Source organism: Candidatus Krumholzibacteriota bacterium (assembly GCA_016932415.1).
Lineage (GTDB): Bacteria > Krumholzibacteriota > Krumholzibacteriia > Krumholzibacteriales > Krumholzibacteriaceae > Krumholzibacterium.
In genome coordinates this window covers 288,358-346,028 of record JAFGCX010000010.1, presented here as the reverse complement: position 1 = coordinate 346,028, position 57,671 = coordinate 288,358, and the positions used below count along the sequence as shown (strand labels likewise).

Below are 57,671 nucleotides of genomic sequence, written 5' to 3'. Positions count from 1 at the left end.
AGGGATCCTCCGCAGACCGAGGCCATTGAACTTGAACCGTTCGATTCCATGATGTCGGAGACGACCCTGATCGTATATGGGAATATGTCTTCCTTGGGAAGGACAGGTCTTATAGCCCGCTCGGCCAGAGCGCCATGACCGATCTCCCTGCGCCCGGCTCCTCTGAAAAATCCTACTTCGCCTACGCTGTAAGGGGGAAAATTGTAATGAAGCATGTATTTTTTCCACGACTCTCCATCCAGAGCGTCGATCCTCTGTTCATCCTGGGATGTCCCAAGGGTGGTCACTACGAGACTCTGCGTCTCTCCCCTTGTGAAAAGAGCGCTTCCGTGAGTTCTCGGAAGGACGCTTACTTCGCAGGTAATATCTCTTATCTCGTCATACTTCCTGCCGTCAGTCCTGACCTTCTCGTCAAGTATCATCTTTCTTACGACAGTGCGTTCTATCTCGTGCATTATCGCTGATATATCTCCCGATGATTCAGGAAATTCATCTTCATATTTCAGAATCGCTTCGTCGGTAAGGGCGGCAAGAGCGTTTCCCCTGACATGCTTTCCTTTCAACCTGCATCTGCGGTCTACTTCGCCTGTATATTCTTCGACCAGCCTGGTCTTGAGAGATTCATCGATCTCCTTTGGCGTAAAGCTCCTTTTTTCCGGAATCTCGCATTCAGCGAGAAATTCCCTTTGAAAGGCGTTCAGCTCCCTGATCTTCTCATGCCCGAAGTCGAGAGCTTCCATTATCTTCTCTTCGGATGCCTCATCCGCTCCGCCTTCCACCATGATTATCGCGTCATCTGATCCGGCTATCACAAGCTCGAATCCGCCGTCCTGCATCTGCTCGAAGGTAGGATTAAGAATAAACCCGTCCTCTTTCATTCCCACGCGGACTCCGCTTATGATTCCTTCAAACGGAATATCGGACAGGTTCAGCGCGAGAGAAGCTCCAGTGATACCGAGGACATCGGCCTGATGCTGCTGATCGCTGCTGAGGACTGTCGCCGCTACCTGGACTTCATAATTGAACCCTTCGGGAAAAAGCGGCCTGATCGGTCTGTCGATAAGCCGGCAGCTGAGAGTCTCGCTTTCGCTGGGGCGTCCCTCGCGTTTGAAGAATCCTCCGGGGATCTTCCCTGCCGCATAGAACTTCTCCCTGTATTCAACGAAGAGAGGGAAAAACCCCCTGTCGCTTTCAGCTCCCTTTGAGGCGACGGCTGTGATAAGCACTGTAGTTCCCTGCTCGGTTATAAGCACCGAACCGTCAGCCTGGCGCGCCATCCTCCCTGTCTCGACAATATACTCTCGACCATCAAGGTCCATCTTTTTCTTGATCATATCCTCTTCCTCTCATTCCTCCAATTGCAGCTTTTATTGAACATAGCTACCCTCTGACCCCTTGTTGCATCGCTTAGAGGGGCAAAAGGTTACTTGCGGAGATTAAGTTCCTTAATAAGGCTGCGATATTTTTCGATCCTGTTCTTCTTCAGGTAATCAAGAAGCTTACGGCGTCGGCCAACCATTTTCAGCAACCCTCGCCTGGAAGCAAAATCTTTCTTATGGACCTTGAAATGATCAGTAAGAATGTTGATGCGTTCGGTAAGAAGCGCGATCTGAACTTCGGGAGAACCCGAATCCAGATCGTGAAGCCTGAATTTGCTGATTACCTCTTTTTTCTCGTTCTTTTGCAGTGCCATCGTAACTACCTCCTTCAATATCCGTGTTGAAAACACGATGGCAGCAGAAAGGGCAGGATGCCCGATCCGCCTGATAACTGCCTGCCAGTTAGTACGTAATTCATAAACATACACTACTTATCGATAAAGTCAATACTCTTTTCAAGAATCTTGCGGACTTTTTCCCTGTCCCGCAAAAGTTGTGCCTGAAGCTCGCCGCAACTGGCGAAGTTCTTTTCATCCCGGAGATATTCGAGAAGATGTATCCTCAGCCTGCGGCCGTAAAGATCTCCCGAAAAATCGAAAAGATGCACCTCGATCTTTTCGTCGCCATCGCTGCGGATAGTAGGAGCGGAACCTATATTCATCATTCCATCAAAGATATTCTTTTCCACCTCTATCCTGACGGCATATACTCCGGCAGGAGGCACAAGCTTCTCCCGGTGAGTGATCACGGCGTTGGCAGTCGGGAAATCGAGCTTCCTACCTATACCTTCTCCATGGACTACATCGGCATCGAAGAAATAATGCCTGGTAAGAAGCCGCGCCGCTTCCCGAAGTCTTTTTTCCCTGACATCATCCCTGATCCTCGTGCTCGAGACTGCTTCAGAGTCTATTATGACCGGAGGCACGACCGTAACTGCAAATCCAGATTCCCTGCCTTCCCGGCAGAGATGTTCGTGGTCACCCGTGCGGTTTCTCCCCAGGTGAAAATCATACCCTATCACCAGGTGCCTCATTCCCAGCCTGCCGATAAGCCTGTTCGAAATGAATTCCCTGTAATCGATGGCAGAGAGCTTCTCGTCGAACCTTTCGATCACGATGATATCGATCCCGAGCTTTTTCAGAAGTGATATCTTCTCATCGATCGTCGTCAGGAGCTGTGGATTGCGATCGGGGTGGGTCACGCTCAATGGATGAGGATCGAAGGTCAAAAGTATTGATTTGCGCCCGGTCGACTTTTCCGTCGTTTCGAGAAGGCTGCTGATCACCTTTCGATGGCCGACATGCACGCCGTCAAAGACACCGACAGTCACCGTTGAATCAACAATATTCAGATCGAGGAGATCATCGGATCTTATTACTTCAGTCATGGCTTTCACCCGGCATCCCGAAACCTGCTTATCGCGCCTGAAGGAAATACCTTCCTGAGGATGATGATCCCCGCCGGACCGACTTCGGCGATAGCCCCGAGCGACCCTTCATCACGGATAAGCCTGACGCAGGTTCCCGTGGCAGGCAGAGTCCCCGTGACTGATGGCGCGATCCCGTCTTCGAGTTCCCTTGCCTGTTTCCGCGAAAGCGTGACAGATTGAAGATGACTGAGAGCATCGGAGAGTGAATATCCGGGATTTTCCATCCCCTCCAGGTTTTCAAAATCACTATCGGCTATCGAGGATTCGAGATTAAAATGTCCGATCCCCGTGCGGACCAGTCCTGAAAGATATGCGGGCACGGAAAGGGCGTCTCCTATCTCCTCGGCAAGAGTCCTGACGTACATCCCTCTCGAACAATGAATCTCGATCGTGAATTCCGGCAGCGAACACTTGACCAGACTTATATCGTACGTGTCGACTTCTCTCGGGAGGCGCTCCACATCCTGTCCCCTTCTCGCGTAGACGTACAGGGGAAGTCCTTCATGCTTGAGAGCGGAATACATCGGTGGAGTCTGCATACGCCTGCCGATAAACTGTTTCAGCACATCCTCTATATGGTCCGGGGTTATATGTCCCACATCCGCGCTCCTGACCACCTTTCCCTCCCCGTCCTGCGTATCTGTCGAGATCCCCAGCATTATATCAGCCACGTAACTTTTGGGCAGATCCATCAGGTAACCGGAAAGTTTCGTGGCAGCCCCGGTCAACAGAAGGACAAGTCCCGTCGCCGCCGGATCAAGAGTCCCGGAATGACCTACCCTGGTGGGCTTTATTGTTTTTTTGAAGCGTCTTATTACGTCATACGTGGACAACCCCGCGGACTTGTTGACCGGAATGACAAGGTTTTCCATTTTTTCCGTCATGTCATATTCTCCGGTGTAAATATCGAAAAGCACCTTTGCTCTACCTGAATCAGAGAAGACTCCTGAGGCCTTTCACGATCATCTTTTCCGCTTCGAAAATATCGGTGTCCATGGTAAGTCCGGCTGCTTTACTGTGACCGCCGCCTCCGTATCTTTTTGCCAGGGAAGCCACATCATGATCCCCCGGCGATCGAAGGCTTATACGCGTCCTGCCCGGCCCGGTCTCCCTGAGAAGGGCTATCAGTTCCACGTCGTCGATCGTGGCACCGTAATCGATGAATCCCTCGGAATCCTTCAAGGTGGCCCCGGTCTTCTCAAGCATCTCATTCGTGATCTTCATTACAGCTATTTTACCACCGTCGAGTATTTCAAGAGTCTCCAGGACCGGAGCAAGAAGTTTCAGTGTGGAGTATTTCTTGGTATAGATAAAATCATGCGTCAGGCCGTATGAATCGGCGCCAAGTTCGATCAGAGTGCCTGCCGCGTGCATCGCTTCGGCATCGGTGTTATGAAACCTGAATCCTCCCGTATCCATGAGGATCCCGAGATAGAGGCATGTCGCTATTTCAGGAGTGATGCCGGACCGGTCTATGGCGAGAAGAAATCCAAGGACAAGGATAGTAGTCGCCGCCGCATTCTCGTCGACGATATCGATGGCGCCATATCTCTCGTTTGAAGGGTGATGGTCGATGTTGATGACAGGGTGCTTCTGATCGGGAGTCAGCAACCCGTCTGAACGTTCCATAGTGGCCAGGTCCACGGTGATTACAAGGTCGTGTCCGAAAACCGCGACATCCTCCCAGGAGCCGAGCATTTCCGCCCCCGGCAGCCTGTCAAAGAGTTCGGACCTGTCGCCCGGGGCGAAACATATGACCTCTTTCCCCCTCGAACGGAAAAAGAGAGCCAGCGAAAGCATCGAACCGATACAATCGCCATCCGGATCGACATGTCCTATCACGAGAAACCTTTGGTGACTGTCGACAAGTCCTTTTGCTTTTTCAAATTGAGGATCGAAACGGTCTTTATTCATCCGTATCCCCTTCCAGGTCTTCCTCTTCGGCAGAATCGTCCTCATCACCGGGTTCATCCTCGTGCATTTTGACTATTATTTCCTCGAGAGCCATAGCTTTGTCCAGGGACGAATCATAAATAAAGATGAGTTCGGGGATCACCCTGAGCCTGAGCTTCTTTTTGATACTGTTCCTGATATATCCCCTGGCGCTTTTGAGTCCCACTTCGACCTGCTCGAGATCGTCGCTTCCCCCTATGATATTGAAATAGAGTTTCGCCACTGAGTAATCCCTCGAGACGCTCACCCGGATTATAGAGACATTCTCGACCCTCGGATCCTTCACTCTTCTGACCAGAAGGTCTGCAACGAGCTGATGAATCGTCTCCTCTATCCTGCCCTTATGCTTATTATCATTCATCGATCCACTCCGTTATCAGTATATCTCCTTCTCTATCTCGATCAGAACAGCTCTTTCTTCCTTTTCAATATAGGTAATGATCGATTGCATACTCTTGTCGAGGCCTTTTCTTGAACCGGCGACTGTCACGACAGATATCTCGCTCCTCTGCCATTTATCCTGATAGCCGGTCTCGCAGAGAGCGACATTGAATCGGTTACGAAGCCTGTCCTTGAGACTCTTCAGTACAAATCTCTTTTCCTTGAGGGAAGTGCAACCCGGCAAGTGGAACTGGATTGTCAGGGACGCCACAAACATGGTGGAGCTCCGATTCTAGTCGATAGTCCTCGAATGCTCCTCTTCCTTGTATACTTCGAGGATGTCTCCCTCTACGAGGTCCTCAAAGCCGCTGACTCCTATACCACATTCAAATCCTGCCTGTACTTCTCTGGCGTCATCCTTGAATCGCTTCAGAGAGTTGATGGAACCCTTGTAGATGATCTCATTCTCTCTCAGGACCCTTACAAGCGCGTTCCTCTGTATTACCCCGCTCTTCACGTATGAACCGGCTATAGAACCGATCTTCGAGACGCGGAAGACCTGGCGGACCTCGGCTATGCCGAGTTCAGTCTCGACGATATCGGGATCGAGGAGTCCAGACATCGCAGCCTTGATATCATCGATCGCCTGATATATGACATCGTAGAACCTTATATCGACCCTCTCTCCCTTTGCTATCCTCGATGCATCGGGAGTGACGTTTACGTGAAATCCCAGGACTACCGCGTTCGAAGCGGAAGCGAGCAGTATATCGCTTTCACTGATTATCCCGACAGCCTTGTGTATCACGTTTACCTTTACTTCACCGGTGCTGAGGGAAGAAAGGCTCTCGTTGAGGACTTCTATGGATCCGTCCGTATCAGCCCTGATTATAAGGTTAAGTTCCTTGGCAGTCCCTTCCTGGATCTGCGTATAAAGCTCTTCGAGAGATATCCTGTGGACGGTACGGCGGTCCTTCTCCCTGGCGAACTGCTGTCTTCTCGACGCGACTTCCCTCGCCGTCTTCTCATCATCGACCTGGATGAAAGCGTCTCCCGCCTGTGGGACCCCGGTGCATCCGAGGATCACCGCCGGCGTCGATGGAGGAGCAGACTCGATCTGTTCTCCCCGTTCATTCAGCAGAGCTCTCACGCGCCCGAAATAATTGCCCGTAATAAAGATATCGCCGATATTCAGAGTCCCCTGCTGAACGAGGACGGTCGTTACTATCCCGCGGCCTTCTTCCTTCTTCGCCTCAATGACGATACCTCTTCCCTGCGCCTGTGGATCCGCCTTGAGTTCCATCATCTCAGCCTGAAGAAGTATCATCTCCAGAAGCTTGTCTATCCCGATACCGTTTTTCGCCGATATCTCGGCGCACATGATATTACCACCGTACTCCTCAAGGACTATGTTCTGCTGAATAAGCCCGTTCTTAACGCGGTCAAGATCGGCGTTCGGAAGGTCGATCTTGTTTATTGCTATAATAATCGGAACGTCGGCGGCCCTGGCGTGATTTATCGCCTCGATAGTCTGAGGCATCACTCCATCGTCAGCGGCTACTATGACTATTACTATATCTGTAGATTTCGCTCCTCTTGATCTCATCGCCGTGAAAGCTTTATGACCGGGCGTATCGATAAAGGTGATATTCCTTCCGTTTAACTTCACCGCGTAGGCGCCGATATGCTGGGTGATACCTCCCTTTTCACCGGCGATCACGTTGCTCTGCCTGATATTGTCGAGAAGTGATGTCTTTCCGTGATCGACATGACCCATTATCGTTACGACAGGCGGCCTGTGCGAGAGGCGTTCCGGTTTTATCTGCTTATAATCATCGAGAATATCCTGGCCATACGTCGAAGCGAACTTGACGCTGAAGCCGTACTCATCGGCGATCATCTCGATCGTCTCCCTGTCAAGCCTCTGGTTGATAGACACCATCAGGCCCAGTTTCAGGCATTTCCCGATGATCTCGGTCGGATCGACTTCGAGTTGTTCGGCAAGGTCGGCGACCGTGGAGAATTCAGGAAGCTTGATCGCATTCTCTTCTTCCATTATCTCTTCGACTTCATCCCTGCGTCTTCTTCTCTTGGTTTTTCTCGTGACTTCCAGTTTCGCCAGCGTGCGCCTTACGCTTTCCTGTACTGCTTTCTGATCCGCCTCGACGCGCTTGACCGGTTTTTTTGATTTTTTCTGTCTCGGCGGCCTGATGACAGGTTTTCCGACTTTCTTTTTCTTATCCTTATCCTTATCCTTTTCTTTTTCCTTTTGCTTTACTTTAGCGGAAGCTGCATCCTTGACTCTGTTCAAATGCTGCTGAATGAGTATCTCTACCCGGCTTTCGACAGTACTCATATGGCTCTTGACAGTAATGCCTTCCTTAACAAGTATCTTTCTGAGAGCCTCGCTCGAGATCTCATATTTCCTAGCAAGCTCGTATACACGGACCTTTGCCAAATGAATTCAACTCCCTTCAGAACATTTATTTCTCAGTATCTTCGTCAGGCTCTTCTTCGTCGATATCTTCGTCAGCAGCCTCACTGTCATCAAATTCGGGTTCATCTTCCGATCCGTCGTCGGATTGATCATCCGGTTCATCATCGAAGTCGTCATCGGACTGATCATCCTGTTCGTCATCAAAATCTTCATCGGATCCATCTTCCGGTTCATCGATCGAGGATTCTTCACTATCCGGATCATCCTCATCCATTTCTGAATCGGACGTCTTATCCTTTTTTTCGCCGGCAAGCTCTCCAAAAAGAGCTTCCTCCGTCATGACAGGCTCTTCTTCCTTCTTCTCCTCCTCTGGAGCCAGGGAATCCTCGTCGAAGAGAGGCTTGCTCGCCTCTTCTTCTTCAGCTTCTTTTTCCTTCTCAAGAAGGTCTTCAAGAGCCTTGTTGAGTTCTTCCATCGTCTCCGAAGCAAGTACCTTGACCCTCTCGGCAGTCTTCCTGCCTATTCCCTCGACTTCAAGCAGTTCTTCGAGCGTGGTCTTGTAGAGTTTCTGGACAGTCAGGATCCCGACGCTCTTGAGTTTCTGAGCCATCTTCGCCGAGACTCCGACCATCTCGGAAATATCCATCTGGAGCCTCTGCTCGAGCTTATCCCTCTTCTCGACTTCTTTGACCGTCGTGAGGTTGATCTTCCAGCCTGTCAGCTTCGAAGCGAGGCGTACGTTCTGGCCATCTTTTCCTATGGCGAGAGAAAGCTGATCATCCTCGACGATAGCGAGTACGACACCTTCAGCCTCGTTGAATCGAAGCGCTGATACTTTCGCCGGGGAAAGAGCCCGTGACACAAACTCGTTTGTCGTTTCGCTCCAGTTGACTATATCTATTTTTTCTCCATGAAGTTCGTTAACCACGGCCTGTACGCGCGAACCCTTCATCCCAACGCAGGAACCGACCGCGTCAACCTTATCGCTTCTCGAATAGACAGCTATCTTCGAACGGCCGCCAGGTTCCCTGGCTATACTCTTGATCTCGACATCACCATCGAATATCTCGGGCACTTCCTGTTCAAACAGCTTGAAGAGGAACTGGTTGCCGGCCCTCGACACTATTATCTGCGGACCTCTCGTCTCCCTGTCGACCTCGGTCACGCATGCTCTTATCGTATCACCCTGGTTGTACCGCTCCTTGCGGATCTGCTCCCGCATCGGAAGGTAAGCTTCCGCCCTGCCGAGATTAAGCAGTATATTTCCCCTGTCTATCTGGCGGACAGTCCCGGAGATGATCACGCCAATCTTGTCCTTGTATTCCTCGTATATCCTGTCGCGTTCAGCCTCCCGGACCTTCTGCGTCAGTATCTGCTTCGCCGTCTGAATCGCGTTCCGTCCGAATTCCTCGAGCGTGAGCTCTTCATGGACCTCGGAACCGATCACGGCTTTTTCATCTATCAGTCTCGCGTCCTCAAGAAGAAGCTCCACAGCCTCGTCTTCCACCTCTTCGACTACCTTGTAAACACGGAATATCTCAAGCTGTCCCTTGGCCTCGTCCAGATGGACCTCGATCTCAGCCTCCTGGCCAAGCTTGCGTCTTGCCGCCGATACGAGGCTCGCTTTAATTGTTTCCACGAGAGTATTCTTGTCGACTCTCTTTACTCTTATGATCTGCGAAAACGCCTCGATAAATCCTGAATTCATCCTTAAATACTCCCCTCAATCGATGTAAGACTGTTTATTTTATTCCAGACTGTCCCTGCTGTCAAAATGTTTTCTATAATTTTATTTTCTTCCTCTGCTTTTTAAATTTTTCTTTTCGGCCGATGTCCCCCATTTTTCTCCATGAAGATTTGCCTTGACGATCCTGTCAAATTCTATCTTCTCACTGATCCCCGCCTTCGAAAGAAGAAGGCAGTCATCCTCCAGCCCCTCTATCTCACCGATCAAAGATGACTTCTCGCCCTGACCGCCGAGATACTCGACTCTCGCAGACTTTCCCGTGAACCGCACAAAATGCTCCCTTTTCGTAAGCGGACGGTTCATGCCGGGAGTGGACACTTCGAGGTTATAAGAACCGGGCAGAAGTTCGTCTCCATCGAGGACAAGCCCGAGAGCTTTCGTCACCTTCACGCAATCGTCAATCGTGACTCCGTTTTCCGCATCATCTATAAAAATGCGCAGGATCTCTCTTCTGCCCCGGGAAAACCTGTCGAGTTTGACAAGTTCAAAACCGAGAGCATCGATTTCTCTGTTGAGAAGCGCAACCAGATGTTCCTTGTCTGCCATCTACGGCTCCAGCCATTAAAAAGTGCCATATAAAAATAAATGGGGCATCCGCCCCATCAACATCCACTAATACCTAGTTGAAAAAGTGTTAAAAATCAAGTGAAATCGTACCGGACCTGGAAAGCGATTTTAATATGTCTTCCTATTTCTGCCGCCAGATGAACTCTATAAGGACCCTTCCCACAGCGTCGAGGCTTTCCCGGGAACACTTGTCCGGCGTGTCCTCGAGAGTATGCCAGTGATCGTAATCAAAATCGATCAGGTCGACCGCTCTGAATCCCGCCTGTATCAACGGCAGGTGGTCGTCTATGATCATCTGACCCTTTTCCCTGCGGAACTGCCGCAGGCCAAGCTCATCAGCGATCGCGAATATCTCTTCATACAGGTCAGGCGCCGCCGCTCGCGAAAATCCCTCCTGCCTGATTACAAGATCCGAATCTCCAATCATATCGATCACGATCGCCGCGAAAGGCATGTATCCACGGGTGTTGGATGCGAAATATGCCGATCCGAGGCAGAAATCCTCCGCCTTTCCCGCTTCTCCATAATCTTCTCCGTCAAAAAGTATAATATCGACTCCGACGGGAGGAGGGTGTTCACCCAGAAGCCTCGCTATTTCAAGAAGAACGGCGACTCCGCTGGCCCCATCGTTAGCTCCTGTTATAGGAATATCCCTGTTTGCCGGATCGGGATCCATGTCGGCGACAGGCCTTGTATCATAATGGGCTCCAAGCATTATCCTCTTGCCTGATTTCATATTGTAGTTACCGATGATATTTACCAGTCGAAGAGTATCTCCGCTGCTGAGGATCCCCTCGAACGGCTGCAGCGAAAGATTCGCTCCGTATCTTTCCAGGCTGGATGCCAGGTACCTCTGCAGCATCCTGTGCTCCGGGCTTCCGGGAAACCGGGGCCCAATCCCGCATTGCTGCTCGAGAAGATCAAAAGCGTTATCGGCATCGAACACGGGAGGATCGTTACTTCCACACGCGCTTATCGCCAGCGCGGCAGAGAGAAAAAGAGCTGCCATCTGAAAGCCTGGAAATCTCCTAGAACTTAAATTCCGCCGTGGCATGCAAGCTCACCTCATGATTGATGTAACCGTAGATACCTCCAGCACTCCTCTTGTAACCGAGAGCGAGGTTTCCCGACACGTTCCTGCTGAATGTATAAGTGAATCTCGGATAGATGGAGAGAGTCGAAGTCGGAGGAACGTTATATCTTTCCGCCCTGCTGTAGCTGACGTTGAGGACCGTCGTAAGGGCGCTTTCGAACTTGAGTTTCTTTTTATTGAGGAATGGCAGGGGCATTCCGATTCCTTTGGTCCCCTTGATATCATACTTCAGTTCAAGATTAGCCGACCAGCTTTTATCCCACAGTTCCTGACCCCTGTCAATGGTGGTTTTTTTCGAGTAAGCCACCGAGAAATTCGATGTCAGGCTGTTTTTCCATCTCAGATTCCAGTTCGGAGTGATCTGGAAGGCGTTCGTCTCTTCACCGAGTTTTTTCGAGGTCCTCTCTATATAGCTGATATTCAGATCGCTTCTCTCAATATACCTTCTCAGGATGGCCCACTCCTGCAGACCTCTCCAGTTGAGGTTCACGTCGGGCCATGTCAGATCCTGCGCTTCCGATCTCCTTGAATATGACATATCCTCGCGTTTCGACATATTGAAATTGAGATTGGCCGAGAGGTTGGATGTGATATCGAATCCCGACCTGAGATTCAGAGTGATGCCAGTGTTCTCCCTCAGAGGATCGGCGTCCGGGCCTCCCAACGCTCCTTCCGTACCGCTTCTCGACGCGAATCCGAACTGATACCCCATACCGGCCCTCTCGTAAAGGCGTTCGAACTGGCTGCGCCTGTCTATCTTGAAAGTGCTCTTGACCGGATCGACCCGCCCGAGAAACCGCAGAAGATGCCTGAACAGAAGCATCGGGTCAGCCGCCTTCTTTCCCTGTTCTTTACTGTCCGCGGTCAAAGTGCTGTCGACCGCCATGCTGTCCGGCGATGATGCTTCTTTTTTGTCCCCCAGCCCGGCGCGCGGACGTTTAAGGCCGAGATCGGCAAACGTTCCTTTTTTCTCTTCAGTCTCAGCTGTCTGCCCTCCCGCGGCAGTCGGATCGACAGGCTGAGTGGAACCGGGATTCGGGTCGAGAGAGACCTGTTCCCCGGCGACGCCCTTGTCCGAACTTGTCTTCTTATTCTTGAGCATCTCCTCGAACTGGGATTTTCTCTCTTCGTGGGACGCCCTCTGGTTCATCACCTTTCTCGCCGAGATCTCCTCCTCCTGCCCGATAATCTTGACCATCTTTCCGAATCCCATCGCGTATTTGCCGACATCGACATCGAACACGACATTGATTCCCCGCGTCGCGTAGACATCCCTCGTCCCTTCCGGATCTTCCGCCTGTCTTATCCCTGGTTTCAGGTCTTCCTCGTATTTTGTGTTATATTCAAATCTCGGATTGAACTGGGAGATCAGAAAGACCCCACCCTTGGGCTGATAGCTCATGTTCAGGGTCTGGATAAACGAGGTCAGTATCCCTATATCGACGCCGTACATCATATTTTCAACGGCGAGATTGCGTTTCTCCGTCCTCCGGTAGTTGAATTTGATCGATTCAAAAGGCTGATAGACGGTACTCATCTCGTTATCCCAGTGGCATGAATAAAAATCGGGCCGCTTGACAAACTCGCTGTTCGAATATGAATACCCTCTCCTGACAGACCGCGCCCCTGACGCCCTGAACGAAAAATCTGTAAGCCAGTATCTCCACTTTATCCCCTTGAAGAGCTTCAATTCCCTGTCCTTTCTGAACTGAAGCTGGTAAGTGGCGTTTCCGGCGAGAGTCCAGGAGGTATCCTTCGCCGTCGGCGAAAAACTGGCGCTCTTTGAATAGCTCATCCCCGCTTTGAGATTATCAAAGAGATTCTTCATAATAATATTCTTCGATCCCCGGCGGCTCATCGCGACGCTGAAATTGACACTGTTGTTGACCGACCTGAGGCTGTCCTGAACAGCGGCATCGGTTATCTCGACATCTTTCTGCGGGAGATACTTCGGTTTCGAGGTCGATGCTCCGTACTTCAGCGACACGGGAAGCTGGAACCCCCCTGTCGGGATGATATGATTGACCTCTGTCTTCGCGCTCAGCGAATAGCTGTTGGTCGTCACCCCGCTTCCCCTCTTCTGGTTGAGCGACCTGAACTCCGGACCGGTGCGCTGCCAGTTGCCTGACAGAGAGAATATCCCTCCGAAGTTTGTCGAGACGCTGAGTCTCTCGGCGTGGTCAATGTCTTTTCTCACATTGTCGACTACGATATCGTTGAACCATGCCTCTCCGCTCGGGATCATGATACCTGTCCTGTTCCTTAATCCCGAATAGAGAAACCGTACATTGAACAGGGTAGGGTCTCCCCTCAATCTAGCCTGATAACTTTTTGATGGATCGGAGGCGTCATGTATCAGGATCTCGGTGATATCGCCACCAGAAGGATTGAGTTTCATGTTGGTAAGATCGCTGAGAGTTATGTGGACGGCGTTCCACCGGCCAGCCCTCTGACTGGTCAGTGGTACGACTACTTCATAGTAGTTGAGGCTGTCATAAGCGAACTGAAGATAGAAATCGACTACATCGCCATCATGACTGGTAAGATCCTGGTTTCCCCTGATCCAGAACTCTATCTCCCTGTACTGCTGAAAATCCATTCCCTGTCCGTAGAAGCGTTTCATCAGCCTGAAAGATCTTTCCCTTTCAAAATTCTCCACCTCGATCAGCAGCGACTGTTCCCTGATGTCTATTCCATCCTCCTCCTGCACCTTGTAGGGAGATGAATATATCGAAGGATTGTCCTTGTTGTTTATCGTCCCTACCTTGACACGCATATCGGGAGTCGGGATTATACGGGTCTCATCGGCGATATCCCTGATGTTGTCAAATTCCCACCTGTTGCCGATGAATTTCATCTCGGCGATCTCGACGAGATGATCTATCGATCCGTCCACTTCGATACGGGCCTGAAGTTCCTGCGGGTCCTCCACCCAGATCCTGAAATGCTGGATCGCATCGAGCCTCGGAGCGACTCCCGTCGGAAGTTTGACCTTTGACAGATCGAGGCGGTACATCCTCCAGGCTTTTTTTTCGTTGATCCTGTAATTCTCACCGGCATCCCTCGTCTTGTCCGAGTCTGTCCAGTAACTGGAATATTTGTCCCTGTCGAAATCCCTCTGCACGTCTATAAGAGCTTCATCGGAAAGATCGAGGACCAGAGAATAGTATTCGTTTCTCTCATCGACACGCCCGTTGCGGTTCAGGTCCTCCGTATCATGGTAATTGTTCCCTACTCTCGAGTTGATACCCCTGTATATCTTTTTTACGGAATCCCACGTACTTCCATCGAATGCTTTCGGATAGACGAGACCGGGGTCATCGGCGGGAAAACCGGTGTCATATTCGATCGTCCAGTCGGTCTCTTTCTCGTCATCCCCCTCTCCGAGTTCCGGCTGGTGGAAATCCTCGTCGATCCTTCCGAAATCTATATGGAGCCTGCCTGCCCTCTCGTCGGGGTCAGTATTGTAATCGTTGACCCATATCTCGAGATACTGCGCCGTCGTGATATCGAGTCCTCCGGGGATACCGGTCATGATACCGCACCACTCGCCCGGCTGCGGATCGATCGCCTTTATGAAAAGGGACGATACGCTGGAGTTCTCCCGCGTATCCAGCCCCGGATTGAGATCCCTTTTACTCGTCGTCAGTTTGTACTGGAGAGATGTCGATTCGCGTACCGGATTATACCAGTAGAATTCATCCTCCCCGGCAAAAGATTCGAGGAATGCGCCGGGATTATCCGGATCTGCCGGAGGACTCGCCTCATACCACATCCGCCTGATGAGGCTGAGCTGGCTTGATTCCTCCACGCCTTCCATGTCATCGACGAACGCCTCTCCCTTCCTGTTCGGATTGGGGATGCTCACGGCGACTTCAGCGTTGACGTTCAGTGAACTCCTCGTGTCGGTATCGACTCTCGGGAGAAGATTGGCAACGGAAGTCATCCAGTCGGGTGAGAGTTGAAACGATCCATTTACGTCACCGGCCATATTCATCGTCGGTTCATCGCCCAGCCGCGGATTGTATTTCGGTGATCCGATGGAATTATACAGAAAGGAAGCGTTTAACCTTGAATTCGTCGAAAGGTTCATATTCGAACTGAATCCCAGGAGCGATCTCTTCCCTCCGCCTATAAGGGACTTGTGCTGATAATCGATCGACACCTTCGCGTCGGGAGACATCGTAAGCAGTCGGTCTCCCTTGAGACTCACCGTACCTCCGATATAATCGATGTCATAATCGCTCCCTCTCATCAGCGTTTCACCATCTACCGAGACTACCTCGGAACCCTCGATTATATCGAAGGCGTTCAGCTGGAAAGTCCTGTTGCCGCTGGTCGCCTCGACGACGATATTATACTCGTGCTTCGGGTTGCTGTCATAATCGGAATATATCCCGTCATTGAGTACAAGGTGCGCCATCACCGAATCGGCCGATACATAATCAGGGATCACGTAACCCATCTCGTCTACGCCTGTACCGAGGAAATAGGCTATGTCATCTCTCCTGAGGTTGAAAGGCTCGTACCAGGGAAACATCACGTAACCGTAGTTGAAATCGATTATCCCCTTCCTGTCGTCGATCAACCCGTCCGGGATCCTTTGCGACTCGACATTCTCCTGGTCGAGACCGAAAATGCGCAGGTAGCTCAGTTCCGTCTCCTCCTGGATATCCTTCGTGCCCACGATCGTCCTGACATTCTCTATAGTGACCTTCAAAGCTCCTCCCTCAAGACCGGCCGAGCCAAGAGAATAGACATTCCTCATCATCATGTTCCAGGTCGAATGAAGGAACTTGTTTTCAAGAGGCTCTGTGAGGTCTTCCTCATCCATCTCGACAGGATAGATCAGTTCCGCCCTGAGGACCTGGTCGGGGTTTGAGGGATAGATACCGTAATCGCCGATAGATATGTCATCAGCGGTCGAAGAGGTTCCCATATCGCTTTTATACCGGACGGCAAGAGACCTTTCCGTATCGAGAGGCTGATTGAGCCTTATCCCCACATATTTCGACTCCGAAGCTGAATCGATGTACTTTATAAGGGAATAATCCTCCCCTTCGTTAGCGAGACGGTACCAATCCTCGAAAGCCCCTGGCTCATTACCGGTAATTCCGTTGTTTTCCGGATCGACGCAGGCCTTGAGTTTGAATTTTGCCCCTCCCTGGTAATTGTCCAGTTCATACGTCTTGAGCGAGATGAAGACTTCGATCATGTCATTGAACGTCCCGCCGTACACGGGGAAATACTTGACCGGATGCCCGACGAATCCGATATTCGGCGTATCGAAAGACACGCCTGGCGTCTCAAAATAAAAATATTGCCTTTTTACATAGTTATAATCAGCGATCATGAATTCGCTGCTTTGTCCCCCGCTACCCGAGAACGATCCGGAAGCGTTCTCTCCCTCCTCCTTGCTCGCGATTACTGTCAGATCCATCAGCCCGATCTGCGCCTGCACCTTTACGCCAAAGAGGCCTCTTGATCCTCCCGAGTGACTGATCAGCTGCGCGCCGCTCAGAGTGAGGTCAGTATCTCCCATATCTATCGATTTGATTATCTCGTCTTCCAGCCCGATATATCGAAGGCTGACCCTGTTGGTCGATTGCATTCCTCCGCCCATACTGGAATGATCTATCTTCACATGTATCTTTTCTCCTATGTTTCCCTGAAGGTTGACCGACAGTTGCTGTTCCATGTCAAGATCGGGAAATTTCTGTTGCGAAGGCCTTCCCTCGGTCACGGGGCAGTTGGCGCACCACCTTGAAGTTCCGCCTATAGTTATCTTTTCCTTTCCCGAGACTGTCAGTCTCGTCTCTTCTCCGTCTCCTATGAGCCATTCTATCTGCTTTGGAAGTTTTATCGGGATGTTGAGATCGATCAGTCCTCCGCCCCTTCTTGTCTCCCTTTCTATCTCAAGGTTATACCTGACCTCGTCGACCCATGTTTTCCTGAAGCCCTTTCTCCTTATCGATTCAGCTCTTTCATCGATCGAGGAGGGAGTGATCTTCATGCCGGGTATCCTGACATCCCTTTCGGAACTCCTGAAATAGAGGCCGTCGCGATCATCTCTGGCGGTAAAAACATGATCTCCAGGCACGTCATAGCTGAAAAGCGTCCTGGTCATGGGATCATATTCCAACTTGCGTTTTCTCAGATCAAATCTGCCCTGGAGAAAATTCGGATACAGGGCTATACCGTTCAGAAGAATATATTCGGGGGGAAGAGTCCCATGCTCCTGCATGTAGTAGCGGATCTCTATCTGTCTCGAGACCTCCGAGAGATCGATCCTCAGAGTCTGGGCACGGGCACCTGTACTTCCGGGACCTGACAGAAAAATGAGGGCCAGGACGCAGAGATATTTTCCCGCCGCTCTCCTTCTATCTCCGCGGCCGATTATTTTTCCCGTCTTCTTCATGCAGCCTCATCGCCAGTCCACAGAAAAACCTGTCACAAAGATAAGGTAATATGTTAGATTACGTTCAACAAAACAATGGAAGGCAAAGGGTAGCTGATCACGATCTCGATGTCCCGAAAAAGAGACAAAATTCCCTTTCCCTGTCCACAAAAAGGTACAAGTACACCTTCCCCCTGCCGGCCGATTCGATTTGATGACCAGGGGGGGTGAACAAGCGATTCTTTATTCCGAGAGCGATGCCTCGTCCGGTTCAGGAACGAAGATCGCGCATTTTAATGACGGCCCGGACAACGGGAACTTTTTAAACAAAACTTTGTAAGTTAATAAAATGCATATTCTTGATCGATATATCCTGAGGCTTCATCTTCCTCCCTACTTCTTTGGACTGGCTATCATAACCTTTGTCTTCGTTATGGACTTTATCTTCCGATACCTCAGTCTGTTCATCGGCAAGGGGGTCGATTTTCTTGTCGTCCTCGAATTCTTTATCCTCAGTCTCGGTCATATGTTCGCATTAATTATACCAATGTCGGTAATGCCCGCCACGATGATGGCTTTCGGGCAACTCGCTTCGGAAAACGAGATAACAGCGATGAAGTCAAGCGGTATCTCCCTTTACAGGATGATTATCCCCGTCCTCATCGCGTCTATAATTCTCGGCGCGGCCCTGATCTACTATAACAACGCGATCCTTCCGGAGACAAACCACAAGTGTCTGAATCTTTATATCGATATCCAGAAAATGAAACCTACTCTCGAAATAAGGGAAAATATATTCAGCGACGCTATCAAGGGGTATACCATCCTTGTCAGGGAAAAGGACGACAAGACCGGCGAGATAAAGGATGTCCAGATATTTCAGAAACAAAAGGGCGGGATCCCGACGACGATCGTGGCCAACAGTGGAAAGATGTCATTCATTGATGAGGACAACGTACTGAGGTTCGAACTCAGGGATGGAGAAATTCACGAGATGCCCGACCCGAAAGATGTCTCTACGTACAGAAAGACTCTCTTCAGTAACTTTACCATCAACATGCGTGACATCGACAGAAGTCTCGACAGGTCCGAAAGGACGCACAGAACGGACAGGGAAATGAATGTGGGGATGATGCGGGAAAAGATAGCCGAAAAACAGGAAGAAGCCTCGGGCTACAGGATGGCGATGAACAAAGACGCCGCCCAGGCGATGATCTCGAAACTTTCACTCGCCGTGCCTGAATTGAAGGAACTGCTCGCACCGGTAAAGCAGGAGTCGGGAATCACCACCCCTGGAGGGGAAACAAGTCCGTCCAGAACGGAAACGGTATCTGTTGAAAAGACGAAACATGACATCGAGAGCGCGGCGAGGATCATAGATGGGTGCCAGCGCCTGATCAGCAAATACCAGGTCGAGATACACAAGAAATTCTCGATCCCTTTCAGCTGCCTGATATTCGTTCTTGTCGGCGCCCCCCTCGCGATCAGGGCCGGCAAAAAGGGGATGACTACATCGATTGGATTCAGCATACTGTTCTTCCTCGTCTACTACATGTTCCTCATCAGCGGGGAAAAATTCGCCGACAGGCAGTATATGCCAGCATGGCTTGCCATGTGGCTTCCGAACTTCATCCTCCTTTCCGCGGCGGTGCTCCTCCTGTGGAGTACAGTGCGCGAATCACAGACAATAAACTGGGACAGGTTCAACCCGCGTAAAAGGTGGCGGCTGAAAAAAAGGGCCGTTATATTGTAAGGTCGGAACCGGATCCGGACCTCTTTTGAAAGCGGTAAGATGAAGATAAATGACAGGTATATGCTTTCGACCTTCTGGCGCAACATATATATCGGAATCGCCGCTTTTATCGCGATCTATATCACTGTCGACATAAGCGAAAAGATCGACAAATTCATCGATGGAGACGCGACTGTCCTCCAGGCATTATCGTATTACTTTTTCCAGCTCCCGTGGATAATAATGCTTATCACTCCGGTCGCTGTCCTTCTCGCGTCGGTATTCACTCTGGGAAAACTTTCAAGGGATAATGAACTCACCGCTTTTATCTCGTCGGGGACATCACTTGTCAGGCTGGTCAGGCCTATATTCATCTCATCATTGATAATCACAGCTTTCTCGATCGTCATGAGCGATCTCGTAGTGCCGGTCTCGAAACGCAAGGCCGAAGAGATCATGGAAGTCGAGATCAGAAAGACCAAACAGAAATCGTCGCTGAGATACAAACTCGACCTGCACTACCAGGGAGAGAACAACAGGACTTATTATGCCGAAAGATATGATATCTCGATGAGCATGATGGTCAATATCATCGTCCAGGAATATGAAGGATCCAATCTCAGAAAAAGGATAGACGCGAGAAAAGCTTTCTGGAACGGGACAAGCTGGGTATTCGTCGATGGAGCCGTACGCATGTTCAAGGAAGCGGGAGAGGATGTCACCCCTTTTACCAGGCTCGAGATAGATGATTTCCCCGAAAAACCCGAAGACTTCGCCAAGAACGCGATCGAACCGGAAGAGATGAACTTCAACGAACTGCGCGATTATATCGAGAAAGTAAGAAGAGGCGGCGGTTCTGTTGACAAATACATGGTCGATCTTTATTTTAAATTCAGTTTTCCTTTTACAAGTTTTATATTTGCCATGATCGGAGTTTCCCTTTCATCGGCGAAAAGGAAAACATCGATGGCGACAGGTTTCGGTCTTACACTGCTCATCAGTTTTACCTATTACGGTATCCTGAGGATCGGCCAGTCGCTTGGCCATAGCGGAGTGATCCCCCCACCGATCGCCGCCTGGTTCGGAAATATCATATTCATCTCGATCGGAGGAATACTGCTGCGCAAGGCTAACCGATGACCGTGACGATTACCGATCCCCTGGTATTTCAGGCATTCAATAATAAGGATGGAATGATGCGTTATCTACCCAGATTGGTTCCCTGTCTGATGATTTTCCTTCTGACTCTTCAGATTTTCATCCCCTCAGCGGTTCGGGCAGAAGAATTCGACGGCGAGAACGCTCTCCTTAAAAAACTCTCTACCCGGGAACTCGTAACTTATTTCGGGCTTCGCTATTCGATGAACAGGCACCAGATGAAGCAGTTCCTGTCGCAACCCGGCCCCAAAGCACGGCTTGAATGGATAGACCGGTTCTGGATCGAGCGCGATCCATCGCCAGCGACACCATCGAATGAGAGAAGGATCGAGCATGAGACGAGGGTCGCTCTGGCCAGGGAACTCTTCGCCATGAAAAAAGCTCCGGGTTGGGATAAAAGGGGCGAGACTCTGATCCGGTGGGGAATGCCGGCTACGAGAAGATCGATCCCCGCCGATATTGGGTTCTACAGGATGATTCCTCCCGGCGAGATATGGTATTACAAGTCACTCGATATGATCGTCGCTTTTCAGAATTTCAACCTCAACGGCGAATTCATTTACGCTTTCGAGATATATGGCCTTACCGGGAGAGAACAGCTCGACAAGCTGAAAGCGATCTCCCAGTACCTGACGAATACTCCGGCCGAGATACTTGTCAACGTCCCACCGGCAAGTATCGAAGCGATATCCGGCCTGAATCCCGACAAGATCGATTATATGGCTGATCCCGATGTCAGGGCGGAGATCGGACAGGATATGATATCAGCTCTCGAAAGCCAGAATAACGACAAGAGAAGGAATAATTTTCACAAGTACCTGAAGGAAAACCCCGTCATCTATTCGGTCGAGCTTCGTGGAGACAGGCTTCCCGTATTTTTTGATATCCTCTCGTTCCGCGGTGGCGAGGGAGCGATAAGGATAGAACTCAATTTCGAGATACCGTCGGATGAAGTGAGGTTCAACCGGAGAGCGGACACCCTCAGCGCATCTGTCAGGCTCGATCTGCTTGTAAGGGATATCGAATTCCGCGAAGTGGCCATGGTGAGCGACATCATATCCGCTTCCCAGACCGGAGGGACGATATGGCAGGGACCGGGATATATTCCGGGACAGCTCGCGATGGCTCTCAAGCCGGGATATTATCGTATCGGTATCGAAGTCACCGATACCGGCAGCGGACGGAAGGGCGTCTTCCAGACTAACGTAGAACTTCCTTCGATGGATGGAAAACTCTCGCTCAGCGACATCCTTTTCGCCAGTTCGATCAGCGAGACGGACGACATGGTGAAATTCCGGAAAGGAGACCTTCAGGTAGTCCCTCATCCACTGCATGCCTACAGGATACCTTTTCCCCTGACTTTCTATTTCGAGATGTACGGTCTCGACACGGACCGGGATGGGCTCGCGTACTATACGATCGACTACAGGATAATACCCGTTTCGAAAAGAAGAAAGGGACCAGTCCTTGAAGAACCCCCTCCCGCGATCAGTTCGAAATTCGAGACTACCGGTTTTGGTTCCACTCAGATACAGAGGCTTGAGATCGCCACGGAAAACCTCTGGAAGGGAACATTCCAGCTGATCGTCTCGATCATGGACAGAAGGACCCTGGAGACGACTGAAAAACGAAGCAATTTTTCGATCCTTGAATAAAAAACCGCAGCCGGTGACGGAACAGATATCTTCCCGTCCCGATCGCCTGCTGCGGCAGTCTTCATCTGTCTGCGCCCGGTACAGGATCAGGTGCCAAGTTCCCAGCTCTCAAGATATTCTTTCTGCTTGGCTGTCAGTTCGTCGACGAGAGAACCGACCGCCTGCAGTTTAAGTCTCGCTATCTCCCTGTCTATACGTTCCGGGACCGGATAGACCTTCTTCTCAAGTCCGGCTCCACCCTTGATGAGGTATTCAGCGGAAAGAGCCTGGTTGGCAAAACTCATATCCATGACGGAAGCGGGATGTCCCTCGGCAGCCGCGAGGTTTATAAGGCGTCCCTCGGCGAGAATATTGATCCTGTTCCCGTTGGGAAGAGTGTACTGATCTATCTCGCTTCGAATATGTTTTTTCCCGGTAGAGACTTTCTCCAGATCCGGAATATCGATCTCGACATTGAAATGACCGGAGTTGGCGACAATCGCGCCGTCCTTCATCAGATCAAAATGTTCCTTGCGGATGACAGAGATATTTCCCGTCAATGTAATGAAGATATCTCCGATCCTGGCTGCCTCGAGGGAACTCATCACTGAAAATCCATCCATGACCGCTTCGAGAGCTTTTACGGGATCGATCTCTATCACGATGACATTCGCTCCCATTCCACGAGCCCTCATCGCCGTTCCTCTTCCGCACCATCCATATCCGAATATTACCACTCTCGATCCCGCCAGAAGAGCGTTGGTAGCCCTGATCACGCCGTCGATCGTGCTCTGTCCCGTCCCGTAACGGTTGTCGAAGAAATGCTTCGTCATCGCGTCATTTACCGCGATCATCGGATGTTCGAGCACCCCGTGTTCCTGCATCGCTTTGAGCCTGATCACGCCGGTAGTCGTCTCCTCGGAACCGCCTATGACGTTCTTTATCAGGTCCCTTCTATCCTTGTGGACCGTACTGACGAGATCTGCACCGTCATCCATCGTAATCTGCGGTTCGATGTCGAGAGCTGAATTGATGTGGCTGTAGTATGAGTCGTTATCCTCGCCTCTTATGGCAAAAACCGATATCTTGTAATCCTCGACAAGAGAAGCGACGACGTCATCCTGAGTGCTGAGCGGATTTGAAGCGCAGAGAGCTACTTCAGCTCCACCTGCCTTCAGGGTGCGCATGAGGTTGGCCGTCTCCGTCGTGACATGGAGACAGGAAGCTATCCTTATACCTTCAAGTGGCTTCTCCTTTTCAAATCTCTTCCTGATCATTCGCAGGACAGGCATCGATTCTTCCGCCCACTCGATCCTTTCCTTTCCTTTCGAGGCAAGCCCGAGATCCTTCGCGTCGTATTTCATCCGGTTATTCCTTTCAATTGGTTATCAACGATCCTGGAGCTTCGACTTCAACGCATCGGTATAGTCGAGCTTTTCCCATGTAAAATCAGATCCTTCGCGTCCGAAATGTCCATAAGCAGCCGTCTGCCGGTAGATATCCCGTCGCAGATCAAGACGCTCTATTATTCCCCGGGGGGTAAGATCAAAGAGTTCCCTGACGATCTTTGTAAGCTTCTCATCAGATATCTTTCCAGTGCCGAAAGTCTCGATCATCACCGATACCGGTTCGGCGACACCGATGGCGTACGCGATCTGTACCTCGCACTCGTCGGCAAGAGCGGCGCCCACTATATTCTTTGCCACATGCCTCGCGGCGTACGACGCGGAACGGTCGACCTTTGTCGGATCCTTTCCTGAAAAGGCACCTCCCCCGTGACTACCGAAACCTCCGTAAGTATCAACGATTATCTTGCGGCCGGTAAGACCGGTGTCGGCCATCGGGCCACCCCTGACGAATCGCCCGGTCGGATTGACCAGTATCCTGTAATCGGACTTATCTATGTCGAAAGGGGCAAGGACAGGGTCGATTACCTTTTCCGTCAGTCCCTTTCTTATCTCGTCGATCGAGACATCTTCACTGTGCTGAGTGGAAAGAAGGACTGTATCGATCTTCCTGGGAAAATTATCTTCGTACTCGATGGTGACCTGTGACTTTCCGTCCGGTTTGAGGTAACCTAGAGTCCCGTCTTTCCTTACGGCAGCCATCTGTTTTACAAGGAGATGCGCCAGATGAATAGGCATCGGCATCAGTACATCGGTCTGATGGCACGCGTACCCGAACATCATCCCCTGGTCACCCGCCCCGCCGGTATCTACACCCATCGCGATATCACCCGATTGTTCGTCAATAGCGGTGATCACTGCGGAAGTCTGGGAGGCGAAACCTAGAGAAGGTTCGTCATATCCGATGTCATGGATGACCGATCTCACTATCGTTGGAATATCGACATAAGCTGTCGTATGTATCTCCCCTGAAATAAAAGCCATCCCCGTCGTGACGAGAGTCTCGCAGGCGATCCTTCCCATTGGATCGTCTTTGAGTATAGCGTCGACGATACTGTCCGAGATCTGGTCGGCGACCTTGTCCGGATGGCCCTCTGTAACTGATTCTGAAGTAAAAAGGTGCTTCTCAGCCATTTACATCCTCCTTGGAATTATTTATACCGCATCAGTATATTTCCTTACATTCTCTCTATCGATCAATCCAAATCTACAAGCGAATCATCCCCGACATTAAGCCGCGCCGGTCTTGCTTTGACAACCACGCCTTTTCCCAGCACGCTCCCGGCCAGATTTGCTCCTTCGACCTGGCAATTCTCGTTAATTATCGAATCTCGTATCAGCGAACCTTCGATCCTGCATCCTTTGGATACAGTAACGTCGGGACCTATCACGGAATCTACGATCTCAGATCGGTCGCTGATGAAACATGGGTCTATGATTATTGTGTTCTTTCCGCTATAGCTCGATTTTCTACCCTTGAGAAGAGTGCTGTTAGTCTCCAGCAGCGTCTCGACCTTGCCACAATCGAACCAGTTATCTATCTCATATGGCACAAAGACGGCTCCACTGTCGATCATGTGAGAAAGGGCATCGGTGATCTGGTACTCTCCTCTCGTCCTGATATCATTTTCGATGACGTATTCGCATGACCTGTAAAGAAGCGACGAGTTTTTGAAATAATAGAGCCCGACGACGGCGAGATTGCTTTTCGGGTGATCGGGTTTTTCCTCTATCCCGGTGATCCTGCCGCCGGAAACCTCGCATATACCGAACCTGCGCGGATCCTCGACCTCTCTCACTCCGAGAACGCAGTCCCCCGAGCGCGGGACCTTCGAGAGATCGGTATCGATGATGGTATCTCCAAGAATTATTATCAGTTCAGAATCATCAGCATACGGCGAAGTCAGCGACACGGCATGCGCGATCCCTTTCTGCTCTTCCTGAATGACAAAATTCATTTCGATATCGTAATTATCCGTCAGGTATTCCCTTATCTGATCTCCCATATAACCGATTATCGGAACAAGCTCCGTCACTCCCATCGAGACGAGGGAATCGACGATATGTCCTAGGATCGGTTTGCCCGCAACCGTCACAAGCGCTTTCGGGATCGTATATGTCAGCGGACGAAGCCTTTTCCCGATTCCCGCCAACGGGATCACTGCTTTCATCGATACTCCGATCTTGTCAGGTCCTTCAACTCGTCGATCTTTTTAATCGGCGTGGGGTCGACTCCATACTCGACTGCCAGGTAAACGCTTGTCAGGTCTCCAAGGACCACGGCAGATAACTGGCGCTCGAACCTTCCCACAGCTCCCGCAGCGCCGGAGCTCTCTATCTTTATCGCCCCACCGGCCAGAGACTCAAGAAGTAAATACGCCGCTTCCATTCTTTTCGTCACCCTGGGATCGTCATCCCTGTCGCAAAGCATTATAAGAAAAAGATACTGCCTGAGTTTTTCCGGGCAATCCCAGGCCATGATCTCGTTATGGCCAAGCTCCGGGAAAGTGTTGAAAAACGCCATTGATTTGCTGTTTTCGTTGAACTGGCATTTCCACCTGTAGGCGGCTCCGGCAAGAAGGCCGTCTCCGCTGTAGATCAGGGGCGTCTTTCCGTAAAGTCTTTTCGCGAGTTGCATCGCGCTGTTTCCAGCCAGGTCTGCTTCGAGATGGCATTTTTCAAGGAGGCTCCTGGTGCCTTGCATCACCGAATCGAACGCCTCATCATCTATATCGAGAATATTCCATTCGCTCGCCAGCCTGACAAGCGGCGCGAATAGATAACCAAGAGAAGCACGGGGAGGATTGCCGCCGGGGATCTTAAGGAGTGGGACTCCCGCAGCCTCGGCTTCATCGGCAAGCAGACCTCCCGAGGTTATCACCGCAACGGGTGATCCCTTGACAATCGCCTCTCTGAAGGCGCTTATGACCTCCTCCGTGTTGCCGCTGTAACTGATACAGATTACAGGCGTGTCGGTTCCTGCAAAAGAAGGAAGGGAATACCCCCGCTCGATATGGAGGCTCTTGCGGCAACCGGGTCTTATCAGGTCTTTCATCAGCTGTCCGCCTATTGCTGATCCTCCCATTGCGCTGATTATGAACGAGGATGGCGGTTCTGGGATATCACGGACAAAATCGAGCGATGATCCCCACGCTTCATCCATCTGGTCCGGCAGGGACAAGACCTTGTCGATCATCCTGTCCTGGTCGATGCTGTAGTGTCTTGCGGAATGTTCGACGTTCAAATAAACCCTCCAGCAGATGGCTTTCCGCCATGCTGTTCTATCTTTTTTCCGTGATCGGGTCTTTCGGAATATACTCAAGGAGTTCCGGACGTTTATCTTCGATAAACCTGTTTACCAGTTCAATGACTTCACCTGAAGTCGACATCAACAGGGCTTTCCTTACCAGTGACCTCGTCTCATCATATGTCACCGATCTGATGATCTTCTTGATCTCCGGGATCAGGTACGCGCTGGCGCTGAACTCATCGAGTCCGAGCCCTATAAGCAGTATCGTGCCGATCACCCTTGCGTCGGCTACCATCTCTCCGCATAACCCCACCCATATCCCCGCTTTATGAGCCTCGGTCACGGTGCTGTTGATAAAGCGGAGGATCGCCGGATGCAGGGTGTCGTAGAGATATGATATCCTGCTGTTCCCCCTGTCCACGGCGAGAGAATACTGAACAAGGTCGTTAGAACCTATACTGAAAAAATCGACTTCCCTGGCCAGTACATCGGCCATGACGACGGCAGATGGAGTCTCGATCATGATCCCGATCTCGACATCATCGCCATACTGGTATCGCTCCCTTTTCAGGTCATCCTTCACTTCATCGCAGATCGCTATAGCCTGGCGGACCTCATCAACGACCGAGACCATCGGGAACATTATCCTCGCCCTGCCGTGAGCCGCCGCTCTGAAGATGGCGCGAAGCTGCGTCCTGAATATATCTTTACGAGAGAGTGTGAAACGGATCCCGCGCCATCCCATGAAAGGATTATTCTCCACACTGTCATCCACCCATTTGGCTATCTTGTCCCCCCCGATATCAAGAGTCCGGAAAAGTACGGGATCAGGGGCTACTTTCTTTACTATGCTCCTGTAGTACCTGTACTGTTCTTCCTCTCCAGGGAGCGTACCTCTCATCATGAAAAAATACTCTGTCCTGAACAGCCCGATCCCTCTAGCGCCGTGTTCTATTATATTCTCGACTTCCTCATCCATCTCGATATTGCCGGAGAGTTCTATAGTCCTGTTATCGAGCGTGACAGCGGCGTAATCCTTCAGCGTCAGAAGTTCTTTTTCGATCTCCTTGAATTTCTGAAGGGCTTCCTTGTAAAGCTCGACAGTCTCCGGAGTCGGGTTGAGTATTACCTGACCTGTAAGACCATCGACGATGATCTGGTCGTAAGGTTTGGCGTGGCTGCTGAACTGATCGAGCCCTACTACGGCTGGAATACCGATCGATTTGGCTATTATCGCCGCGTGCGATGTCCTGCCTCCCGTATCCGATACAAAAGCGAGGACATATTTTCTCTTGAATCCGACCGTATCTGAAGGAGTAAGAGTCTTCGCGACTATTATCGCTTTCTTCCTCAGATTCGCGATCCCCTCGGTCTTCTGCCCGAGCAGATTCCGAATGACACGCCTCTTCACATCCTTTATATCTTCAGCTCTTTCCTTCAGGTACTGGTCTTCCATATGTTCAAAAGCGGTGAGAGTCTTGTCTATCACCCTGGTAAAGGCGTAGGCGGCATTGGCATTTTCCGCTCTGATCAACTCTTTCGTCTCTTCCTTCATCATCTCGTCGGCAAGGATCATTATATGGGAATCGAGTATCTTGGCGTGGTCTTCCCCCATCTCGGCGGCAAGCGCTTTATGCAACTCGCCGAGTTCTTCACCGGTACGCCTGAGGGCATCCTCGAATTCAGCGATCTCGCCCTTGATCTCTTTGTCCGTGATAGACTCATTATTAACGGGGAGTTCATCGACATTCACGACGAAAACTTCTCCGAAAGCTATGCCCGGAGCAGCGGGAATACCGTTAAAAATAATCTCTTTTTTTTCATCGGTCTTCTTTTTCATACTATTCTACTCTTCCATATAGAATTTATTATCGATAAGGTCTATCAGCGTATCAAGAGCTTCTTTTTCATCCACTCCATCGACGTTCAGCAGCAGTTCAGTCCCGAATTCGGCTCCAAGTCCCGCCACTCCGAGAATACTCTTGGCGTTCATCAGATCCTCATCCTTGCCGATCATCACTTCTGATTTGAACCTGCTTGCCATCTTGACAAGCTCGCCTGCGAGCCGAAGATGGATCCCTCTCTTGTTGGTGACCTTTACCTTGCCTGAAATCATATTATTACTTCTTGCCAGACCCGGTCTGGAAGCTGGAGATCCATGGTATCGAATCAAACGATCACCAGAAAACCGGCTGTGGCCAGGAAAAGCGCCAAAACAGTCCACAGGACATCTATCTTCCCGCGAAGCAGAATAAGAACGAGAGCGACGATCGCTCCCCATAAGACAAAACGCGAACCGCCAGCACTCCATGCCCGGGTAAAGACCAGGGCCGAAAACACTCCAGAGACAAAAGCTCCCGCGCCGAGCATGACCTTCTGTTCCCTGAAAAGCGTAGTGGCGAATCCTCGTCCGACATCCTCACCAAGTAACAATCCGACCCGACAACCACCGATCCTCAACTTCAGATGATAGAGATTATAGATAACCAGAAAGATCATCGGACCTATGTACGAGCTATACATAGCAAAAATACTGCCGAAAGTCAACGCAAACGGCATTAACACGATCTCGAAGAAATAATCCCCTTTTGCCGTAAATACGGATGAAAGTGCCTCTTTTACCCGTTTTATACGTTCGGCAGGGATATCCTCGCCCGCTTTTCTTCTCGATTCGAGATTCATGACAGCGCCGGAGACATATGAAGCGATCATCGGATTGGCGTTAAAATACTCCGAATGCCGCCCTGAGATCTCCTTCAGCGACTCCATGTCATCACTTATCTCGCGGAAAAATGGGAGGAGATGGCAGAAAAACCCGAGACCATCGAGTATCCGGCTGTTCCTCGAGTTCTGAAGAAAAAATATACCAGCTATCACTTTCAATCTCGTTCTATTCTTCATATTCCATCACCGCGGAGAATGCCCGGGCCGGATCACCTCACCGTCACGATAAGAAGAGTCAGTAAAAAACCGGACGCGAACCACAAAACCTGCGACCTGGCGGCATACAGCCGCAGAAGCGAACCGATCCCGATAAATGGTATGAGAAGATGAAGCTGTCCGAAAGCTCCCGTGACCGATCCGGGAAGGCGCAGCGCGATAGATCCGACCACCGGCGGACCTGCCGATATGACCGCGAAAAGCAGAAGAAAAGCAAACAGAAAATGTATAACCGTCATCGATAGATGGATCGTGGCGGCTGTTCCCGACCTGCCATCAAGGGCCCAGCCTCTTGCTTTCAGCACGATGCCGGAAGATGCTTTTTCCCACCAGCTGTAGAAAGCCTGCCCCGCCCCCGCCACAAGGACCCCCGCCAGGATGGAGGCGAGAAGGACAAAACCGCCCGCTGACGGGTCGCCACCGAGCCCACGCGATCCAAGTATATAAAGAGCCGAAACAGCTATCCCACCGAGAGGAATATCGGGAGTTCCCTTACCCCGCAAATGTACATGGCCGAGAAATATCATCTGGAAAAGAGCACCGGCAAGAAGTCCTTCAGTCCAGGCTCCCAGCACAGATCCTATCAGTATTCCCGCCGATATCGGCTGCGAGATCATCGTCCTGATCGAACTCCTCTGATCAAGAGCAAGGATCCCACCTGTCAGGGCCACCGCGAAGACCGGATTCATCAGTTTCAAACCCCTTCCGTCCGAATCGGCTCCTGTCAGAGAGTACCGGTCCGGATCCTGATCCTTATCGTGGATGATCCGCCTTCTGATAAAGACAGATCCCATACAGGCACAAGTGCTGAACCCTGGTAGACCCTCTCGTACCCCGAATCGGAATTGGAGACCGTCTCCACCGGGAATCTCCAGAAAAGCGCCACGGGATCGAAATCGAATATCACCCCGAGACGAAGGTATTCATCTCTCATCTCAAAATTACCCAGGCCGGCCTCTTCACCTGTCGAGGCAAGATTCGTCTGCTCGACGTCCCTCCCTGGAAAAAGGAAAAATCTGTCGGGAGCATCTCCGGCAAGAAAAGAGATCACGTTTTCCACGGCAAACCGCGTTTTCAGTTTTCCGCCAGCCTTGATCGAATATTCCACATCAATGGTTCTGCCCGAATCGAGCAGAGTGATCCTCTTGTCAATGGAGAGATCGACTCTCCCCTCACCCTGGATCACCTCCCCTTTTCTGCTGAAATGAAAGACCGGAAGGTCGACCGGTCCTTCGACCTGAAGGAGATAATCTCCAGTGGCGAAGTCCCCCCTCTCGCTGTACTCCGATCTCGAGAAGGAAGAGAGGGTGGCGGCAGGATCGATAAAATGATCGACCAGCGAAGCCCGGGGCTCGCTGTCGTAAAAAAGTCTTTTTTCAAGTCCTTCTTCCCTGGCCGTAGACATCTCGTGTATGCTGATCGCTCCATCACCTTCCGCCGCTCGGCCCAGCCCGGCGATCTTCCTGTGATAATACTCCTCCCTGCGCGTAAGCGTGTCAGTGAGGTTGAACCGCGCTTCCCTGAGATCAAGCTCTCTCAGCACCGCGCCTTTAAGTTTCATGAAGAGTTTTATCTTCCCGGTCGATACTGACAGTTCTTCGATCCCGTCCCCGTCGATATCGCTGATCCCGTGATCGATATATTCTTTCTTTCCGCGGGTCTCATCCTCGATGATTTTTTCCGCGGCTATGATATGACTGAAGACAGCGCTTCTAAGGTGAGGAAGGTACAATCCTCCAAAAAGTCCGTGCCAGTATGCGCAATTGCACTGGGCCTGATAGAGATGCCTCTTCGCCGATTCGGCGATACTGACTTTTCCCGGGCCTGCCGCGTATTGATCCACTATCTTGCTCGCGAGGATCATCCGCTTGTGCATCCAGTTGCTTTCCTCGTATTTGACCAGAAAATTACGCCACAACCCTCCCCTGAGCGCTTCGGCCGGATCGGGAAAGGATCCGCTCGCTTCCAACGCCTCTTTGGCGATATTATACGATTCCTGCGCCCTGACAGGCAGCGCCCACTCCATCATCTCCACGTACGAAGCTGTAGGAAGATATACGATCGATCTTGCCACGGTCGAATCCAGGACCCTGCTGAATGTCGTCGTCTCCAGCCAATCGTTGTTCGCCCGGAGGGCGTCGCAGAATCTTCGCAGCCAGTTTTCTCCGTAGCAGAGCGAATTTGTGCCGGTCCACAACCCGAATTTCTCGCCGTCATCGGCAAGCACCGCGATTATCTCCCCTCCGGAGCTTTCCCGGGAAAGCGAACCAAGATAGGTCATCGTCTCTTCGGGATCATGAAAGGGAATCAGGTACCTGAGGTTCTTGTCGATCGGAAAGACCTTGATATACGAACCGTTTTCCTCGGTAAGAAAATAACCTTTCAGCTGGGCCGGTTCGAATCCTGTCGATTTGAAATGGGAGTCATCCACCAGCACATACTCGAGACCGGCGGCAGAGAGAGTCTCCGGCATATGGGGATCCCATATCCTTTCAGTCAACCAGCAGCCGCGGGGCCTTATCCTGAAATGTTTTTCCAGATAGTCACTCATCATCGACAACTGCCCCGACCTGTCCCTCGAAGGTATGACTGTCAATATCGGTTCATAGTATCCCGCGGACATCAACTCTATCTGGCCGGCCGAGACCATGGCCGATATCATATCGAGATATTCGGGATGTCTCTGCTCAAACCAGTCCCAGAGGATGCCACTGTTATGCAGGGCGAAAGGGATGTCGGGATAATCCTTCATCACATCCAGGAAAGGAAGGTAAGCCCTGACATAGGCGTCTTCTATCACATGATCGAAGTTGCCTACCGGCTGATGATTATGGAGTCCCAGGATAAACCTTGTTTTATTACTCATTACCAGCTTCTCTCTTTAAACGATCCTGGAATTGAGGATGATCTTCTCATCGTCAGGAAGTGCTCTCGCGTCGAGGGTGATCCCGAGCTTGACCATCTCTCTGAGAGCTTTCCTGTCTTCGTCGTCTATATATATATTATCAAGGATCTTTTCCTTGCCGTCATGATAGTGCATCCCCCCGACATTCACTTCACCGACCCCGAGCCCCAGTTTGATGAGCCTGAAAGCACTGGCCGGGTTCCTGACAAGAAGGATGACCCGTTCGCTGTCGAATACGGCACCATTGAACTGGTCGACCGCCTCAACGAGAGTGACGAGAGATATCTTCACGCCTGGCGGTGCGGCAAGCAGGTAGAGATCGCTTTCCCATTTGTCGGCCGCGACCTCGTCATCGGCTACGATTATCCTCTCCGGCCTGATCTTTCTGCCCCAGCCGAGGACGACCTGGGCATGGACCAGTCTGTCATCTATCCTGAACAATAAAAGCATATCTTTCGGACCATCCCGGATAAAAATGCGAAAGGTGGCCTGCCTGACCGGCTCCGCTGGCGGCTGAGAGTGCGGAAGACTACATATCTATGACCTTGACACTTTCCTGCCCCCGCCTGATCAGGTTCCCGATCACCTGCTGCGGGTCCATTGTGCCCTGTTTTGTGATAAAATCAAGAATAATCGGAAGATTGACCCCGCTAATGATCCATGCCCTGTCGTACCCCTTGACAGCTCTGAGACAATTCATCGAACACGAGCCTCCGAAATAATCGACGAAGATTATAGTGTCGCGCTCCCTGTCCTCGTCAAGTATATCCCTGATCTTCCCGATAAGAACGTCATCGCTGAGACCGGTATTGGATAGAGTCCGGCAACATTGGACATCACCGACTATCAGTTTTGCCGTGTTGAGAAGTTCCCTGGCAAAATCGCCATGAGTCACTATAAGTCCGAGCATTTCCCCGTTTTCTTCATTCATTGTCATATTTAAGATATCTGCGCGTTTTTTTGTCGCTTTCCATGGCATTACCGAGTTGTTGATCGAGTCTCTGGGCCGCGTCGATCCCGTATACCTTGAGCATGTGATTGAGAGCGATAGCTTCCGAGATCACGGTTATATTCTTCCCGGGAAAGATCGGTATCACAAGCTGCCTTATATCGACGCCAAGAATATCGGTGGTGTGATCGTCGAGACCGTGCCTGTCCCAGTCTTTATCCGGATCCCAGTCTTCGAGCCTTACGACAACCTCTATCCGTTTCTGTATCCTGACCGCCCTTATACCGAAAAGATCCATCATGTTTATAATACCGACTCCCCTGATTTCCATGAAATGCCTCAGATGGTCCCGTCCCCTTCCCACAAGGATGTTTCCATGCTTTGAGACTTCGACCACGTCATCAGCCACCAGGCGATGCCCTCTTTCGACAAGATCAAGAGCTATCTCGCTCTTACCGATAGCGCTTCTTCCGGAGAAAAGGAGCCCGACCCCATACACATCAACCAGCGAACCATGAAGAACCGTCCTCGGAGCGAAGACGTAATCAAGCTGTCCGGTAAGGACATGGATGAATTCGGTAGTCTGCATCGCCGTCCTGATAACGGGAACGGAGTTCTTTTCGGCAAGTTGAAGAAAATCATCGGGGACTTCGAGGCTTTTTGTCACGATGATACAACAGAGAGTCCTGGAGAAAAGTCTTTCGATAGCAGCTGTATGCTCGATCGGCCGGAGCGATCGCAGATAGAGTATCTCCGTCTCTCCCAGTATCTGGATCCTTTCGTAAAGATAGTTCTCCATGAATCCAGTGAGAGCGAAGGCTGGCCTGTGTATATCGGAAGTGGTGATCGGGATCTTGCTTTCAAGCCCCTTCGTCAGCACTTCCAGATGGAATTCTTCCCTGTTGTCTTCATAGAACGACCTGACAGAATGCTCCTTGACCAATTGAACCCTCCATCTCTCCCTGAAAGTGGCATCTTTACGAAGTATCGATCACCCCGAAATCTCCGTCTGAACGTTTATAGACGAAGTTCATTTTACCTGTTTGCGAGTTTTTGAAAAGGGAAAAATCTATCTCGCTCTTCTTGAGAGAAAGAATAGCCTCCTCGATGGAGAGTTCTCTCACGTCATGAGCTATCGGTTCCATTATTTCGATGCCGCTCTCGCTTCCTATGCTGTCCGCCTTGATGATCAGTTCCTGCGGTTTAATATTGTTCTCCAGTCGCTTTGTCTTCTGATGGCTCGCTTTCAGCCTCTGCTTGAATTTCTTGATCTGCCTCTCAAGGTTTTTGGTAGCCTTGTCTATGGAGACGGCCATCTCGTTCGATTCTTCCTTGGCGTTGAAATCATGACCGTTGACATGGACATTTATTTCGGCGATATGACGGAATTTCTCTACTGACATGATGACATCGACGTTAAGGATCTGATCGAAATACCTTTTCAACCTGTATACTCTCTCTTCAATATGCTCCATAAGTATGGAATCTGTCTCGAAATGTCTTGCTGTGGTGGTCAGATTCATCGTGTACTCCTCCTCCTATCAAATGTCCGTCTTATCCGGCCCAGGCTTTCGTATCATATCGAGCCTGTTTTCCTGATAGGAACTACGCACGAGGGGACCCGCCGACACTTCGGCAAAACCCATCTCGTACCCCTTTTTTTCAAGCCATTCGAACCTCTCCGGAACTATATACTCCTTTACCGGCACCTGTCTGACGCCTGGCCGGAGATACTGTCCGATCGCGGTAAAATCACATCCTGCTCGACGAATATCATCCATCGCGCCGAGCACCTCATCGAACGTTTCTCCAAGTCCGAGCATGAATGACGATTTCGTCAGGACCTCCTTTCGGTCTTTCACATTCCTGAGAAGATTCAATGATCTGTCATAATCGGATCCTTTTCTTACCTCTGGATAGAGCCTTCTAACAGTCTCCATGTTATGAGAGAAAATATCCGGTCCCGCGTCGAGGACAGTCTCGATAGACCCGGTCCTGCCCTGAAAATCGGGAACAAGCACCTCGATGACGGGAACCGGATCGAGTTTTTTCAGTTCTCTGATAAGATCGGCATAAGCCGCGGCTCCCCCGTCAGGAAGATCGTCTCTTGTCACTGACGTCACGATCACGTGGTCCAGACCGAGTTCTCCGGCGGCATCGGCTATCCGCTCGGGCTCGTCCGGGTCGGGATCGGAAGGTATGCCTTTTCGCACTGAACAGAAAGCGCATCCTCTCGTACAGGTATCACCGAGCATCATGAAAGTGACTTTTCCCTTTGAATAGCATTCGCCCCTGTTCGGGCACAGACCTTCCCTGCAGATAGTATGAAGGCCCCTTCTCCTGATCGTTCCCTCGATACGGGCCGATTCGCTGAGAAGAGGTATCTTCCTCCTCAGCCAGGAAGGAAGCCTTTTTGTAGCATTCTCATCGACAGATCGAATCATTTATCGTCAGATACCCCACTGGTAAAATCTACTAATATTCCTTGCGGTGCCTTGCTGGTAGTATTCCAAGCTGTTCCCTGTACTTCGCGACGGTTCTTCTCGCTATGATCAGACCGTCTTTCTCCAGGATATCGGCGATCTTCTGATCGCTCAGCGGTTTTTTTGGATTTTCCTTGGCAATGATCCCCTGGATCTTCACCTTGGCGCTCTTGGCGGAGACCTCTTCACCGGACTGTGTCCCGAGAGAGGAACTGAAGAAGAATTTCAGCTCGAATACTCCCTTGGGAGTCTGGACATATTTGTTCGTAGTAACGCGGCTTACCGTCGACTCGTGCATGTCAATACGGCTTGCCACCTGCTGCAGGGTGAGCGGTTTCAGAGCGGCCGTCCCTTTTTCAAAGAACTCCTTCTGTTCCTCCACAATGCACTGCATCACCTTTATCATCGTTCTGCGGCGTTGCTCTATCGTCTGTATAAGCCATTTGGCGTTCTTGAGCCTTCCCTGAATGAAATCGCGGGTCTCGCTGCTTATACCGGAATCCCGCTGCAGCTCATCCTTGTACGACTGGCTGATCCTCAGACGCGGGACATTGCGATCATTCAGATAGATCACGTATTTCTCCCCGACCAGATCGACGACGAGGTCGGGGATCACGTAATGCGGATTATCGACGATCACGTCGAGGCCAGGTTTGGGGTTGAGGGTCCCGATCACCGCCGCCTGGGCCTGTACTTCTTTAAGGGAGATCTTCAGTTTCTTGCTGAGATCGAGATATTTCTTCTGTTTGAATTCCTCGAAATGGTCGCTGACTATCCTCGCGGTCAGGCTGTCTTCAAGATTCTTTGCTTTCAGCTGGATCAGGAGGCATTCCCTCAGATCCCTCGCTCCTACTCCGACGGGGTCGAATGTCTGGATCAGCTTCAGGACGCTTTCCACTTCGCTCTCTTCGGTGCCGAACGTCCTTGCTATATCGACCACCGGCATAGTCAGATATCCTGAATCATCCAGGGACCCGATGATGAATTCGCCGATTTCCAGGATCTTTTCGTCCTCGGAAGAGAGCCTGAGCTGATTGAAGAGATATTCTGAAAAAGTCTGCTTGGCTACCGGGACCCTTTCGACAAAATCCTCTTTTTCCTCTACTTCGGCGTTACCACCGCTGTTCCACGCGGTATCATAAAAATCATCCCACTCGTCCTTGTCATCGGTAGAGTCAGCCGGTTCTTTTTCTTTCTCGTCATCATCCTTGTCATCGTCCTCGGCCGAATCAATGACTTCGTCTACCTCTTCAAGAAGCGGGTTCTGCAGTATCTCCTGCTTAAGCACCTGCTGGAGTTCCAGGGTAGGCATCTGCAGCAATTTCAGGGCCTGTTGCAGCCTTGGCGTCATCACCAGCCGCTGACTCATCCCAAGGCGCATACCCATTTTCATTTCCATAATATATCCATCCTGTTCTACAGACGAAAGGCGTCGCCGAGATAGATCTCACGCACCTCGGGATCGCCGGCCAGGTCGTCCGCTGTTCCGGAGCGCTTGATGCTCCCTTCATACATGATATATGCCCTGTCAGTTATAGACAATGTCTCCCTGACGTTATGATCGGTGATCAGGACGCCGAGGCCCTTCTCACGGAGTTTCGTTACTATACTCTGAAGATCGGCCACCGCTATAGGGTCTATTCCCGCGAAAGGTTCGTCGAGAAGCATGAATGACGGCTCTGTCACGAGCGATCTCGTAACCTCTACCCTTCTGCGTTCCCCGCCGGAAAGCTGGTATCCGTAACTTTTGCGAAGATACTCCACGTTAAGATCGGTAAGAAGGCTTTCGAGCCTCTCATCCTGCTCTTTCTTTGAAAGAGGCAGGGTCTCGAGAATAGCTTTCAGGTTATCCTCGACCGTCAATTTCCGGAATATCGATGCTTCCTGCGGAAGATAACCTATACCCTTTCTCGCCCTCTTGTACATCGGAAGAGAGGTGATCTCGTCCCTGTCCAGGATGACCTGCCCCTTATCAGGCCTGATCATACCGGTTATCATGTAAAAAGTCGTAGTCTTACCGGCTCCGTTCGGACCCAGAAGCCCTACTATCTCTCCCCGCTTGACATTTATCGATACGTCATTTACGACGCACCTCTTGCCATACGCCTTTACAAGGCCCCTGCATCCAAGGCCCGGATAGTCATGTTCGTTTCCGCTGGCCCCGTTATTCATCCTTGCCTGCCTTGTTACCGCGCTCCCTGTCGACTTCATTTTCGACGAGGCCTTCTTCATCTCTCAGATATGCTTTCACGTCTCGTTTTATATCAATATTCTTAAGTTCCGGATAACCCTGAAATCCGTACCCGGTCAATATATCATTCCCTTTGGTGACTTTTACGAAATCTTCAGTATGTATCTGCCCGTACTGATTGAGCCAGACGAGGCTCTCTGTTTCGAGAATAAAACCCTCGGTCGATGTGAGAACGACATTTCCAAGGGCTGTCAGATCGTGAGTCTGCTGGTTATACTCTCCCTTGTCCGCGGTGAGGATCGAAGTGACCTTTCCATCGCGGTCATAAAAGACGATCTCCGGGCTGTCCGTCACGAGGAGTTTTCTTATATTGTAGACCCTGGCGACCGGAGCGTCGAGGATCCACTCCACTATTCCCGAATCGCTTTCAATCGTCGTGAAATCGGCAAATTCCTGGTCAGCCATCTCCGCCTCGCCGACCGAGCGCTCGGGACGGTCAGAACCGCTGCACGACAAGAGTATCGATAGTGTAAGGAAAATCAGAAAACTTGGATAAAAGACTCTTTTTATATCTGGCGGCGCCAGAGAGGGGATTTCTTTCTTTTTTGCGTGGACCATTAAAATATTATACCTTTTCTAAAATCTCATCGGTAAATCGGACCCACATATAAATTATACCCCGTTTTTTTGAAAAAAACCGGGTTTTTTACTTTTCACACTCTGAAAATCATCCAGATGCTGATTTTTTCACCTGCCACCCGATCCCTTCCGCCTGGATCTCTTATTCGTGTAACCTGTTGACAACACAGGAAAAAAGCTTACTTTCACATCAGATATAACACACGCGTAAAGGATAGTCAAGCAATATGTATGCCAGTCCAAAAGAGGCTTATCTTCGTGGAATAAAAGAAGTTAAAACGATTATTTTAATCCCGCCCTCAGGATATCATGCAGATGGATCAATCCTACCGGCTTTCCATCGTCATCGATCACGAAAAGCTGTGTTATCGGTCCGCCCGGATTCATCTCCATATCTTCAAGAGCTTTAACGGCAAGATGGTCGGACCGCGTCGTCCTTGGATCGGGAGTCATCAGTTCCGATACTCTCGATCCGAGGGCATTCGGGTCTTTTATCAGGAATCGTTTTATATCGCCATCTGTTATCATTCCGGCAAGCCTGCCATCAGAGTCTATGACGCCCGTACAACCAAGCCGTTTCTCCGAGATCTCGAATAGCGCGTCCTTGAGAAGAGTGTCGATCCCTACCAGGGGCATCTCCTCTCCACTATGCATCAGTTCCCCTGTCGTAACGATGAGCCGTTTACCGAGTATCCCCCCGGGATGAAGCCTCGCGAAATCGTCCCTGCTGAAATCCCTGCTTCTGAAGACCGCGACTGCCAGCGCGTCTCCGAGAACAAGCGAAGCGGTAGTGCTGGTAGTCGGAACGATATCCATCGGACAAGCCTCCCCCGCGATATTGACAGGCAGGATCACGTCGCTCTGCCTGGCCAGGGGGGAATCGAGGCTGCCGGTGATCGAGATCAGGCTTATCCCTATATTCTTTATGAACGGGAGTATCCTCGAGAACTCATCATCCCCTCCGCTCTTGCTTACCGCGAGAAGAAGATCATCAGATGTCATCATCCCCATATCCCCGTGGGCAGCCTCTACCGGGTGAAGGAAGACAGAAGGGGTCCCTGTGCTGCTGAAAGTCGCCGCGATCTTTCTCGCTATGATCCCCGATTTACCGATTCCGCATACTATAACCTTCCCGGAGCATGAAAGGATGAGCCCGACTGCCTTCTCGAAATCGCCATCGATGCTGTCATAGAGGGATTGGAGACCTTCGATCTCCAGAGAAAGGACTTCCCTGCCGATCTCGATTATGCTTTTATCGCCGTTTTTCTCCGACATATCATCTCCATTGCCTTGCCATCGATTCCCCCAGTCGGGATCTTGTTCGCCCGGAGTCATCCCTCCCGGGCTTCGAATATCCTCGCCGCGGAGTCGAGCAGGTCCTGCAACTGATCCAATGGAAGCATCACTTCCGCGTCGCAGCTGCAGCTGAGGGGATTGAAGTGGGTCTCTATGAACAATCCATCGCATCCGGCAGCGACCGCTGCCATCGCGAGACTCTTCGCCATCGCCGGCCTGCCGCCCGACCTGTCGCCAAGTCCTCCGGGAAGTTGAAGCGAATGGGTCGCATCGAAAACAAGAGGCACATCAAATTTCTTCATTCGGATGAACGACGTCATATCGACAACCAGGTTGTTGTAACCGAACGAAGTCCCTCTCTCCGTCACAAAGACCCCTCCCGCTCCGCTCTTTTCAGCCTTTTCCACCGCGTTACCCATATCTTCAGGTGAAAGGAACTGACCCTTCTTCAGGTTGACGATACGTCCGGTGCCGGCAGCTTCTACGACAAGTCTGGTCTGGCGCACGAGAAAAGCCGGTATCTGGATAATATCACAGACCTCGGCGACCGGTCCGACTTCGCTCCGGCAATGTACATCGGTCAGCAGGGGAACGTTCATTTCCCGTTTCACCCGCTCGAGAAGAGCGAGTCCCTTTTCAAGCCCAGGCCCGGTGTAAGACTGCAGGGAAGACCTGTTGTCCTTAAGGTAACTTGCCTTGAAGACAAAGAAGAAGCCGGCTTTTGCGGCAGCTCCCGCCGCCGCTTCGGCTATCCTCATCAGATCATCCTCATCCTCGATCACGCAGGGCCCGGCGACAAGCAACGGGACCTTTCCGGGCAGAAAAGTCTGATCTCCTATTTTAACGGGATCCATAACCCCTCCGGTCAGCTTTCGCTGCTCGCCGCGGTAGTATTAAATGGAGCGGCGCCAGAGCGGCTCAGTTCTTTCGCGGCACCAACAAGTCCCCTGAAAAGGGGATGGGCGTTCATCGGGCGGGATTTGAGCTCGGGATGGAACTGCACTGCTATAAAATATGGATGGTCTTCCAACTCTACGATCTCGACAAGGTCTCCTTCGGGTGAAAGCCCCGAGATCACAAGCCCTTTCGAGACGAGTAATTCCCTGTAATCATTGTTGACTTCCCAGCGGTGCCTGTGGCGCTCGCTTATTATATTTTCGTCATATAGCCTCGCTGCGAGAGTATCTTCCTTCAGGTGGCAGGGATAGGCGCCGAGCCTCATCGTGCCGCCCATCTTCGAATTGCCTCTCTGCTCCAGCATCAGATCGATCACCGGATCGGCGCAATCGGGATCGAATTCGCTGCTTCCCGCCTCTATACCGCATACATTTCTGGCGAACTCTATAACAGCGCATTGAAGCCCCAGACATATCCCGAGAAATGGTATCCCGTTCATCCTGGCGTATTTCACGGCGTTGATCTTTCCATTGATCCCGCGATCGCCGAATCCTCCCGGCACCAGGACTCCGTGGACACCATCGAGGTATGTTCCGGCTCCGTTTTCCTCGATCTTTTCAGCGTCGACCCACCTTATCCTCACCTTGACGTCGTTGGCGACGCCGGCATGGATGAACGACTCAATGATACTCTTGTAAGCGTCGACAATCTGTATATATTTGCCGACTATCGCTATGTCTACATTCTCGCTCGCAGTATATATCTTCTCGACCATACGTTCCCACTCTTCCAGATCGGGAGAGGGACAATCGAGGCCGAGCTTCTCGACGACTATATCGTCGAGGTCCTGTTCATGGAAAAGAAGGGGTACATGATATATCGATCTCGCATCGACCGCTTCTATAACTGCCTTTTCCTCGACACTGCAGAAAAGAGCGATCTTCGCGCGGACATCTTTTTCAAGAGATGTCTCGGACCGGCAGATAAGGATATCGGGCTGGATGCCGATCTCCCTGAGGCCCTTGACGCTGTGCTGAGTCGGTTTCGTCTTGATCTCCTGGGCTGCCTTGATATATGGCACAAGGGTCAGATGGATATAGAGTACGTTCTCGCGCCCCAGGTCGAGCCTGAGTTGCCTGATCGCTTCGATGAAAGGAAGTCCCTCGATATCCCCCGTCGTACCCCCGACTTCGGTGATCACTACATCTACGCCTTCGCCATCCCTGGCTGCCATCAGAATACGGTTCTTTATCTCATCGGTCACATGCGGGACGACCTGGACCGTCCTGCCGAGATAGCCTCCGGCTCTCTCACGGTTGATGATCGCTTCGTATACCTGTCCGGTCGTGACATTGGACCTCTGGCCGAGAGAGCGGTCTATGAACCGCTCGTAATGTCCAAGGTCGAGATCGGTTTCGGCGCCGTCGTCTGTCACGAAGACTTCGCCATGCTGGAAAGGACTCATCGTGCCTGGATCGACATTGAGATATGGATCGAATTTCTGAAGTACGACGTTCAGGCCTCTCTGCTTGAGAAGAAGCCCGAGAGAAGAAGCAGCGATACCCTTTCCAAGAGATGAGACCACCCCACCGGTGACAAATATATATTTCGTCTTCTTTCCCAATCTACCCCTCAGCAATCGGTATCAGCCAGAGCGAATCTTTTCAGGTCGAAGAGACCTTAACTTTTTCTGATTATTTTTTCAACTCTTTTTATATCTTCGGGAGTATCGACACCCGTACTTTTTTCATCGCACCTTATTATCCGGATATTATATCCGTTTTCCAGAGCCCTGAGCTGTTCGAGATCCTCTCTCTTTTCAAGGGGTCCTCTCTCCAGGTTTCCGTAGCCGAGGAGGAAATCTTTCCTGAAAACATAGACACCGACATGACGGAGGAACTTTCCAGCGCCTGAAGGGAGTGGGGACCGGGAGAAATACAGGGCATCTCCCGAGATCGACGCGGCTACCTTTACTACCTGGCGGCTTTTGAAAGCCTCGCGGTCATCCGACTCGGATGCGAGCGTACCCATAACGATACTTTCATCAGATGCCATCGCGCCTATCAGATCCTCCAGGCCTGTCACCGGAACGAGAGGTTCATCTCCCTGGAGATTGACGATTATCTGATAATCCAGCCCGGAAGCGACTTCACAGACTCTTGACGTGCCGTTTTCATGGGAAGCGGATGTCATTATCGCTTCAGCACCGTTCGCGCGGACGATCCCGGCGATCCTCTCGTCGTCAGTAGCGACGATCACCCTGTCGGCATTTTTCACCCTCGTTGCTCCATCAACTACATGGAGGATCATTTCTCTGCCGTCTATCAGCGCCAGCGGCTTGCCGGGGAATCTTGTCGACCCGTACCGGGCGGGGATTATTATCAGCACGCCTGTCCCGTTCAATGACTTCTCCCGACGAAAATCCAGTAACCTGCCTATCCCGTCTCTCTTTCACCGTCCAGCCGACCGGTGATCATCAAAAGCTCAGATCTTCCTGAATTTCTTCTGGCCCTCTTCGTAGACATTACCGCCCAGGCAGTCCTGCGCGACGATAAGGGGAAAATCCTTTACCGTCAGCCTTCTTATCGCTTCAGCGCCGAGGTCTTCGTAGGCAACTACCTCTGCCGAGGTAATCGACCTTGATATCAGGGCCGCCGCTCCTCCGGTGGCGGCGAAATAGACCGCCGTATTCTTTTTCATCGAATCGACGACCGCTTCGTTTCTCGCCCCCTTGCCTATCATACCCTTAAGGCCGTTATCGAGAAGCACCGGAGCGTAAGGGTCCATCCGGTAGCTCGTCGTCGGTCCGGCCGAACCTATAGCCTTTCCCGGCGGCGTGGGAGACGGTCCCACATAATATATGACCTGCCCTTCAAGCTCGAATGGAAGCTCTTTTCCCTCTTCTATCAACGCGACGAGCCTGGCGTGCGCGGCGTCTCTAGCCGTATAGACCGTCCCTGAGAGGGAGACCTTGTCTCCCGCCCTGAGTTTTTTTATATCCTCATCCTTCAGGGGAGTCTTCAATGAATATTCAGCCATCTCTCACCTTTCTTCTTTCTACAGCTCTATATATTTATGCCTCGCGGCGTGGCAGTTAAGGTTCATCGATACGGGAAAGGAGGCTATATGCCTCGGAGCCACTTCTATATGAACAGCCAGAGCGGTAGTGACACCGCCGAATCCCATCGGACCGACACCGACATCATTGACCATGCGGAGAAGTTCCTTTTCCAGGTCGGCGTAATATGGATCCTTATGCTCGCTGCCGATCTCCCTGAGGAGAGCTTTCTTGGCAAGGAGCGCGCACCTTTCAAATGTCCCGCCTATACCTATCCCGACTATCACCGGCGGGCAGGGATTTCCCGAAGCGGCCCTTATATTGTCCACGACGAATTTCTTGATCCCCTCGACTCCGTCGGCAGGTTTCATCATCGCTATGCGGCTCATGTTCTCGCTTCCTCCACCCTTCGGCACTACCCACAGCTTCAGCCTGTCGCCGGGGACAAGGGTCAGGTGGATCACCGCCGGAGTATTATCACCGGTGTTTCCTCCCCTGATCGGATCGGCGAGGGACGATTTTCGCAGGTATCCATTAGTATATCCCTGCTTCACTCCTTCATTGATAGCCCCTTCGAAATCACCGCCGGTTATATGCAGGTCCTGGCCAAGCTCGGCGAAAATCACCGCGAGGCCGGTATCCTGACACATCGGTATCTGCTCCGTCCTTGCTATCTGCGAGTTCTCCACGATCTGGCGAAGCACTTCTTTGCCGGCCGGGGATTCTTCTTTTTCGTACGCCGCTTCCAGCGCTTTCTGAACATCATCTTCGAGTTCGAAATTAGCCTCCCTGCAGAGGCGCTCGACCACCCTGATGATCTCCGCCACTTCGAGCTCTCTCATCCTTTCCCTCCATTTCATCGACTTTTTATAACGCGGGATCCAGCACGACGACCTTTCTCGGGCCGGAAAGCATACTGACGGATATCTCCATCTCGCATTTACCCGCGATCTCGACATTATCCATCAAATCGGTAAAATTATCAACCCCGGCGATAGGAAACCCTAGTTTTTCCGTCTTGAAATGCATCGGGATCGCTATCTTTGGCTCGAATTCCCGCACTATGGCTGCTGCCGCCCTGGCATCTATCGTGAAATATCCTCCGACCGGGATAAGAATGACATCGACTCCCTCGAGAGCGGGCAGATCCGGAACGGATATCGGATGTCCCAGGTCACCGAGATGAGCGATCCTCAAGCCATCCGCCTCTATTATGGAGACAAGGTTGACTCCCCGTTCGCTTCCCGAACTCTCGTCGTGATAAACACTGAACGATTCTATCACCACACCGCCGAGATCGACCCTGCCCGCGCTGTCGACGAGACTGCCTGCATCCTCGATCACCCTTCTGGAAGCATGGTCGGGGTGATCGTGGCTTACCACCGCTATGTCGTACTTTTCCGTTATCCGGTCGAACCCGACCGCCCCGTCATACGAACCAGCCTCGTAAGGATCGAAGATGATCTTTCTTCCATCCCCGAGCCGGAGCTCGAACGACGAATGCCCGAGATACCTTAGTATCATCATTCACCTCCTGGACAAAAAAAACCTGACGGAAAATCCCTTTTTCCATCAGGTCCTTCAAATTATATTTACAACGATTCACGACGACCACGTCTTTAACTTGCGTAGACGCTCACTTTCTTCCTTGACCTGCCGTATCGTTCGAACTGGACGCGGCCATCGATCAGGGCATAGAGAGTATCATCGCTTCCCTTTGCCACGTTGGCTCCGGGATGGATCTTCGTTCCGCGCTGACGGACGATTATCGTCCCCGCCAGGATTTCCTGACCCGAAGCGCGCTTGGCGCCGAGCCTTCTGCCTGCTGTATCGCGGCCATTTCTGGAAGATCCCACACCTTTTTTATGTGCCATAAATATCAGCTCCCCGACCGCCTCAGGCGGTTATATCCATTATCCTTAACTGCGTAAAATGCTGGCGGTGACCATTCCTCCTGCGATAATTCTTCCTGCGCTTCATCTTGAATACGATGATCTTCTTGTCACGCGCGTGCCGGACGACTTCCGCCGTTACCTTGATACCGCTCAGGTTCGGTTTGCCGATCCGCAGATCTTCGCCATCCGAATAAAGAAGCACGTTATCACATTGTATAGTACTTCCCACTTCGACATCAAGAAGCGGAACCTTGATATTATCTTCAGGTTTCACTGTAAATTGTTTGCCAGCCAGATCAATGACTGCGTACACTATTCCTGACCTCCTGTAATTCCAAAACAGACCTTGATAAATAACAAACGGCCCGCCGCAAGTCAAGAGCAAAGTTGACAATAATATAGATTCCCCGCCCGGCAGCGTGGCGCCGATAATAATTGTCAACCGGGTGATGATCGTGTAGAATCTGCGTCTTATGAAGTCATCTACACGTCAGGCCGATGAGGAGGATGCGCGATGTCGGAAAGAATGATAAAGCAGTTCATGGAGATGGTACAGATAGAAAGCGAATCGGGTAATGAAGCTGAGATGATGGATTACCTCTATAAAGAATTCAAAAGTATGGGAGCCGAAGCGACAAAGGACGCGTACGGCAACCTCGTGGCGAAATTTCCCGAAAAAGGCTGCACGGGAAAGGATCCGATCCTGCTTTCCTGCCACGCCGACACGGTAATGCCCGGCAAAGACATCAAACCGGTCCTCAAAGATGGAGTGATACGTTCCGAGGGGGATACTATTCTCGGCGCCGACGACAAGGCGGGGATCGCCGAGATGATCGAAGCTCTGAGAGTAGCCAGGATCCATCCGCCGGTAGAAGTCGCGATCAGCCGCCAGGAGGAAGTCGGTCTTCTCGGCGTGAAAAATCTCGATTTTTCGCTGATAAGCGCCAGAATGGGGTTTCTTCTCGATAACGACACTCTCGACACTATCGTGATCGGCGGACCTTCGTATTTTGCCATCGACGTCAATATCAGGGGCAAGGCTGCGCACGCCGGGATGGAGCCGGAAAAGGGTATCAACGCCATCCAGGCGGCTGCAAGGGCTATTGCCGCTCTGAGACTCGGAAGGCTCGACGCCGGAACGACGGCGAACGTCGGCGTGATAAAAGGCGGCCTGATCAGAAATGGCGTCCCCGACAGCGCATCCTTCCTTGCCGAATGCAGGAGCCTCGACCATGACAAAGGCCAGAAACTCGCCGACGAGATGGTAGGGATCATACATGAAGAGATCGAACGGTCAGGGGCGAGTGCAGATATCATAGTGGACAACCTCTGCAAGGCGGTCGATATCCCCGACGATTCATTGACTGTCGAGATATCGAAAAAAGCGCTCAAGACGGTGGGCGTGGACGCGAAAACGACCTTCATCACCGGTTTCACCGACGCTTCGATCTACAATAATATGGGGATCGAAATGGCTGTCATCGGCATCGGGGCGCAGCTCGAACATTCTACAGACGAGCATATCAGGGTCGAAGATATGGAGAAGGCGCTGAAGATGATAATCGAGATATTAAGGATCTGTTCGGAGTAGAGCTTCCTGCTCCATCCATCTGATAAGCGACCTGAGGTTTTCTTTCTTCCTGCCCGCTCCGGTCCGGTCAAGGACCTTCTTTAAGGCAACGAGGATTGCTCTGTCAAGAGCTTCGCCTTCCGGGACTTCTATGTCGGGAATAACTCCTGTTCCTTCCCAGTTTGTACCAGTAATCGGATTGACCGAATTCCCTATTGATATCTGCACGAGGATCGCATCCTTTACGATCATCACGTCGACAGGGTGGGCGCCTCCCTTAGTCCTCTCACCCACTATTGTCGCCCTGCCGAGATGCTTCATCGTATAGCTGAAATCCTCTGCCGCGGAGAAGGTCTTCGGACCGGTCAGTATATAGAGGTCGATTTCGGGGAGCCGTTTGCCTGGAAGGTATGGAAGAGTCCACGACTGTTCAATCGAATCGGTGCGGCGGTAATAGATCCCGGTAAGCTGGACCTTGCGTGACGAGAAAAAATATGATGAAAGTACGGCACCGACTCCTCCACCTCCACCTCGGTTATCACGCAGATCTATTATTATAGCGTCGGTCGCGCCAAGGCGCCCGATAGCTCCTACCACCTTCTCGCAGGCTTCATCGGCCCGGGAGAAATAATTCAGCTTTATGTAACCGAGGTTCCCGTCAAGGATATCGATTGCCTGGAAGCCGAAATTCGCCTGCCTGTCCCTTTCGAGGTGCGCCAGTTCGATCTTCTCGATCTCGTCGTCAGGCAGAAGTCCTTTCCTCGCCGCCACTTCCTTCGCCTCTTCGGGGCTGTGGAAGACGAATACATGCCTGTCATGACAGATATCCCTCAGATCAGAGGTGACCTCATCGCAGAACTCCCTTACATCATCAAAGGCGTCGTACCTTCCCTCCCTGTCGAGCATCCTGATACGCGCAGCCATCATCTCCCCAGTGGAGGAAAAAACATAGAAGTCCTTCATATACAGGGCGACTTTATCGATCACCTCTTTCCTCACCGCAGCATCGATCCTCGGCGGATCAGTACCTGCAGATCGATCTCCTCCATTGCCGGCTCCAGCACCATGAGCTTTAGAATAACGGGGCGATACTGACACTGTCATAGCGGCCAGGATAAGGAGCAAGGCTCGGCCCGCGCTGCAACGGATGCCGGATATCATCTTATCACTTCCCCTTCCAGGCAGGTATTGATCGCGTACCTGCATCTACTTCGTCTCCTATTCCGGTTGCCGGACCGATGCTTTTTCTCATCGTGAAGAAGAGTACCGACGCCGAAGCAGCGACGCAGATAAAAAGGATTATCGCGGACCCGGTATGGCCAAGGATAAGCCGGCCTGTCCCGATGAGAGTCCCGAAGGTCATGACGAGGCCGGCGAGTATGTTGGACAGGCTCCGTAACCCTCCCTTGATCGACAGCCTTTTTCCTTCGAAACCATTGAGCGGCGATGTGTATATCTTTTTCCATCCTACACCTCCCGGCCTTACCTTCCCATAGAACCGGGCAAGGTTCTTTTCACCGACCGGCCTGGTCAGAAAGGTGGCGCCTATCCATACGACGATGGAAAGCCCCGCCGTAAGGGCGGTCGAGTATGGAAAAGCAAGCCACGCGGCCCCTTCGAGACCAGGGCGGCGCCCCAGGAGAGCGAAGATGAATGTCGTTGCCATCGCCGTCGCCATCGCCGCTATCTCCGACCAGGCGTTGACTCTCCACCAGTACCATCTTGCTATGTAGACCGATCCTATACCGGCTGTCACCGAGACTACAAGCTTCCACGCGAGGGAGATATCATTAACGGCGAAAGAGGCCAGAGCGCCCAGAAGGGCGAGAAAGATGATTGAAAGACGAGCCGCCCTGACATATTCCCTCTCACTTTTTCCTTTCCACAGAAACCTGCGAAGGATATCGTTGACGATAAGGGAAGAACCCCAGTTGAGCTGCGTATCTATCGTGGACATGAAAGCGGCAAAAAAAGACGCTATGACAAGGCCGAATATCCCGGGCCTCAGCATCTCCTTCATCATCATCGGATAATATCTCTCCGGATCATCGACCGGGCCGAACCAGGCGAGGGCACAGAGCCCCACGACTATCCACGGCCATGGCCGCAGAGCGGTATGAGCGACGCAGAACCAGAGGTACCCGAATACGGCGTGCCTTTCGTTTTTCGCGGCGAAGATCCGCTGAGAGAGATAACCTCCGCCGTCAACGGAATACGATGCCCACCATACGACAAGTATCAGTATGAGGAATTCCGTGAAAGGATTCGCCGCGAGGATGGGAGAGCGTTCGGGAATGATCTGAAAGATCCTGCCGGGATCGGCTCCCGAAGCTGCCAGTCTTTCAGTTATGCCCGCTATCCCTCCCAGTTTCCTGAAAGAGATAACGGCGAGATATACAGACCCTCCCATCGCCAGCGCGAACTGAAGAAGGTCTGTCATCACCACACCCCACAGGCCCGATATCGCAGTATAGGCCACTACAATGAAAAAGAGGATCAGGACAGTCAGGACCTCGGCGCTGAGGCCGAAAATGACAGTCCCCGAGTCCCAGCCGGCGACTACGAGAAGGATCTTCGCCATCGCTTTCATCACCCACGCGATGACGAGAACGTTCTGAAAGAATCCGAACCAGCCTGCCCTGTAGAACCGGAGCGCGGCGGCCGGCTTTCCATCATATCTCAGTTCGATCAGCTCGACATCGGTAGTCACTCCAGCCCTTTTCCAGAGCCTGGCAAAAAGGAATACCGTTACCGTCGACGCTATTCCCCAATACCACCATATCCAGTTCATGTAGATCCCGCCTTTTGCCACCAGTCCCGATACGACGAGAGGAGTATCTGCGGCAAAAGTGGTAGCGACCATCGATGTACCTATTATCCACCAGGGGAGAGACCGTCCCGAAACGAAGAACTCTTCAGTATTTCGCGATGCGCGGCTTGAGAGGAGAATGCCGACGCCGAATACCAGGACGATATACAGTGCCAGCACGATAAAATCGGGAGAGGTAAGGGTCATGCGGTGGCTGTCTCCTCCTTTCCGGTCTGATCGCCGACGACCCTGTTATAGACAGATAGCGCTATCAAAGCTAATATTCCTATGAAGGCGAATGTGAACCACATCTTGTACGGCTCTCTCGCGCCTTCTGCCGGACAGTATTTTCCCAGAAGGTAACCGGAGAGCGGTCCGCCGAGCATATTGGCGATAAAAGAGCGCATATACGCAAAACCGAGATAGAGTCCGATCTTTCCTTTCGGCGCCAGGGTCGAGACGTAGTCGAGAAATCTCGGAGCGAAGGTCATCTCCCCCAGAGCGAAAACGGCAATCGCTATGACAGCGCCCCAGAGGGTCGGCAACAATCCCAGCAGTATCATCCCAGCCACCGAGATCGCCATTCCGAGAGCCATGGTTCCGATCGGCTTCATCCTTGCGACAAGCGCCGCGACGATCATCTGGAAGACTATTATCATCCCGGGGTTGATCGCTACTATATATTCCATCGGGGCGGTCTCCGATATATGCGTGACAATGTAGGTCGGGACCGAGAGGTAAAGCTGCCAGAACATCAGGTCGAAACCGGCGAATATGATGATAAAAGAAACGAATTTGAGATCGAGGAATAACCTGAACATATCCCTGAAAGTCTCCGAGACCGAGCGGACCGGTTCGCCGGTCCTGTCCGGTTCACGGTAGGCGAAAGCCACGAGAGCAAGAGCGACCAGGGCCATCGCTACCGAGAACAGGCATATGACCTGCATCCCGAACCCCTGCCATTTCAACAGATCGAGGAATGCCTCGGGAGTCATCGGCGGATTCTGCGACGCCGCTCTGTCGGCGAGGCTGGCAGATATTTCAAACGGCGGCACATTGGCGTACACCCAGTCTTTAAGCCTCGCGTAGTCCGAAGCGGCTATCCACCTTCCAAGATCCTGGCGAAGCGTCTTGGCGACGATCTTCCCCGTGAATCCGCCAATATTGACAACCATATAAAATATCGAGAACCCGATCCTCGACAGGTCGCCGGGAGATGTCTTCTTGATCGTACCGGAGATGACCGGTTTGACGAAAGCGCCTCCCACCGCGATCAGGGAGAGGGCGATCAGCACGGTCATCTTTGACGGAATCAGCCCCAGTATCGCGTACCCGAGAGCCAGGACGGAAAAAGCGATGAAGAGGCCGTTTTTAAAACCGATCTTGTCGGAAATCGCCCCCGTCGGTATTGGGAGCAGATAGAGAGATGCTATGAATATCCCGGTTATCGAAGCGGAATACTCGACGCTGAAACCTACTCTCCTGGTGAGGTAGAGGACAAGGATCACGTTCATCCCGTAATAGGCGAGCCTCTCGAAAAGTTCGATAGTGTTGGCCGCCCAGAAGGTCCTTGGAAATCTCCTGATATCCATTCTCTCTCGCTTTCAGTCTTGCCAGAATGGCGGTCCCTCAACATCGCCATCAGAATCCGATAGTTACTCCCACGTAAAACGAATATCCGCCAAGGTCGACAGAACCTTCACTTATATTGTCCTTTTCCGAGATATCGGCAGGCCCGAATCCCTCTTCGTCATCGTTGCCGAGAAATACATCCTTCCTGTCCCCTTCAAGATTCTCAGCTGTCCCCTCAAACCCTTTCAGATCGGCCCATCTGATCTTGAAACCGAGATCAAAAGTCACAGCCGGCATTACCGGGAACTCGATCCCGAGACCGAGATGAGTCCCGAATCCGCGGTCTGTCAGTTCGGCATCATACCCGGCTACAGGATCGGAAGGAGTCCTCCTGTGACTGAAGGTGATCTTCGAATAATAGAGACCCGCGCCAGCGTAGCAGTATGGTTTCATGCTTACGAACGGGACCGGCGGTTTGAAATAGACCGTCGCCGTCACCGGATATGCTTTTACCGTATGATCGAGCTCTATCCCGTTCTCTCCGTACATGAAATCGAAATTCCACCCTGCCGACATCATCGAGACCCCGATACCGGCATCGAGTGAAGGAAGGATCGAATAGTAGTATTCAGCGCCGAATTCGGGGATCCAGGTGATATTATCCATTTCGGCGATCCCCGCCATATCAGTGTTCATCCCGTCGATCCAGTCGTTGAAATCACCGTATGAAATATGTGTAAAACCACCCGTGACCCTGACGCCCATACCGGCCCTTATCGCCTGCGGCCAGAGGATTCCCGCCAGAAGAAAGATCATCACAGCTGTCGTAGATTTTCTCATCTGTCCTCCTCAATCGATGAATTGTCTCAAAGTCGACTCTCTCCCCTCCTCTTTCGCGCTCGGGACCTCTTCAGCGCCTCCACCGCTGTCATTCCCTCATCTCTTCCAGCTTTTTAATATCAGTCCGCTTGCCGGTGACAAGAAGTATATCGCTGTGTTTTATCACGAAATCGGCTGCCGGTACGAGGACGAAGTTCTCAGGCACGAGTTCTTTAATGCCTATAATATTGATATTGAATTTCGATCTTAATTGCAGTTCGGCGAGAGACTTGCCTACGAAACTGTTGACCGGAGCGATCTCGGCTATCATATAATCCTCCGACATCGGAAAGAAATCGAGGATATCGGGCGAAGAGAGGTTTTTCGCGATCTTTATCGCTATATCCTTCTCCGGATGGATGATATCGGTAGCTCCGACAGCTGTCAGGATCTTTCCGTGATCCTGATTCGTCGCCTTTACGATGATACGTTTGACGCCGATCTCCCTGAGATACAGCGTGATCAGGGTCGCGGCCTCGGTCCTTCCTCCCATACCGACGACCACGGCATCCATCTCCTCGAGGCCGAGCGTCTTTATCATCTCCTTCTGGGTCGCGTCACCGACAATAGCCTGGGTGGAATATGGCCTTATTGCCATCACCCTCTCTTCATCGATATCAAGACCCATGACGTCCTGGCCATCCTCGAACAGCGTTCTTGTCACGTGGAAGCCAAAATTCCCCAATCCTATCACTGTATATTTTCCAGCCATTTCCGATCCTTTCCTCGCCCCGGTGACCGGGCCGGTCATCCGATCATAACCCTTTCTTCCACATATTTGAATAGCCTGCCGTGTTCCTGTCTTGTTATTACGTAAGCTACCGTGAGAAGTCCGACTCTTCCCAGTAGCATCAGTACTATCAGTACGATCTTTCCACCCGCCGTCAATGCTGAGGTTATCCCCATGGAAAGGCCCACAGTCGCGAAAGCCGATACTGCTTCAAACAGATAGGCGAGGAAAAATTCACTCCCCGATCTCATCGAATCCATCTCCGTCACCAGAAGCAGTATCAGCCCGGCCGTAACGACCAGTACCGCGAGGAAAAAAATCGAAAGCGTCCTCGCAATCATATCATCCGGGATCGTCCGCCTGAACATGCTTATCACATGGCGCCCCCGGAATTTGTCCTTCAGGATCGCAAAGAAGACCGCGACGGATGTCGTCTTGATCCCTCCCCCGCACGATCCGGGGCTGGCTCCCGCGAACATCAGCATCACGATCACGAAAAGAGCCGCCGGTCCCATAAGGGGGATATCAAGAGTGTTGAAACCGGCCGTTCTTGCCGTCACCGATTGAAAAAGAGCCGCGAAAAGCTTTCCCTTGATGGAAAGTGACGAGAGTTCCCCGCCCATTTCGAAAATGAATATCAGGACCCATCCCGTCAAAATAAGCACTGCCGTCGTCGAAAGTACCATCTTGGTGTGCAATGAGACCGGGACCCGCCTGTGCTCCCTGCGGTACCTTATCCTGTTCCTGAATTCGTAGATCACTGGAAAACCGAGGCCACCGGCTATTATCAGAAGTATTATCGTCGTATTCAGCCACGCGCTCGTCCTGAAATCGATGAAACTGGTCCTGTATGTCGAAAACCCGGCGTTGCAGAAAGCAGAAACGGAATGAAAGACTGCTTTTCGAACGGCATGGGAAAATCCGAGATCGTTATACCAGAAGAGAAAAAGTGAAAGCGCTCCCAGCCCCTCTGCTATGAAGGTGAAGATAAATATCGAACTGATCAGTTTTCGCACGTCGCGTATCGGGGCCGGAGTGAAAGTCTCAGTCACTATCCATCTCTCGCGGATCCCCAGGCTCTTGCCGAGAAAAAGGAAGAGAAAAACCGAAAAAGTCATTACACCGAGTCCTCCAAGCTGGATCAACAGCAGGATGACACCTTTCCCGAAAATGGTGAACTGACTGCCCGTATCGACGACGATGAGCCCGGTGACGCATATAGCTGAAGTAGATGTAAATAGAGCGTCGACAACAGGAAGGGAATCTCCAGTCGATGATATCGGCATCGCCAGAAGTAGCGCTCCACTAAACGCGGCGATCAGGAAGCTTATTATGACTAGCGATCCCGGACGCATCCTCTGCACCTGGATCCTGATCATCTTTGCGATAGAAGATCTCAATATGATCCCTGTCCTGTATTAAAGAAAAAACCTATTTCAGAAAACCTATTCTTCTGTCGCTTCCGTCGAGCGATCCGACTGTCTCATTTTCCAATTTTTCGGGGTCGATATCGGGAAATTTTACTACAGTCAGGACCTTTCGCCAAGGAAGAAGAAAATTCACCGTATTGATCTCTTCCTTCTGTTTATTCACGGGTATGCACTTACCGCCGGAATCTTTGAGTTCTATGGTGACGAATTTCCTGTTCTCGACCCAGATGCCGATCTCATCGACTGCCGACACCTTGCAGAAAAAGGGGCAGTCCTTTTCAATGCCGGTAAATTCAAGCCCCTCTGTCGAATCAAGCCTTACAAGAACTGTCTGATCGACAAGGTCCCTGGCATCTTCCATTTCTCTCTCCCTCATTATATGATCACTTCACACACGGACCAGTACGCGCGCCAACGGGTGATCGCGCCGCGCAGTGGAACGCTGCTCCCCGAGTCCAGGCTCCGGGCACAGCAGGCGCCAAGCTTGATCAGAGCCAGGATTGCGGTGATTTTGGGGGTTACGGGGAAAAAATTCAAACAAAAACGAAAAAAAACCGGAAAACTGCTACCCGGCCTCTTTCCCGCCTGATCGAAAATCCCTTTGAGGAGAAGTTTTTTCGACCCATCGCATGTAGGTCTTGATCCCTGATCCTTTATGTGAAAAATTATCCCTGAAAAGTCTTAGAAGTTCCCTGCGCCTTATCTTCCCCTCGCGATAACCCTTATGGATCGCATCACCGAGAGTCCTTCCAAGAGTCTTGATTATAAAAAGCCTTTTTCTTATCTCGAGCCTGTGGATCTCACCAAGCTTGCAGGTGACCCTGCTCCCCTTCTTCCATTCCCTCTCCCATTTGAAATGGTATTTCAACATCGCCGCGATATCCCGCGTCTGTCCGATGGAAAAACCGTCCAACGGCCGTGAGACCTCTCCCGCCTCATCTATCCTGCCGAGAAGATCGTCGGCTGAGGCCGCGCCGATCCTTGGATTGATGATCCTCGCGCCAGCCCAGGCAAGAGCCTCCTCTATGACGAAAGCGTAGAACCTGTCCTCTATACTCCTCCTTATCCTGCCTGACATTCCCAGTTCGCCCCTCATAGCGTAGACGACAAACCTCGATGCCTCGACGGCGGCGCTCATCCGGTTGAAATGAAGCATTAAAAATATATTCAAGGCGGGAAAATAGCTCAGACCGGTCCTTCGCAGATCCTGCTTGACGGCAAGAAGTCCTCCAAGGCTGACCTTTTTCGACCTGAGAAGAGTCGAAAAGGATTTATAAGTCTTTCTGAAGTGGATCTCGGGAAAGACCGATTCTACCGGTTCGACCCAGTCCCGGGAGATCTCCACCTCGAGAGCTTCTCCCTTTCCCAGCAGGATCGCGGAAATATTATCGACCATCTCTTTCAGCGAACCCGACACAGCTTCGGAGACCGGCTGATCGCTCCACTTCTCTATTATATCCCTGTACGACTGGTACTTGACAAGCGGGGAGGCGGTAAAGACGCAATACCTGTTCCTTGCGACCATCACCGCGGTGGCTTCCTCGCGTCCTTCGCGAAGAAGATCCCAGTATATATCGTCAATATTCTGTACTATTACCAGTTCCCTGAGCTTCCCCTCAGAGATCTTCCTCAACTCGTCGGGCAGGTGAGATGAAGCGAGGTGCGATTCGCCGGCCATTACGACTACAGTATGGCCAGGGAAAAACTGTCTTATCGATAGTATCTTGCGCGCCATCATCCTGTCGCGCCGTTTTATGAATCTCAGCTGGTCCCGGGGTTCATAATCAATCCCGAAAAGAGGGACGAAGGGTTCTTTCGCCATCTCGAATATCCGCCTGTAACTCTCCCAGTCGAACCCCCACTCCGAATCGTAATTGATCACCCTGAGGAATTCCTTTTCGCTGTATTTTCCCTTCATCCACCTGTCGAGCGATTCCTGCTGATATTCATAGAGCATCTCGAGGGCAAGGACTACATCGGCTCCCTTTTTTTTCATTTCCCTGACAAGAAAAAGGACCCACTCCTGGCTGTCATCGAGAGGGTGGTAATCGCCGAAGTAGACTATATCGCTGGCAAGGGCCCTTGAGATAATCTCATCAGTGCCGACGATCTTTCTGTAACCGGCGAACTCAGACTGAAACTCGCGTATATAACTTGAACTGGATGACTTATCCGAACCGAATATCTCTTTTTTAAGACCGGACACTATCTTTTCCTGGACATCGATCTCTTTTTCGATATGTTTCCTGTCTATCATCAAGGCAAAGGACTCCCCGGTCGGCAAATCGATTCGAAAGACCTCTTCATTAATATTCGACAAGAGAGGCCTGTTTGAATATAATACCTTACACCTGTATCTCGGAAGAAACGAATTTTTCTTTAGATGCAAAGGAAGAGATGCTGAACCACAAGGACGCTCTGAGATGGTGCGCTCCCGATTGTCCTTACTGTTCTTTCCCCGAGGAAGAACACCTCGGTGGAGCGTGCCGTACCTTTACCGCTCTTTATTGCGGTAAGTACAAGCGGCTTGTCCGGAAAAGCGCCCTGTGCATCGACAACAAAAAGGATAAAAACGATGCCCCCGATCACTGACAGGTCAGTGGTAGAGAAGGTCAGGGAGATAATCTCGGTTGAACTTGATAAGGGCCGGGGTCATCTGCTCGAGGATAAAGCATACCGGATATTCCGGCTTATCGGGTTCGATACTCCCGAATTTCTCAATATTGAAGAAAAAAACGGGATACTGACCGCTGATCTCGCCTCGATACCGGGAGACAGGGTCATCTGCAAGTTGCTATCGCCGCAGATCCCCCACCGTTCAGAGCATGGCGGGATTGCAATTGTCGAAAAGGATGTAAAGGAACT

The 57,671-nt window shown here is 51.4% G+C and carries 52 protein-coding genes (2 of these 52 only partly in view); 6 read left to right on the top strand and 46 right to left on the bottom strand.

From position 1 onward, the window contains the following. The 12 genes from pnp to JW814_04255 form a co-directional block, all read right to left on the bottom strand. Positions 1-1,334, bottom strand: the 5' portion of a protein-coding gene (pnp, locus tag JW814_04310; GenBank protein ID MBN2070662.1) for a polyribonucleotide nucleotidyltransferase. 739 nt of this gene lie to the left of the window's left edge; 1,334 of the gene's 2,073 nt are visible here — the first part of the coding sequence; it begins with the start codon at positions 1,332-1,334; its stop codon lies off the left edge, out of view. An 89-nt stretch (positions 1,335-1,423) separates the two neighbouring features. Continuing rightward, a complete protein-coding gene (gene rpsO, locus JW814_04305) occupies positions 1,424-1,693 on the bottom strand; it encodes a 30S ribosomal protein S15 (GenBank protein ID MBN2070661.1) in 270 nt (89 codons plus the stop codon). 113 nt (positions 1,694-1,806) lie between these two features. Continuing rightward, positions 1,807-2,766, bottom strand: a complete 960-nt coding sequence (locus JW814_04300; GenBank protein MBN2070660.1) for a bifunctional riboflavin kinase/FAD synthetase — start codon at positions 2,764-2,766, stop codon at positions 1,807-1,809. Positions 2,767-2,771: 5 nt separating this feature from the next. Continuing rightward, the gene (truB, locus tag JW814_04295) at positions 2,772-3,725 is read right to left on the bottom strand and encodes a tRNA pseudouridine(55) synthase TruB (GenBank protein ID MBN2070659.1); all 954 of its coding nucleotides are present in this window, start codon (positions 3,723-3,725) and stop codon (positions 2,772-2,774) included. 16 nt (positions 3,726-3,741) lie between these two features. Beyond that, positions 3,742-4,722, bottom strand: coding sequence for a bifunctional oligoribonuclease/PAP phosphatase NrnA (locus JW814_04290; protein MBN2070658.1), 981 nt, complete (start codon positions 4,720-4,722; stop codon positions 3,742-3,744). Beyond that, the gene (gene rbfA / locus JW814_04285; protein ID MBN2070657.1) at positions 4,715-5,122 is read right to left on the bottom strand and encodes a 30S ribosome-binding factor RbfA; all 408 of its coding nucleotides are present in this window, start codon (positions 5,120-5,122) and stop codon (positions 4,715-4,717) included. The genes JW814_04290 and rbfA overlap by 8 nt, the downstream gene beginning before the upstream one ends. Before the next feature lie 15 nt (positions 5,123-5,137). Then, positions 5,138-5,419 carry a DUF503 domain-containing protein gene (locus JW814_04280; protein ID MBN2070656.1) on the bottom strand — a complete coding sequence of 94 codons (282 nt, stop codon included), beginning with the start codon at positions 5,417-5,419 and terminating at the stop codon, positions 5,138-5,140. Between the two features lie 15 nt (positions 5,420-5,434). Further along, positions 5,435-7,600, bottom strand: a complete 2,166-nt coding sequence (gene infB, locus JW814_04275; protein MBN2070655.1) for a translation initiation factor IF-2 — start codon at positions 7,598-7,600, stop codon at positions 5,435-5,437. A 25-nt stretch (positions 7,601-7,625) separates the two neighbouring features. Next, positions 7,626-9,287, bottom strand: coding sequence for a transcription termination/antitermination protein NusA (gene nusA, locus JW814_04270; GenBank protein ID MBN2070654.1), 1,662 nt, complete (start codon positions 9,285-9,287; stop codon positions 7,626-7,628). Positions 9,288-9,368: 81 nt separating this feature from the next. Further along, on the bottom strand, positions 9,369-9,872 hold the full coding sequence (locus tag JW814_04265) for a ribosome maturation factor RimP (protein ID MBN2070653.1): 504 nt from the start codon (positions 9,870-9,872) through the stop codon (positions 9,369-9,371). Positions 9,873-10,014: 142 nt separating this feature from the next. Further along, on the bottom strand, positions 10,015-10,902 hold the full coding sequence (locus JW814_04260) for a M28 family peptidase (protein ID MBN2070652.1): 888 nt from the start codon (positions 10,900-10,902) through the stop codon (positions 10,015-10,017). A 19-nt stretch (positions 10,903-10,921) separates the two neighbouring features. Next, positions 10,922-17,404 (bottom strand): hypothetical protein, encoded by a 6,483-nt coding sequence (locus tag JW814_04255; GenBank protein MBN2070651.1) that lies wholly within the window; start codon positions 17,402-17,404, stop codon positions 10,922-10,924. Positions 17,405-17,732: 328 nt separating this feature from the next. On the opposite strand from JW814_04255, the gene JW814_04250 reads away from it, so the two are divergent. Genes JW814_04250 through JW814_04240 form a run of 3 tightly spaced genes read left to right on the top strand, consistent with a single transcriptional unit; the run spans position 17,733 to position 21,928 of the window. Next, entirely contained in the window at positions 17,733-19,136 is a 1,404-nt protein-coding gene (locus tag JW814_04250) for an LptF/LptG family permease (GenBank protein ID MBN2070650.1), read from the top strand. Between the two features lie 39 nt (positions 19,137-19,175). Next, entirely contained in the window at positions 19,176-20,255 is a 1,080-nt protein-coding gene (locus JW814_04245) for an LptF/LptG family permease (GenBank protein MBN2070649.1), read from the top strand. 56 nt (positions 20,256-20,311) lie between these two features. After that, entirely contained in the window at positions 20,312-21,928 is a 1,617-nt protein-coding gene (locus JW814_04240) for a GWxTD domain-containing protein (GenBank protein MBN2070648.1), read from the top strand. Between the two features lie 86 nt (positions 21,929-22,014). On the opposite strand, the gene JW814_04235 is transcribed toward JW814_04240, so the two are convergent. The 26 genes from JW814_04235 to rplU all read right to left on the bottom strand — a co-directional run bounded on the left by JW814_04235 (position 22,015) and on the right by rplU (position 46,129). After that, positions 22,015-23,271, bottom strand: coding sequence for an adenosylhomocysteinase (locus JW814_04235; GenBank protein ID MBN2070647.1), 1,257 nt, complete (start codon positions 23,269-23,271; stop codon positions 22,015-22,017). A gap of 24 nt (positions 23,272-23,295) precedes the next feature. After that, on the bottom strand, positions 23,296-24,447 hold the full coding sequence (locus JW814_04230) for a methionine adenosyltransferase (GenBank protein MBN2070646.1): 1,152 nt from the start codon (positions 24,445-24,447) through the stop codon (positions 23,296-23,298). Between the two features lie 62 nt (positions 24,448-24,509). After that, positions 24,510-25,484, bottom strand: coding sequence for an NTP transferase domain-containing protein (locus JW814_04225; GenBank protein ID MBN2070645.1), 975 nt, complete (start codon positions 25,482-25,484; stop codon positions 24,510-24,512). Continuing rightward, positions 25,481-26,557 (bottom strand): bifunctional phosphoglucose/phosphomannose isomerase, encoded by a 1,077-nt coding sequence (locus tag JW814_04220; protein MBN2070644.1) that lies wholly within the window; start codon positions 26,555-26,557, stop codon positions 25,481-25,483. The genes JW814_04225 and JW814_04220 overlap by 4 nt, the downstream gene beginning before the upstream one ends. A 37-nt stretch (positions 26,558-26,594) precedes the next feature. After that, positions 26,595-28,403, bottom strand: a complete 1,809-nt coding sequence (gene ptsP, locus JW814_04215; protein MBN2070643.1) for a phosphoenolpyruvate--protein phosphotransferase — start codon at positions 28,401-28,403, stop codon at positions 26,595-26,597. A gap of 6 nt (positions 28,404-28,409) precedes the next feature. Next, on the bottom strand, positions 28,410-28,679 hold the full coding sequence (locus JW814_04210; GenBank protein MBN2070642.1) for an HPr family phosphocarrier protein: 270 nt from the start codon (positions 28,677-28,679) through the stop codon (positions 28,410-28,412). Between the two features lie 53 nt (positions 28,680-28,732). Next, entirely contained in the window at positions 28,733-29,464 is a 732-nt protein-coding gene (locus JW814_04205; protein MBN2070641.1) for a PTS system mannose/fructose/sorbose family transporter subunit IID, read from the bottom strand. A gap of 32 nt (positions 29,465-29,496) precedes the next feature. Then, positions 29,497-30,201, bottom strand: coding sequence for a PTS sugar transporter subunit IIC (locus JW814_04200; GenBank protein MBN2070640.1), 705 nt, complete (start codon positions 30,199-30,201; stop codon positions 29,497-29,499). Between the two features lie 26 nt (positions 30,202-30,227). Then, positions 30,228-32,369 (bottom strand): DUF1926 domain-containing protein, encoded by a 2,142-nt coding sequence (locus JW814_04195; GenBank protein MBN2070639.1) that lies wholly within the window; start codon positions 32,367-32,369, stop codon positions 30,228-30,230. Between the two features lie 15 nt (positions 32,370-32,384). Next, positions 32,385-32,858 (bottom strand): PTS sugar transporter subunit IIB, encoded by a 474-nt coding sequence (locus tag JW814_04190; GenBank protein ID MBN2070638.1) that lies wholly within the window; start codon positions 32,856-32,858, stop codon positions 32,385-32,387. Between the two features lie 79 nt (positions 32,859-32,937). Then, positions 32,938-33,345 carry a hypothetical protein gene (locus JW814_04185; protein MBN2070637.1) on the bottom strand — a complete coding sequence of 136 codons (408 nt, stop codon included), beginning with the start codon at positions 33,343-33,345 and terminating at the stop codon, positions 32,938-32,940. Then, positions 33,332-34,300 (bottom strand): HPr(Ser) kinase/phosphatase, encoded by a 969-nt coding sequence (hprK, locus tag JW814_04180; protein ID MBN2070636.1) that lies wholly within the window; start codon positions 34,298-34,300, stop codon positions 33,332-33,334. Before hprK ends, JW814_04185 begins: the two co-directional genes overlap by 14 nt. A gap of 34 nt (positions 34,301-34,334) precedes the next feature. Next, positions 34,335-34,880, bottom strand: a complete 546-nt coding sequence (raiA, locus tag JW814_04175; GenBank protein MBN2070635.1) for a ribosome-associated translation inhibitor RaiA — start codon at positions 34,878-34,880, stop codon at positions 34,335-34,337. 18 nt (positions 34,881-34,898) lie between these two features. Beyond that, entirely contained in the window at positions 34,899-35,801 is a 903-nt protein-coding gene (lipA, locus tag JW814_04170; GenBank protein MBN2070634.1) for a lipoyl synthase, read from the bottom strand. A gap of 31 nt (positions 35,802-35,832) precedes the next feature. Beyond that, positions 35,833-37,239, bottom strand: a complete 1,407-nt coding sequence (gene rpoN, locus JW814_04165; protein ID MBN2070633.1) for an RNA polymerase factor sigma-54 — start codon at positions 37,237-37,239, stop codon at positions 35,833-35,835. 17 nt (positions 37,240-37,256) lie between these two features. Then, positions 37,257-38,012 (bottom strand): LPS export ABC transporter ATP-binding protein, encoded by a 756-nt coding sequence (gene lptB / locus JW814_04160; protein ID MBN2070632.1) that lies wholly within the window; start codon positions 38,010-38,012, stop codon positions 37,257-37,259. Further along, positions 38,005-38,649 carry an LPS export ABC transporter periplasmic protein LptC gene (gene lptC, locus JW814_04155; protein MBN2070631.1) on the bottom strand — a complete coding sequence of 215 codons (645 nt, stop codon included), beginning with the start codon at positions 38,647-38,649 and terminating at the stop codon, positions 38,005-38,007. The genes lptB and lptC overlap by 8 nt, the downstream gene beginning before the upstream one ends. Positions 38,650-38,952: 303 nt before the next feature. Then, complete coding sequence (locus JW814_04150; GenBank protein MBN2070630.1) at positions 38,953-39,945, bottom strand: KpsF/GutQ family sugar-phosphate isomerase; 993 nt, start codon at positions 39,943-39,945, stop codon at positions 38,953-38,955. Between the two features lie 56 nt (positions 39,946-40,001). Continuing rightward, positions 40,002-40,820: a 3-deoxy-8-phosphooctulonate synthase gene (gene kdsA / locus JW814_04145; GenBank protein ID MBN2070629.1), complete on the bottom strand. Its 819-nt coding sequence runs from the start codon at positions 40,818-40,820 to the stop codon at positions 40,002-40,004. An 11-nt stretch (positions 40,821-40,831) separates the two neighbouring features. Then, on the bottom strand, positions 40,832-42,487 hold the full coding sequence (locus tag JW814_04140) for a CTP synthase (GenBank protein MBN2070628.1): 1,656 nt from the start codon (positions 42,485-42,487) through the stop codon (positions 40,832-40,834). Positions 42,488-42,543: 56 nt separating this feature from the next. Further along, positions 42,544-43,251 (bottom strand): 3-deoxy-manno-octulosonate cytidylyltransferase, encoded by a 708-nt coding sequence (gene kdsB, locus JW814_04135; protein MBN2070627.1) that lies wholly within the window; start codon positions 43,249-43,251, stop codon positions 42,544-42,546. Positions 43,252-43,347: 96 nt separating this feature from the next. After that, complete coding sequence (locus tag JW814_04130) at positions 43,348-43,902, bottom strand: Fe-S-containing hydro-lyase (protein ID MBN2070626.1); 555 nt, start codon at positions 43,900-43,902, stop codon at positions 43,348-43,350. An 18-nt stretch (positions 43,903-43,920) separates the two neighbouring features. Further along, the gene (locus JW814_04125) at positions 43,921-44,763 is read right to left on the bottom strand and encodes a fumarate hydratase (GenBank protein MBN2070625.1); all 843 of its coding nucleotides are present in this window, start codon (positions 44,761-44,763) and stop codon (positions 43,921-43,923) included. Between the two features lie 25 nt (positions 44,764-44,788). After that, on the bottom strand, positions 44,789-45,445 hold the full coding sequence (locus JW814_04120) for an MBL fold metallo-hydrolase (GenBank protein ID MBN2070624.1): 657 nt from the start codon (positions 45,443-45,445) through the stop codon (positions 44,789-44,791). A 95-nt stretch (positions 45,446-45,540) separates the two neighbouring features. After that, the gene (gene rpmA, locus JW814_04115) at positions 45,541-45,795 is read right to left on the bottom strand and encodes a 50S ribosomal protein L27 (GenBank protein MBN2070623.1); all 255 of its coding nucleotides are present in this window, start codon (positions 45,793-45,795) and stop codon (positions 45,541-45,543) included. A 22-nt stretch (positions 45,796-45,817) separates the two neighbouring features. Further along, positions 45,818-46,129 (bottom strand): 50S ribosomal protein L21, encoded by a 312-nt coding sequence (gene rplU / locus JW814_04110; protein MBN2070622.1) that lies wholly within the window; start codon positions 46,127-46,129, stop codon positions 45,818-45,820. A 201-nt stretch (positions 46,130-46,330) separates the two neighbouring features. Between rplU and JW814_04105 the strand changes: the two genes are divergently transcribed. Beyond that, a complete protein-coding gene (locus JW814_04105; GenBank protein MBN2070621.1) occupies positions 46,331-47,407 on the top strand; it encodes a M20/M25/M40 family metallo-hydrolase in 1,077 nt (358 codons plus the stop codon). Here JW814_04105 and JW814_04100 read toward each other — a convergent pair. From JW814_04100 to JW814_04065, 8 genes are all read right to left on the bottom strand, one after another. Beyond that, positions 47,387-48,592, bottom strand: a complete 1,206-nt coding sequence (locus JW814_04100) for a S41 family peptidase (protein ID MBN2070620.1) — start codon at positions 48,590-48,592, stop codon at positions 47,387-47,389. The two genes, JW814_04105 and JW814_04100, sit on opposite strands and share 21 nt — an antisense overlap. Beyond that, on the bottom strand, positions 48,552-50,402 hold the full coding sequence (locus JW814_04095) for a Na+:solute symporter (protein MBN2070619.1): 1,851 nt from the start codon (positions 50,400-50,402) through the stop codon (positions 48,552-48,554). Before JW814_04095 ends, JW814_04100 begins: the two co-directional genes overlap by 41 nt. After that, positions 50,399-51,787, bottom strand: a complete 1,389-nt coding sequence (locus tag JW814_04090; protein MBN2070618.1) for an MFS transporter — start codon at positions 51,785-51,787, stop codon at positions 50,399-50,401. Before JW814_04090 ends, JW814_04095 begins: the two co-directional genes overlap by 4 nt. Positions 51,788-51,836: 49 nt before the next feature. Then, positions 51,837-52,607, bottom strand: a complete 771-nt coding sequence (locus JW814_04085) for an outer membrane beta-barrel protein (protein ID MBN2070617.1) — start codon at positions 52,605-52,607, stop codon at positions 51,837-51,839. Positions 52,608-52,695: 88 nt separating this feature from the next. Next, positions 52,696-53,358, bottom strand: a complete 663-nt coding sequence (locus JW814_04080; protein MBN2070616.1) for a TrkA family potassium uptake protein — start codon at positions 53,356-53,358, stop codon at positions 52,696-52,698. Between the two features lie 35 nt (positions 53,359-53,393). Continuing rightward, entirely contained in the window at positions 53,394-54,776 is a 1,383-nt protein-coding gene (locus tag JW814_04075; protein MBN2070615.1) for a potassium transporter, read from the bottom strand. A 31-nt stretch (positions 54,777-54,807) separates the two neighbouring features. Then, on the bottom strand, positions 54,808-55,167 hold the full coding sequence (locus JW814_04070; GenBank protein MBN2070614.1) for a hypothetical protein: 360 nt from the start codon (positions 55,165-55,167) through the stop codon (positions 54,808-54,810). 204 nt (positions 55,168-55,371) lie between these two features. Continuing rightward, complete coding sequence (locus tag JW814_04065) at positions 55,372-57,063, bottom strand: ChaN family lipoprotein (protein ID MBN2070613.1); 1,692 nt, start codon at positions 57,061-57,063, stop codon at positions 55,372-55,374. Positions 57,064-57,137: 74 nt separating this feature from the next. On the opposite strand from JW814_04065, the gene JW814_04060 reads away from it, so the two are divergent. Further along, positions 57,138-57,398 carry a hypothetical protein gene (locus JW814_04060; protein MBN2070612.1) on the top strand — a complete coding sequence of 87 codons (261 nt, stop codon included), beginning with the start codon at positions 57,138-57,140 and terminating at the stop codon, positions 57,396-57,398. Beyond that, a protein-coding gene (locus tag JW814_04055) for an acetate--CoA ligase family protein (protein MBN2070611.1) crosses the window boundary here: on the top strand, positions 57,382-57,671 show its 5' end (the start). The gene runs 2,014 nt beyond the window's last position; 290 of the gene's 2,304 nt are visible here — the first part of the coding sequence; its start codon is at positions 57,382-57,384; the stop codon falls past the right edge of the window. The genes JW814_04060 and JW814_04055 overlap by 17 nt, the downstream gene beginning before the upstream one ends.

Bases quoted from the DNA above. Each gene is read 5' to 3' on its own strand.
- rpsO (MBN2070661.1), bottom strand. From the start codon at position 1,693: ATGGCACTGCAAAAGAACGAGAAAAAAGAGGTAATCAGCAAATTCAGG.
- JW814_04300 (MBN2070660.1), bottom strand. From the start codon at position 2,766: ATGACTGAAGTAATAAGATCCGATGATCTCCTCGATCTGAATATTGTT.
- JW814_04290 (MBN2070658.1), bottom strand. From the start codon at position 4,722: ATGAATAAAGACCGTTTCGATCCTCAATTTGAAAAAGCAAAAGGACTT.
- rbfA (MBN2070657.1), bottom strand. From the start codon at position 5,122: ATGAATGATAATAAGCATAAGGGCAGGATAGAGGAGACGATTCATCAG.
- JW814_04280 (MBN2070656.1), bottom strand. From the start codon at position 5,419: ATGTTTGTGGCGTCCCTGACAATCCAGTTCCACTTGCCGGGTTGCACT.
- nusA (MBN2070654.1), bottom strand. From the start codon at position 9,287: ATGAATTCAGGATTTATCGAGGCGTTTTCGCAGATCATAAGAGTAAAG.
- JW814_04265 (MBN2070653.1), bottom strand. From the start codon at position 9,872: ATGGCAGACAAGGAACATCTGGTTGCGCTTCTCAACAGAGAAATCGAT.
- JW814_04260 (MBN2070652.1), bottom strand. From the start codon at position 10,902: ATGGCAGCTCTTTTTCTCTCTGCCGCGCTGGCGATAAGCGCGTGTGGA.
- JW814_04255 (MBN2070651.1), bottom strand. From the start codon at position 17,404: ATGAAGAAGACGGGAAAAATAATCGGCCGCGGAGATAGAAGGAGAGCG.
- JW814_04250 (MBN2070650.1), top strand. From the start codon at position 17,733: ATGCATATTCTTGATCGATATATCCTGAGGCTTCATCTTCCTCCCTAC.
- JW814_04245 (MBN2070649.1), top strand. From the start codon at position 19,176: ATGAAGATAAATGACAGGTATATGCTTTCGACCTTCTGGCGCAACATA.
- JW814_04240 (MBN2070648.1), top strand. From the start codon at position 20,312: ATGCGTTATCTACCCAGATTGGTTCCCTGTCTGATGATTTTCCTTCTG.
- JW814_04235 (MBN2070647.1), bottom strand. From the start codon at position 23,271: ATGAAATACGACGCGAAGGATCTCGGGCTTGCCTCGAAAGGAAAGGAA.
- JW814_04230 (MBN2070646.1), bottom strand. From the start codon at position 24,447: ATGGCTGAGAAGCACCTTTTTACTTCAGAATCAGTTACAGAGGGCCAT.
- JW814_04225 (MBN2070645.1), bottom strand. From the start codon at position 25,484: ATGAAAGCAGTGATCCCGTTGGCGGGAATCGGGAAAAGGCTTCGTCCG.
- ptsP (MBN2070643.1), bottom strand. From the start codon at position 28,403: ATGAAAAAGAAGACCGATGAAAAAAAAGAGATTATTTTTAACGGTATT.
- JW814_04210 (MBN2070642.1), bottom strand. From the start codon at position 28,679: ATGATTTCAGGCAAGGTAAAGGTCACCAACAAGAGAGGGATCCATCTT.
- JW814_04205 (MBN2070641.1), bottom strand. From the start codon at position 29,464: ATGAAGAATAGAACGAGATTGAAAGTGATAGCTGGTATATTTTTTCTT.
- JW814_04195 (MBN2070639.1), bottom strand. From the start codon at position 32,369: ATGAGTAATAAAACAAGGTTTATCCTGGGACTCCATAATCATCAGCCG.
- JW814_04190 (MBN2070638.1), bottom strand. From the start codon at position 32,858: ATGCTTTTATTGTTCAGGATAGATGACAGACTGGTCCATGCCCAGGTC.
- JW814_04185 (MBN2070637.1), bottom strand. From the start codon at position 33,345: ATGACAATGAATGAAGAAAACGGGGAAATGCTCGGACTTATAGTGACT.
- raiA (MBN2070635.1), bottom strand. From the start codon at position 34,880: ATGAATCTGACCACCACAGCAAGACATTTCGAGACAGATTCCATACTT.
- lipA (MBN2070634.1), bottom strand. From the start codon at position 35,801: ATGATTCGATCTGTCGATGAGAATGCTACAAAAAGGCTTCCTTCCTGG.
- rpoN (MBN2070633.1), bottom strand. From the start codon at position 37,239: ATGGAAATGAAAATGGGTATGCGCCTTGGGATGAGTCAGCGGCTGGTG.
- lptB (MBN2070632.1), bottom strand. From the start codon at position 38,012: ATGAATAACGGGGCCAGCGGAAACGAACATGACTATCCGGGCCTTGGA.
- lptC (MBN2070631.1), bottom strand. From the start codon at position 38,649: ATGGTCCACGCAAAAAAGAAAGAAATCCCCTCTCTGGCGCCGCCAGAT.
- JW814_04150 (MBN2070630.1), bottom strand. From the start codon at position 39,945: ATGTCGGAGAAAAACGGCGATAAAAGCATAATCGAGATCGGCAGGGAA.
- kdsA (MBN2070629.1), bottom strand. From the start codon at position 40,820: ATGGATCCCGTTAAAATAGGAGATCAGACTTTTCTGCCCGGAAAGGTC.
- JW814_04130 (MBN2070626.1), bottom strand. From the start codon at position 43,902: ATGGCTGAATATTCATTGAAGACTCCCCTGAAGGATGAGGATATAAAA.
- JW814_04125 (MBN2070625.1), bottom strand. From the start codon at position 44,763: ATGAGAGAGCTCGAAGTGGCGGAGATCATCAGGGTGGTCGAGCGCCTC.
- JW814_04120 (MBN2070624.1), bottom strand. From the start codon at position 45,445: ATGATACTAAGGTATCTCGGGCATTCGTCGTTCGAGCTCCGGCTCGGG.
- rpmA (MBN2070623.1), bottom strand. From the start codon at position 45,795: ATGGCACATAAAAAAGGTGTGGGATCTTCCAGAAATGGCCGCGATACA.
- JW814_04105 (MBN2070621.1), top strand. From the start codon at position 46,331: ATGTCGGAAAGAATGATAAAGCAGTTCATGGAGATGGTACAGATAGAA.
- JW814_04100 (MBN2070620.1), bottom strand. From the start codon at position 48,592: ATGCAGGTACGCGATCAATACCTGCCTGGAAGGGGAAGTGATAAGATG.
- JW814_04095 (MBN2070619.1), bottom strand. From the start codon at position 50,402: ATGACCCTTACCTCTCCCGATTTTATCGTGCTGGCACTGTATATCGTC.
- JW814_04090 (MBN2070618.1), bottom strand. From the start codon at position 51,787: ATGGATATCAGGAGATTTCCAAGGACCTTCTGGGCGGCCAACACTATC.
- JW814_04085 (MBN2070617.1), bottom strand. From the start codon at position 52,607: ATGAGAAAATCTACGACAGCTGTGATGATCTTTCTTCTGGCGGGAATC.
- JW814_04080 (MBN2070616.1), bottom strand. From the start codon at position 53,358: ATGGCTGGAAAATATACAGTGATAGGATTGGGGAATTTTGGCTTCCAC.
- JW814_04070 (MBN2070614.1), bottom strand. From the start codon at position 55,167: ATGGAAGATGCCAGGGACCTTGTCGATCAGACAGTTCTTGTAAGGCTT.
- JW814_04065 (MBN2070613.1), bottom strand. From the start codon at position 57,063: ATGATAGACAGGAAACATATCGAAAAAGAGATCGATGTCCAGGAAAAG.